Here is a 57,671-nt window from a genome sequence, read left to right as displayed (position 1 = left end):
GGACGGTTGCCGCACGGCGAAGAGCGGATCAGCCGCGCCGGGCGATCGCGTGCAGCCGGCCGGCGACGTCGCGCAGCGCGGGCACGGACGACGCGCTCAGCTCGAACTCGGCCAGTTCGTCCTCGCGGACCTCGCCCGGCACGATGTCCGAGACCACCCGGTCGCCCTGCAGCAGCGTGACCTCCAGGCCGGCCGCCACGAGCGAATCGGTCAGCCCGGCGCTGTCGTACCGGCGCAGCACGGTGTCCCCCGCGACGATGCCGTCCGGACCTTCCATCAGCTGCCGCGCCTCGGAGATCCGTCCGGCGAGTGCTCGATGCAGCACGGCCGCGGTGCGGTTGGCGACCAGCACCGACACGGCACCGCCCGGCGAAACGGCCGTGGCGAGCGCGTCGAGCACCGCTCGCGGTTCGTCCACGACCTCCAGCAGGCCGTGCGCCAGCACCAGGTCCGCCGACCCGGCCTCGATGTGCGCGGCCAGTGCGTCGGAGTCGTCCGCGATCACCGTGATCCGGCCGGAGACGCCCTCCTCCTCCGCGCGCCGGCGCAGCGTCGCGAGCGCGTTCGGGTTCGGTTCCACCACGGTGACCAGGCATCCGGCGGACGCGAACGGCACCGCCCAGCCGCCGCTCCCGCCGCCGACGTCGACGACGACCGGCTGCTCCACGCCGCGGGCGCGGGCGGCCCGCAGTTCGGCCTCGAGCGCCCGGCGAACAGCGCCCGAACCCCGGGCGGCCACGGTGTCGGTCTTCATGGCCGACAGGGTAATGGCCGCCGGTCACTTGCCGTGACCCGCGTGGGCGCCGCAGCGGCGTTCGCCACCTTCCGGGCTACCGCCCCGGCGCGCGGCCCGTAGGCTGTGTCGAGTGCACACGGTCGCCGTTCTCAGCCTCAAGGGTGGTGTCGGCAAAACGACGGTCGCGCTCGGTATCGCGTCGGCCGCTCTGCGTAGGGGAACCCGCACGCTCGTAGCCGACCTCGACCCGCAGGGCAACGCCACCACCTCGCTCGACCCGCCGTTCACCGACGCGACGCTCGCCGACGTGCTCGAGACGCCCGCGCGGGCCGTCCTCGAACGCGCCATCGCGCCCAGCGTCTGGAGCGAGGAGATCGACGTGCTGGTCGGCGCCGAGGAGCTGGAGTCGCTCAACGAACCCGACTCCGACGGCCGCCGCCTGGAAAACCTCTCCCGCGCGCTCGACGAGCTGCACCAGCATCCGCTGCGCGAGGACCCGTACGAGCTGGCGATCATCGACTGCCCGCCGTCGCTCGGCCGGCTCACCAAATCGGCGCTCGTGGCGGCCGACAGCGCGCTCATTGTGACCGAACCCACAATGTATGCGGTGGCAGGGGCCCAGCGCGCGCTCGAAGCGATCGAACGGATCCGCGAGGACGGCAATCCGGCGCTGCGGCCGATCGGCGTGCTGGTCAACAAACTGCGCGTGCGGTCCTACGAGCACCAGTTCCGGGTCGCGGAGCTGCGCGAGAACTTCGGCTCGCTGGTGATGCCGACGGCGATCCCGGACCGGCTCGCGGTGCAGCAGGCCCAGGGCGCGTGCAGCCCGATCCACGAGTGGCATTCCCCTGGCGCACAAGAGATCGCGCTGACCTTCAACATGGTCCTCGCGAAAATCCTGCGCTCCAACCGCGCCGGACGGCACCGCGTGCGCGCCGAGGAAGAAGCGGCGCAGGCGGAAGTGTCGGAAACCGCGGGCTGAACCGTGCCCGAGGGCGACACCGTATTCCTCGCCGGAAAGCTGCTCGACCGCGCGCTCGCCGGGAAAACGTTGGTGCGCGGGGATTTCCGGCATCCCGAACTGGCCACTGTGGACCTCGCGGGCCGGGAGGTGCACGGCGTCGGCACCGTCGGCAAGCACCTCTTCACGCGCTTCTCCGGCGACCTGACGCTGCACAGCCATCTGCGGATGGACGGCGAATGGAAGATCCAGCCCGCGGGCGCGAAATGGGCGATGCCCGCCCATCACGCGCGGGTCGTGCTGATGACCGACGACGTCCAGGCGATCGGTTTCCGGTTGCACGACCTGAAACTGGTGCCCACCGCCGAGGAGCACAGCCTCGTCGCGCACCTGGGCCCGGACCTGCTGGATCCACAGTGGACGGACGAGCACGCCGCACTGGCCGCCGCCAACCTCGCCGCCAAGCCCGACCGCGAGCTCGGCGACGCACTGCTGGACCAGCGGGTCATGGCCGGCGTCGGCAACCTGTACAAGTGCGAGATCTCTTTCCTGCTGCGCGTTTCCCCGTGGACGCCAGTGTCCGAAGTGGACCCCGCACGCGCGGTGGCGCTCGCCCGGAAACTGCTCGTCGCCAACGCGTGGCGGCACGAGCAGGCCACCACCGGCGACCTCCGCCGCGGACGGCGCACCTGGGTCTACGAACGCACCCGCCAAGGCTGTTTCCGCTGCGGCGGACCGCTGCTGGTGCGCCAGCAGGGCGACGGACCGTACCAGCGGCCGACCTGGTGCTGCCCGCGCTGCCAGCCCGGCCCCGTCCCGGACGATGGACCGCCTCGCAAATGATGTTGCCGTACCGAGAGGTTCGCGGTTAGCGTGGCAGTACACGAGAGAGGAGGTGGTCCTAAGTTGTATTCACACAGGACTCGTGAGGTGGCTGTCCGCTAGCGGATGGCACGTGTTGGGACTTTGAGCAGCGATACAACAAGAGCCACCTTCGGCTCATCGCCTGCTTCACGTGCTGCCTGCTGACGAATACCAGGCAGTCACCGGATTCCCGGGGTTCCCGAGCACCGGTCCGGCTCGGGCCTGGACGCGGACGGCGTCCAGGAGGCGCCCCGGGAATTTCCCTGTCCGCTCCGGTATCGCGGGCGCCCTCCCGCACCCGGCGATCGCCGCGGCGGTTCCTGCGGAGCCGCGGAAGTCGCTAGGCTGGACGGATGCTCAGGCCGGACTATCCGATCAGCACCGAACGCCTGCTCCTCCGCCCGTTCCGGGACGACGATCTCGATGCCCTGAACTCGTTCCAATCCCGCGCGGACGTCGTCCGCTACCTGTACTGGGGGCCGCGCAGCCGCGCGGAATCCGCGGCCGCACTGGCGAAGCGCGTCCACAGCGCGACGCTGTCGGAGGAAGGCCAGTTCCTCGCCGTCGCCGTGGAACTCGCCGAAACCGGGCAGCTCATCGGCGACCTCAACCTCGAATACCTCAGCGCCGAACACCGCCAAGGCGAGATCGGCTTCGTCTTCCACCCCGACCACCACGGAAAAGGCCTGGCCCTGGAAGCCACCCGCGAACTCCTGCGGCTCGGCTTCGAAGACCTGGGACTGCACCGGATCATCGGCCGCTGCGACGGCCGCAACACCGCGTCGGCGGCGTTGATGGAGCGCCTGGGCATGCGCCAGGAAGCGCGCCTGCGGGAAAACGAGATCGTCAAGGGCGAATGGACCGACGAACTGGTCTACGCCATGCTGGAAGACGAGTGGAAAGCCGGGGCCGCCCGGAGAAACTGACCCTGGATGCTCCCGGCCGGATCATCGCCAAGCCGCCAGCGGCTAGGCGAGCCGGGAGCTTCAGGCAGAAACCGCGAAGATGTCGCGCTGGCGCTGGCCGGGCAGCTGGTGCGACGTCTGGGCGTGCGAGGTTTGCGCGGCCAGGTTGGTGCCCCATCGATGTCCGTGAAGGGCACCTTGAGGGCCACTGGATCGGCGAAAGGGCCCATTACAGCAGGTGGCGTGGCCTGCGATGGCGGGAAACCGGGCACTCGACGTGAGGCAAGCCCTGGTTCAGCCCTCGATCAAGGCGAGTTCGCCCAAACAAGCATCTCCCCGCAACAGCTTCCTGCCCCGGACGACCTAGCCCGCTCCGCACAACACCCATCCGCGCACCCCACCACTCCACCGCAGCCCACGCACCCAACAACCGAGGCACCCACACCCTCCCCCGCACCCCGATACGAAGCCTCCCTGCGGTTCGGGGGTGCTTGTCAAGGCATCTTTCCCGCCTTGACAAGCACCCCCGAACCGTCAGCACAATTCGGCTTCGGGGTGCCCCACCGCACCACCCATATGCAATGTCGCCGCCAGGCGACGAGCAGACCGCGGCCTCACCCCAACCGACGCCCCCACCGGAACGCGACCCCCACCACAACAACCCCATCCACCCCAGCCAGACCAGCACCAATACGGCAGCATGGACCCGTGCTCTTCGACAGGATCGTCCGCCCAGCGATGTACCGGCTCGCCTACCACGACCCCGAGGTGGTCCACGAGCGCACCGTCACCCTGCTGAGCCGAGCCGGAACCGCCCTCCGCCCCCTCGCCCGGGTGTACCGCACCGACGATCCCACCACCGTCCTCGGCCTCACTTTCCCCAACCGGATCGGCCTCGCCGCGGGCATGGACAAGAACGGCCGAGCCCTCCACGCCTGGCCCGCTCTCGGCTTCGGCTTCGTCGAGGTAGGCACAGTCACCCGCCACCCGCAGCCCGGCAACCCCAAACCCCGCCTCTACAGCCTCCCGGCGACCGACGCGGTCATCAATCGCATGGGCTTCAACAACGACGGGGCCCAAGCCCTCGCCGATCGCCTGGCCGCGCACGGAAAACCGGCGGTGCCGCTGGGGATCAGCATCGGCAAGTCCAAGGTGACGCCGCTGGACGAGGCCGTCGAGGACTACCGCTTCTCCCTCCGTGCCTTGCACCCCTTCGCCGACTACTTCGCGATCAACGTCAGCTCCCCGAACACCCCCGGTCTCCGCGCGCTGCAAGACAAAGCCGCGCTCGCCGAGCTGCTCGCCGAACTCCGCAAGACCGGGACCGAACTGGGCGGCGACACTCCCCTGCTGGTCAAGGTCGCCCCCGACCTCACCGACGACGCGCTCGCCGAACTCCTCGAAGTCTGCCTGGACCACGGCGTCGCCGGGATCATCGCGACCAACACGACCCTCTCCCGCGACGGCATCGCCCCCGCCGAAGCCGCGCTGGCCGCCGAAGCCGGCGGACTGTCCGGCCGCCCGCTGACGCAGCGCTCGGCTGAAGTCGTGCGCTTCGTCCACGAAAAGACCGGCGGCAAGCTGCCCGTCATCGGCGTCGGCGGCATCCTCGGCCCGGACGACGCCCGCCGCATGCTCGACGCCGGTGCCAGCCTCGTGCAGCTCTACACCGGCTTCGCGCTGCACGGGCCCGGGCTGGTCCGCCGCGTCGGCCGGGGCCTCGCTTCCCGGTAGCCTGCCGGGGCGGTCACCGGCCCAGCGGCAAACCGGGATCCGACGGCGGCTGGTCATCACCCCAGCCGCGTCCGCCCCCTCAGCCGGGGAACCGGGGCCCGCCAGTGCTGACGAATCGCAGATACCCGCGCCAAGACGCGTACCGGTCCAGGCCTTCCCCTCCCTCCGCGGCCGCTGGTTCGCACAGCACCGCGAGCGGGGAACTCCCGTCCTCCAGCTCGACCCGGCCGAGCACGAACGGCGCTGACAAGCCAGCGGCGAACCGGCCGAACGCCGCCGGGGACAACCGCCAGCGTTCGCCGTCCACTCCGGCCGATCCGGGGATGACCCCGGGCTGAGGCGGCGTGACCCCCTCGAGCAGCACCATCCGGTAGCGCTCCGCGGTCCGGACCAGACCGCCGAACCGAGCGCCGTGCAGCTCGTCGTGCAACGGCTGCCCGCACAGATGCGCGCCGAAGACCACGACGTCGACGCTCTCGCACGGATACGGATCCGGCGACTGCTCGCCAGTCAGCACCGAAGCCAGGTCGTTCCCGATCTGGTCCTCGAACGCCCGCGTCACCACGGTGATCCCATACGGCCGCCGGTCCCCTGGCACAGTCACCGCAGCGAGATCGAGGGCGTTCAGAGTCGCGTCCAGGATGCCGACGGTCGGCAGGAGCAGGGCGTCCAGATCCGCCAGCAGCGAGCGGGCGGCCAGGACGTCTCCAGCGCCGTAAAACGCTCTGACGTCTACCGGGACCAGCACGGCGCCGGAAGCCTCCAGAGAGGCAGCTGCGACGTCGAACGCTCTCCTCGCGGGCAGCGGGAGGTTCGCTTCGGCGGGGATGCCGAGGCGCGGGTGCTGTCCGGCGGCGAGGCGGACGTCGGCGGGCCATTCGCGGACCGCCGGGTCCACGCCGCCGGGGCCGAGCATCGTGGCGATGGCGCGCTGACCAGTCGCGAGGCGGCGGGCGGACACCGAGACGGTCGGCCCCGGGATCAGTCCGGGCGTCGGTTTGAGCGTGAGCACCCCGGGCGGGGCGGAGATCTCGCGCGCGGACGAATTCAGGGCCAGGTCGACGATCTCGAGTCCGACGGCCGCGTTTTCCGGGTCCGCGACGGCGGTTCCGAGGACCACCGCGCCGGCGTCGGTCAGCCGCGCGAGCGCGGGCACGCCCTCGACGTCTGCCGCGCAGACGGTTCCGGCCAGCGGCAGGTCTTCCCCGGCGTGCACGCGTTCGTCGACGGTCTTCGCTTCGACGAGCACTTCCTCCATGGTGCGCACCGCGGTCCAGAGTCCGGGGCGGTCGGCTTTCGCGAGCCGCTCGAACGCGGTGCGGACCCGCTCGTGCGAGCTGGGCGGAGGGACGGGAACAGGATCAGGTTCCGGCGGGAGCGTAGTCACGAGGGCGTCCTTTCCTCGGCGGGATCGGAGGAGTCCACTGTGTACGTCCGGCGCCGCGAACCTCAGCCCGCGACGCCGGGCGTGGCGGGTGCCAACACCGACCTCATGAGAAAAACGTTAAACCGCAGACGTTTCCGTCACCAGCAGGATCGGATTACGCGATTGTTGCGGTGTGCGGGAGAAACTCACGCACCGTCGCGGCCGGGCAGTCCCGTTGCGCCGACCGGAATCCCAAACTCGCCCATCAGGACGGCGTTTCCGCCCGGCCTTCGCGAATCCCGGAGTCGCGGCGAAACCGCGGGCCGGGCCACATTCACCCCGGCATCGGGCGTTTCGCGGCGGATTACGGGCCGCGCGACCCGAAACAGCGGCTGGATCAGCAGGTCAGCCGAGATCCTTCAGCGCCAGCGCCAGCCCGGCGAGCCGATCCGTCGCGTCCGTCAGCGCTTCCCGCGACGTGACCATGCCGTCACTGCTCGCGGCCACCGCGCGACCGGCGGCGGCGACCAAGCTGCCGTAACGCTCGATGCCGTCGTCGAGCTGTTCGCGGAGCTTCGTGACGGCGGCCTGCAACGCCGACCGTTCGCGCTCCGGCGCGGAATTGCGGCCTCGTTCGATGGCCTGGATCCGGTCGGCCAGGCCGCGCAGCGCACGGGCGGCCTCGTCGGCCGTCGCGCGGGCGTCGGCGACCGAGACCTCCGGAACCGCGGTGGTGCCCAGCGAAGTGGGCACGGACAGCTGACGCAGGAGTTCGCGCAGCGAAGCCTCCGACTCGGCCAGTCGCTCCATCGGCTCGCGCGCGGCCGAACCGGCGGCGGGCAGCGGCGGCGGGCCGCTGGGCGCGGCCGGGAGTTCGACCTTCTTCAGCTCTCGCAACCGCATCCCGGTCCGGACGCTGAACGTGCCGAATACCAGCGTGGCGAAACCGGAGAACACCGCCTGCCCGATCTCCGGGCCGGCCGCCGCTCCGCCGAGCAGGCCGGTGGCGGTGAGCACGGTGAGGACCCCGAGCAGGATCGTGATCAGCACCCAGAGGGTGAGCACGCGCGAGGTGCGGCGGATCCGGCGCTGGTGTTTCGCGCTCGGCTCGTTCCAGCGCTGCCATTTCGCGCGGGCCTCGGCGACCGCGGGAACCTGCCCGGCCACCGTGGAAAAGACCGCGGACGCGGCCGGAGCCGACGGACGGCGCGGCACCGGCGGCGGGGGAACCGGAGCGCGCTGGGTCCGGCCGTTCTGCTGCGGCTTCCCGCCGGCCTCGTCGGCCGGCGGGAAGTACCGCTGCAGTTTTTCCTGGGCGCGCTGGGCGTAGTCGGGCAACCGCTCGATGTGCTTCTCGAGCTTGGCGTTGAACTCGCTGAAGTCCCGCCTCTTGGTCATCGCCCTGCCCCCTGCGCCGCTCGTGCCCGGCCGGTCAGGCCGGGTTCTTGCCCTGTTCGGCCTGCACGCGGGCCTGGATCTCCCGCTGGATGTCGCCCGAGGCGGCCGGCTTGGCGGCGGCCGCCCCCGCGCTCGCGCCGCCGTCGGTGACCTGGGCGACCGAATCGCCGCGCATCGACGCGCGGATCTGCTCCAGCCGCGAGTGGCCCGCCATCTGGGTGGCCGACTCCTGGACCTCCATCATGCGGCCCTGCACCGAGTTCTGCGCCAGCTCGGCCGAGCCGAGCGCGGTGGTGTAGCGCTTCTCGATCTTGTCCCGGACCTCTTCCAGCGACGGCGTGTTGCCCGGCGCGGCCAGCTGGCTCATCTGGTTCAGCGAGGCGGAGACCTGCTCCTGCATCTTCGCCTGCTCCAGCTGCGAGAGCAGCTTGGTGCGCTCGGCGAGCTTCTGCTGCAGCATCGTCGCGTTGCGCTCGACGGCCTGCTTGGCCTGCGTCGCCGCCTGCAGCGACTGGTCGTGCAGCGTCTTGAGGTCTTCGATGCTCTGCTCGGCGGTGACCAGCTGCGCGGCGAAGCTCTCCGCCGCGGTCTCGAACTGGGCGGCCTTCGCCTCGTCGCCCTTGCCGCGGGCCTCGTCGGCCAGCACCAGCGCCTGGCGCGTCGAGGCCTGCAGCTTCTCGACCTCGCCGAGCTGGCGGTTGAGCTTCATCTCCAGCTGCCGCTGGTTGCCGATCACGGAGGCGGCCTGCTGCGTCAGCGCCTGGTGGTTGCGCTGCGCCTCCTCGATGGCCTGCTGGATCTGTACCTTCGGGTCGGCGTGCTCGTCGATCTTCGACGAGAACGCCGCCATCATGTACTTCCAGAACTTCACGAACGGGTTGGCCATCTCCTCCGCCTGCCTTCTTGCGTCCCACGGGCCCTGATTGCTTCGGGGCGGGGCGTCGCTCCCCTAGTCGCATAACGTACCGACCCCGGCGTCGGGTTCCATCGTGTCAGGTCGGCCTCCGCCGTTCCAGGCGACCCCGGGGGAATTCAGGGTCAGCCCTGACCGTGCCCCGGACCCGTCGCGGAACCCGCCCCGCGCACGCCGCACGGCCCCGGGGAGATCCCCGGGGCCGTGCGGCGAAGCAGCGCCGGCGTTACGCCGCGATCGTGGACGCCAGCTTCGGCGCGCCGATCGTGGTCCGCAACGTCGTGTTCATCCGCGGAGCGGGCTGGAGCCGCAGGTCGGAGAGGTCGTCGCCGATCAGCTCCGACACCAGGCGGCCGCCTTCGAACCCGGCCTCGCCCCGGTCGGGCACGGTCTGGCTCGGCGCGGCCTCCACCTCGTCGGCCACCGGCGCGACCTCGACCTTGTCGAGGGCCGACACGTCGGCGGCGACCTTGTGCAGCAGCTCTCCCAGCGGCAGCTCAAGCGCCTCGCAAATGGACGCCAGCAGCTCGCTGGAAGCTTCCTTCTGGCCGCGCTCGACCTCGGACAGGTAGCCGAGGCTCACCCGGGCGGCGCGGGAGATGTCACGCAGCGTCCGACGCTGGTTGGTGCGGGCATGACGGAGCCGATCACCGATCGCCTCGCGCAACAGCACGGTCATCACGCGCCTCCCTTCCCGAACTGGTGCCTCCTACGTTACCCAGAGCGGTGCCCCGAGTGCAGGACTTGGCACATGCGTACGCCAAGGGCGAACGCCGTTTTCAGTCTAGTTGTTCCCGGAGCAGTGCGAACGCGGCGCGCACCGACGAGGTCCGGATGATGTCCCGGTCACCGGTTTCGGCCAGCTCACGCACCGTGTCCGCCCCCGGTCCGGAGAGGCCGACGTAGACGGTGCCCGGGGCCACGCCGTCCTGCGGATCCGGCCCGGCGACGCCGGTCAGGCCGAGCCCCCAGGTCGCTCCGCAGCGCTCCCGCGCGCCCCTGGCCAGCTGCGCGGCGACCTCCGGATGCACCGCGCCGTGCTCGGCCAGCAGCTGTTCGTCGACCCCGGCGAGCGCGGCCTTCAGTTCTGTGGCGTAGACCACCAGGCCGCCGCGCAGCACCGCGCTCGCGCCCGGCACCTGGGCGAGCGTGGCGCAGACGAGACCGGCCGTGAGCGACTCCGCCGCGGCTACGGTTTCCCCCCGCCGGGTGAGGACCGCGACCAGCTCGCGCGCTTCGGTCATCACGTGCCCATCGCGCGCCGGCCCGCGGCGCGCAGCCGGATCGCCCGGACCAGGTAGTCGACGCCGGTGATCACGGTCAGCGCCACCGCGATGCCCATGAGAACCCAGCGCACCGGGTCCGCGCCGTCCGGCAGCGGCAGCAGGTAGGTCACGATCGCGAGGATCTGCGCCATCGTCTTCGCCTTGCCGCCGCGGCTGGCCGGGATGACGCCGTGCCGGATCACCCAGAACCGCAGCAGCGTCACGCCGATCTCGCGCACCGCGATCACGATGGTGACCCACCAGGACAGCTCCCCCAGCGCGCTGAGCCCGACCAGCGCGGCGCCGATGAGCGCCTTGTCCGCGATCGGGTCGGCGATCTTGCCGAAGTCGGTGATGAGGCCGTAGCGGCGGGCGACCCAGCCGTCGACCTGGTCGGTCGCCGAGGCGATGGCGAACAGGCCGGTGGCGATGGCGCGCCAGGTGGTGTCCTCGCCGTGGCCGGTGAACAGCGCGACGACGAACAGCGGGACCAGGACGAGCCGCGAGATGGTGAGCAGGTTCGCCAGGTTCAGCGTCGGGACTTCAGTCGCCTCGGGCAGCTGGGCCCCGCCCTCGGACGCGGCGCGGGGCACGCCCTCGCCCGCCCCGCTGGGCGCGGCACTCACCGGCCGGCGTCCGGCGCCGGGCGGACGACCAGGTCGACGCCGGCGGAGTCGACGACCTCGCAGCGGACGAGGTCTCCCACCGCGAACGGCTTAGTGGCGGAGGAGTCTTCGTCCTCGAGGATGACGCATTCCCCGTCGACCTCGGGGGCCTGGTGCGCGGCGCGGCCGACCGCGTCGTCGCCGTCCGCGCCGTCGTGCTCGACCAGCACGTCCACGAAGGTGCCGATCCGGTCCTCGGCGCGCTGCGCGGTCAGTTCTTCGACGAGCGCCGAAATGCGCGCGACGCGCTCGGCGACCTCGGCCGGGTCGAGCTTGCCGTCGAAGGTCTCGGCCTCGGTGCCGTCCTCGTCGGAGTAGCCGAACACGCCGACCGCGTCGAGCCGGGCTCCGGTGAGGAACCGCTCCAGCTCGGCCAGGTCGTCCTCAGTCTCGCCGGGGAAGCCGACGATCACGTTGGTGCGGATGCCCGCCTCGGGCGAGTACTCGCGAATCTGCTCGGTGAGCGCGAGGAACGAATCGGTGGATCCGAACCGGCGCATCCGGCGCAGCACCTGCTCGCTGGAGTGCTGGAAGGACAGGTCGAAGTAGTCCGCGACGCCCGGCGTGGTCGCGATGGCCCGCACCAGCTGCGGCCGCGTCTCGGCGGGCTGCAGGTAGGACACGCGGACGCGCTCGATGCCGTCGATCTCCGCCAGCCGCGGCAGCAGCAGTTCGAGCGCGCGGGTGCCGTCGCGGCCGAAGTCCTTGCCGTACGACGTGGAGTTCTCGCTGACCAGGAACAGTTCCTTCGCGCCGTTCTCGGCGAGCCAGGCCGCCTCGGCGACGATCTCGTCCGGCTGCCGCGACACGAAGGACCCGCGGAACGACGGGATCGCGCAGAACGAGCAGCGCCGGTCGCAGCCGGAGGCGATCTTCAGCGCGGCGACCGGGGAGTCGTCGAGCCGCGTGCGCAGGACCCGCGGGCCCCAGCCGTGCTGCGCGTGCCCGGGCACCTCGACCTCGGCGCTCGCGGCGGGCCGCTGCACCGGGCTGATCGGCAGCAGCTTGCGCCGGTCGGACGGGGTGTGCGCGGCGATCGCGCGGCCGGCGACCACGTCGTCCAGCCGGGCGGACAGGTCGGCGTAGTGGTCGAAGCCGAGCACCGCGTCGGCTTCGGGCAGGCTGTCGGCGAGTTCGTTGCCGTAGCGCTCGGCCATGCAGCCCACCGCGACGACCTTGCGCCCGGTGTCGGCCGCCGCGAGCAGCGTGTCGACCGAGTCCTTCTTGGCCGATTCGACGAACCCGCACGTGTTGACCACGACGACGTCGGAATCCTCCGGTTCGGCGGCCAGTTCCCAGCCGCCCGCGGCCAGCCGGCCCGCCAGCTCCTCGGAATCGACCTCGTTGCGGGCGCAGCCCAAGGTCACGAGGGAGACACGGCGGGCGCGAGCGGAGTCAGCGGCTGGAGAAGGCACGACGTTCAGGGTAGCCGTCGCTTCCGGACCGCTCCGCGACGGCGTCGCCCAGTGCGGTGAGGCGGCCTCCTCCGGCCGGGTCACTCCGCGGCGGACACGTCCGGAACCGTCAGCAGCGTCAGCTCCGCGTCGTCCAGCGCCTCCAGGTCGACGTCCGGCCCGGCCAGCCGCATCGCCTGCGCCCGGATCGCGCGTTCGAGCAGGCCGCGGGCCGAACGGCCGTTGGCGAAACCCGGTCCGCGGTCGAGGCGGGCCATGAACCCGGGCAGCGCTTCGGCGAGCCCGGCGTCGAGGCGGTAGCCCTGTTTGCCCGCCATGGCGGTGAAAATCTCGGCCAGCTGGGCGTTGTCGTAGTCGGCGAAATGCACTGTCGCGCCGAAGCGGGACCGCAGGCCGGCGTTGGCGTCGAGGAAGCGGTCCATGTCCGCCGGGTAGCCGGCCGCGATCACGATCAGGTCCTCGCGGTGGTTCTCCATCTGCACCAGCAGCTCGGCGATCGCCTCGGCCCCGAAATCGGTGCCCGACGCGGAACCCTGGACCAGCGTGTAGGCCTCGTCGACGAACAGCAGCCCGCCGATCGCCCGTTCGCACACCTCGCGGGTTTTCGGCGCGGTCTGGCCGATGTACTCGCCCACCAGGTCCGGCCGCGCGACCTCGACGAGGTGCCCGGACGGCAGCACGCCCAGCTCGCGGTAGATCTGCCCCATCAGGCGCGCGACGGTCGTCTTCGCGGTGCCCGGGTTGCCGGTGAACACGAGATGCCTGCTGCGCGCCCCGACCGGCAGCCCGGCCTTGCGGCGGCGCGCGTCCAGCCGCGTTTCCGCGACCAGCGCGCGGACCTGCGCCTTCACCTCGTCCAGGCCGATCATCCCGTCGAGTTCGGCGAGCAGGTCGTCCAGGCCGCGGCGCGGTCCGGCGTCGTCGCTGACCGCGACCCCGGCCTCGCCCGGCAGGTCGGCGGCCACGAGCACGGCCAGCTGGTCCGGCGGAGTGTCCGGGGCGGCGGCGAGGCGGCTGGACTGCCCGCTGATCGCGGCTTCCAGCAGGCCGCGCGCGGACCGGCCGTTCGCGAACCCGCGGCCGCGCGGGATGCGGCGGATCGCCTCCGGCAGGGCCGCGAGCAGGTCCGCGGACAGCTCGTAACCCTGGCTCTTCGCCATCACCGTGAAAATCCCGGCGAGTTCTTCGTTCGTGTAGTCCGGGAACTCGATCCGGCCGGAGAACCGCGACCGCAGGCCCGGGTTGGACTCCAGGAACTCGTCCATCTGCTTGGGATAGCCCGCGACGAACACCACCAGGTCGTCGCGGTGGTTCTCCATCTGCACCAGCAGTTCGGTGACGGCTTCCTTGCCGTAGTCGTCGTTCTCGTCGCGCACGAGGTTGTACGCCTCGTCGATGAACAGCACACCGCCCGCGGCCCGTTCGCACACTTCGCGGGTCTTCGGCGCGGTCTGGCCGGTGAACTCGGCGACTAGATCGCCGCGGCCGACCTCGACCAGGTGCCCGGACGGCAGCACGCCCAGCTCGCGGTAGATCTGGCCGACCAGCCGCGACACGGTCGTCTTCGCCGTGCCGGGGTTGCCGGTGAACAGCAGGTGGCGGCTGCGCACGGCGACCTTCATGCCCGCGTCGCGCCGCCGCGCGTCGACAGCCATCTCGTCCACCATGGACCGCACGCGCTGCTTCACCGAGTCGAGCCCGATCATCGCGTCCAGTTCGGCCAGCAGCTCGGGGAGGCTGCGCCGCGGTCCGGAGTCGTCCACCGCGCCGACGCCGGATTCGCCGGGACCGGGCAGGTCGGCGGCGACGAGCGTGACCAGGTCCGCGCCGCCGTCGGTGGTCAACCGGGTGGACTGCTTGCCGATCGCAGCTTCCAGCAGCACGCGCGCGGACCGGCCGTTCGCGAACCCGCGGCCGCGCGGGATCCGCCGGACCGCCTCCGGCAGGGCCGCGAGCAGGTCCGCGGACAGCTCGTAACCCTGGCTCTTCGCCATCGCGCGGAAGATCTGCGCCAGCTCGTCGTTGGAGTAGTCCGGGAATTCGATCGACCCGGCGAACCGCGACCGCAGGCCGGAGTTGGACTCCAGGAAGGCGTCCATTTCCTTGGGATAGCCGGCCGCGAAGACCACCAGGTCCTCGCGATGGTTTTCCATCTGCACCAGCAGTTCCGCGACCGCTTCCCGGCCGAAGTCGTCGTCCTTGTCGTTCACGAGGTTGTACGCCTCGTCGAGGAACAACACGCCGCCGACGGCCCGCTGGACCGCCGCGCGGGTCTTCAGCGAGGTCTGGCCGACGTACTCGCCGACCAGGTCGGTGCGGGTCACCTCCACGACGTGGCCCTTGGGCAGCGCACCGAGCGCCCGGTAGATCTTGCCGAGCAGCCGCGCCACGGTCGTCTTCGCCGTGCCCGGATTGCCGGTCAGCAGCAGGTGGCGGCTGCGCACGGCGACCTTCATGCCCGCTTCCCGGCGCCGCGCGTCGATCGTCATCTCCGACGTCAGCGAGCGGACCCGTTCCTTGACCGCGGCGAGGCCGATCATCCCGTCCAGTTCGGCGAGCAGTTCCTCGATCGAGGCTCCGCCGCGCTGGCCGGCCGCGGCGACGAGCGGCTCGATGTCCGCGTGGCCGATCTCGATCCGGGTGCCCGGCACCGCGCCGCGGCTGATCGCCTGCCGCGAGGCCGCGTCCAGCATCGCCTCCACCGTGCGGGCGCCGGGCTCCTTGGCCAGCGCGGCGAGGCGGTCGCGCACGTCGGCGGGCAGGCCGAACGAGCGTTCCCGGGAGAGAACGTCGAGCAGCGCGGCCGCTTCGGCGGGCCGGTCGAACCGGGGCAGCCGGTACTGCAGCATGTTCTGCACCAGGTCAGGCGCCTCGGTGCTGAGCTGCTCGAGGACCTTCTCGGTGCCGTCCAAGATGATCAGGCGGCAGCTGTCCTGGTCGCGCGCGTAATTGCGCAGCAGCCGGACGGTCCCGGCGACGTCCTTTTCGAAGAGCGCGTCGACCCGCTCGGCGAGCATCAGCGCGGAGCCGCCGTTTTCGATTTCGTTGATCGTCGCGGGCACCGAGCGCTCGACCGGGTCGTCGCCGTACTCCGCGAGCAGGGCGGCGCAGTCGAAGAACTCGGCGTTGTCGAAGCCGACTTCGGCCTCGGTCAGCGACGCCTTCAGGGCCCGGGTGAACCGGCGCTGGCCGGTGTTCGGCTCCCCCACCAGCAGGATGAACGGGTTCGGCTGCTTGGTGCCCGCGGTCATCCGGGCCGCTTCGCGCTTCTCCCATTCGGCGTAGGCCTTCTGCCACTCCTCGTAGGCCTTTTCGTACCGGGACTGCTCCTTGCGCTGCCACATGCGGTTGCCCGCGGCCAGCAGGTCGAGCGTCACCGACCGGCTGTGCCGGGCCATGTCGCCGAGCACGTTGGCGCCGGAGCCGTCCGACCCCGGACGCTCCGGTTCGACCGGCGGCGGTTCGCCGGGGCCGTTCGCGGTGCCGTGCCGGGTGGCGTCCGCCCAGGCGACCACCCGGGTGGCGCGCGTGACGAACTCGGCGATCGATTCGGTCCCCGAGACGAACATCCCGGCCTGGCCGAGGTTCTCCACCCGGATCTGCGGCCGCTGAGCGGTCGCGGGAGCCGGTGCCGGGGCACTCGCGGGAGCCGGTGCCGGTGCGGACGGCGGGGCGGCGGGCAGCGGCCCCGAGGGCACGGCCGCGGCGGGCGGCGGCTGTGCCGGGACTTGCCCGGACCACGGGCCGCCGCCCTGCGGAGCGGGCTGGTAGCCGGGCTGCGGCGGGGGGTAGCCCTGCGGAGCGGAAGGCGGTCCGCCGAAGCCGTTTCCGGCCGGAGCCGTGGGTCCGCCGTAGCCGCCGGGGCTGCCTTGCGGGCCGGGATAGCCCTGCGGCGCGGGCTGCGCCGGGTAACCGCCGGGATTGCCTTGCGGGCCGGCGAACCCGCCCGGGTTGCTCTGCGGACCGGGATACGGCGGCCGGGGTCCTCCGCCGGCACCCGGACCGGGATAGCCCTGCGGGCCGCCCGGGTACTGCTGCGGCGCGCCGTAACCCGGTGCGGGCATGCCGGGCGCGGGAGTGCCGGGCGGCGGCACGAGACGGGCGGCCGCGCGGTAGCCGGGGTCCGCGGGCGGTTGCGTGTACTGCCAGTTCCCGTCCGGCAGCCTCCGCTGCCACGCCTGGCCGGGGACGAGCAGCCATCCGACGCCGTCCGGGCCGGTCAGCGCGGCCGTCCGGCCCGCCGCCGCCTCGGACTGTGCGGCCTGGAATGCGTCCCACCCTGCGCGCGTCAAAAAGACCAGCTCCCCCTCAGGTGCCCGTGCGGCCCACGTGCCGCCGCCCTATTGTGCCCAATCCGGGACGCTCCGCGACGGCTAGCCGCCGAAGTCGTCCGTTCGCCCCTCGTGCGCGGTCACCACTGCAGGGCGTGTTTGAGCTGGTTGACCGCGATCGGCGCGAGGGTCGTGTTGAAGGTCGCGGACGGATGGTTGTCGTCCATGTAGACCAGCACGTTCCCGACGACCGCGCGGCAGCGCTTGCGGTCGCAGTAGTAGTCGGTGAAATCCAGGAACGTCACGTTGTCCGGGACGTTCTCCACCCGCTCCCACGACGGCGCCGGGGCGACCGCGGCCTCGCGCGGCACCGAGCACGACGGGTCGGCCGGGCTCTTCTGCGCGACGCAGCTGGCCATGTTGAACGCGTAGCGCGGGTTGTCGCGCACGGCCACGACCGGGATGCCCGCGTCGTCCAAAGTGGACCAGACGTCGACGAAGCCCTTCGGCGTCGACTCGTTCGGCCCGGGCTTGGAGTTGACCGTGCCGAGCATGACGACCGCGTCCGGGCGCGTGTCGAGCAGTTCGCCGGTGACGGCCTTGTTCCAGTCGACGCAGTTCTTGTCGCCCGGCATCAGCTCCGAGCCGCTCGAATACGGGCACGCGCCCTTCAGCATGGTCTTGACCTGCCAGCCGTCCGAGACGACCGCGGGCCGGAAGGCGGCGAGGTACTGCTGGATGTGCGAGTCCCCGACGAGCACGATCCGCTTGGACGGCGGGCCTTCCGGGCCTTCCGTGCAAATCTGCAGTTCCTTGTTGCGCGGCGAGACCGAGCACTGGTCCGGCGGAATGCGGGCCCAGTCGTCGGCGAGTTTCACCGTGGGCGGCACGATCGACGGCGACGGCGCGCCGCGGTAGACGAACCCCTGCGCGTGCGCGACCGCGCCCGGGTGGTCCGGGTCGCCGATGGCGATCTCGTAGTTCGCCCGCGCGCTGCTCACACCCTGCCAGACGCCGCTCGCGACGAGCACCGGGGCCAGCGCGAGCACGCCGAACCGGTAGGCGCCCCACTGTTTCGCGGTGCCGATCTTCGACAGCCGGATCGGGTTCTCGATCAGGTGATAGGTCAGGATCGAAAGCAGGAAGGACACGCCGACCACGAACGTGCCGCCGAGCAGGCCGACCGCCACCCGGTCCCGGACGACCAGGTAGAACACCAGCACCGGCCAGTGCCACAGGTAGAGCGAGAAGCTGAGGTTGCCGACGTAGCCGAGGAATTTCGAGCTGAGCCAGCGGTCCGCGCCGAGCACGCTGCCGGTCTGCCCGGCCACGAGCACCAGGCCCGCCGAGACGGTCGGCCACAGCGCGATCCAGCCCGGGAACACGCTGTCGACGTCGAGCAGGACGCCGCACAGCACCAGCCCGGCGACGCCGACCCAGCCGAGCACGATGCGCAGCGGCCGCGGCAGCGTCACCTGGTCGAGGAACATCGCCATCAGGCCGCCGAGCGCGAATTCCCACACCCGGGTGAGACCGTGGAAGTAGGCCAGCGGCTGGTCGGCCGCGGTGAGGTACACCGAGTACGCGAGCGAGGCAGCGAACAGGACGATCAGCAGCAGGTTCACCGTGCGCCGCAGCGACCAGCCGCGCCGGCGCACGAGCAGACCGAGCCCGACGAACAGCAGCGGCCACAGCACGTAGAACTGGCCCTGGATGGACAGCGACCAGAAGTGCTGCACGAGGCTCGCGCTGTTGTGCTGGGCAAAGTAGTCCACCGAATCGGCCGCGAGCTGCCAGTTCTCGTAGAACAGCGCCGACGCGACGACCTCGCGGATGGTCTGGAACCAGCGGTCCTGCGGCAGCAGCACCTGCGACAGGACCACGACCGCCAGCAGCACGGTCATCGCGGCCGGGAAGAGCCGCTTGATCATCCGGCCCCAGGTGGCGCGCAAGGCGATCCGGCCGCGCAGCAGCGCCCGGTAAAGCTGGCCGGTGATCAGGAACCCGGAGACGAGGAAGAACACGTCGACGCCGCCGGAGATCCGGTCGAACCACACGTGGTAGACGACCACCAGCACCGAGGCGAGTGCCCGCACGCCCTGCAGCTCGGGCCGGAAACGCGCCTGCGCGCCCGGTCCGGCGGGAGGCTGGCCGGACCGTTCCGGGGCAGCCACGGTGGTGCCGGACATGCAGGTTCCTCCCGAGGGCCGGTAGCCGGCCGGGGGCCGCCGACTACTGGTCATGTGCGGTCACTAGCTATACGTGACAGCTCGCGGCTTCACGCATCCGGGGTCCCCCGATGGAGCCGCTCGGCGGCGCCGGTGCTCGCGGTCGTTATCTTGACCGGGTGCCCGACTCCCGCCCTCCGTCCGTCCGCCGCGCGCGGATCGCCGACGTGCGCAAGATCAAGGCCCTCGTCGATTCCGACGCCGGCCGCGTGCTCCTCGAGAAAGATCTGGTCACGCTTTACGAGGCGGTGCAGGAGTTCTGGGTCGCGACCAACGAGGACGGCACCGGGAACGGCGACGACGACGTGCTGGGCGCCGCCGCGCTGCACGTGCTGTGGGAGGACATCGGCGAACTGCGCACCGTGGTGGTCGACAAAGCGGCTCGCGGCCGCGGGATCGGCCGGGCGCTGGTCGGCAGGCTCGTCGAAGAGGCCCGCGAGCTGGGGTTGAAACGGCTGTTCGTGCTGACGTTCGAGACGTCGTTCTTCGCCGCGCACGGATTCGTCGAGATCGACGGGGCCCCGGTGTCGCACGAGGTGTACGAGGAGATGCGGCGCTCGCTCGACCCGGGCGTGGCGGAGTTCCTCGACCTGCCCTACGTCAAGCCGAACACGCTCGGGAACTCGCGGATGCTGCTCGAGTTCTGAGCGCTCAGGAGAACCGGACGAGGATGCGGTTCCCCGAACCGTCCACGGCGGCGAGCTTCACCGTCGTTCCGGCGAAGGTCGTCGAGTCCGGGCCCTGGCGGCCGGTGTGCAGCTGGACGGACGTGTGCTCGCCGCGGCCCGGCTCGGTGAGGACCAGCGCCACGACCGCCTCCCCCGCGACGAAGCACTGGCGGCCCGGCTTGCACCGCGAATCCGAGACCAGCTGGCGGTAGCGCACGGTCAGGTCGCGGCCGGCGACCTGCACCTCCTGGCCGGGCGCGAGCGCCACGTTCCCGCCCGGCTCGGCGGCCGGCGGGCGCGAGGTCGTCTGCGCGAGGGCGGCCGGACCGCCCGCGCACCCGGCCAGCGCGGCGGCCGTCCCGATACCCAGTGCGAGCTTCTTGAGGTCCATGCGCACTGGACGGGGCCGACGCGCCGCCGGGTTGCACGTCCGGGTCAGAAGTCTTCGTCCTCGCCGCCGGCGGGCGAACCGCCCGCGTCGGAGCCGCCGCGGATCATGAACAGCACCGACTCCAGCTCGTCCGGCTTGATCAGCACGTCGCGGGCCTTCGAGCCCTCCGACGGGCCGACCACGCCGCGGCTTTCCAGCAGGTCCATCAGCCGTCCGGCCTTGGCGAACCCGACGCGGAGCTTGCGCTGCAGCATCGAGGTGGACCCGAACTGCGACGTGACGATCAGCTCGGCGGCCTGCAGCAGGACGTCGAGGTCGTCGCCGATGTCCGGGTCGATCTCCTTCTTCTCGCCCGCCTTGGCGCTGGTGACGCCCTCGTTGTAGTCCGGCTGCGCCTGTTCCTTGGCGAAGTTGACGACCGCGGCGATTTCCTCGTCGCCGACGAACGCGCCCTGGATGCGGACCGGTTTCCCGGCGCCCATCGGCAGGTAGAGCGCGTCGCCCATGCCGATCAGCTTCTCCGCGCCAGGCTGGTCGAGGATGACCCGCGAGTCGGTGAGCGACGACGTGGCGAAGGCGAGCCGCGACGGCACGTTCGTCTTGATCAGGCCGGTGACGACGTCGACGCTCGGCCGCTGGGTGGCCAGCACCAGGTGGATGCCCGCGGCGCGGGCCTTCTGGGTGATCCGGACGATCGCGTCCTCGACGTCGCGCGGGGCGGTCATCATCAGGTCGGCCAGCTCGTCGACGATCGCCATGATGTACGGGTACGGCTGGTACTCGCGTTCGCTGCCCGGCGGCGCGGTGATGTCGCCGGAGCGGACCTTGGCGTTGAAGTCGTCGATGTGCCGGACCCGGTTGGCCTGCATGTCCTGGTAGCGCTGCTCCATCTCCTCGACGAGCCAGGCCAGCGCGGCGGCGGCCTTCTTCGGCTGCGTGATGATGGGCGTGATCAGGTGCGGGATGCCCTCGTACGGCGTCAGCTCGACCATCTTCGGGTCGATCAGGATCATCCGGCATTCGTCGGGCGTCGCACGGGCCAGCAGCGACACCAGCATCGAGTTCACGAAGCTCGACTTGCCGGAACCGGTCGAACCGGCGACCAGCAGGTGGGGCATCTTCGTGAGGTTCGCGGTGACGAACTCGCCCTCGATGTCCTTGCCGAGCCCGATCAGCATCGGGTGGTTGTCCTTGACCGTGGACGGCGCGCGCAGCACGTCGCCGAGGCGCACCATCTCGCGGTCGGAGTTGGGCACCTCGATGCCGACCGCGGACTTGCCCGGGATCGGCGCGAGCAGACGGACGTTGTCGGTGGCCACCGCGTACGCGATGTTCTTGGTCAGCGCGGTGATCTTCTCGACCTTCACGCCCGGTCCGAGCTCGACCTCGTACCGGGTGACCGTCGGGCCGCGGGTGAAGCCGGTGACCTGCGCGTCGACGTTGAACTGGTCGAGGACGCCGGTGATCGCCTCGATCATCTGGTCGTTGGCCTTGCTGCGGGACTTCGGCGCGTCGCCGAGCTTCAACAGGTCGGGCGGCGGGAGCGCGTAGTCGCCCTCCACGGTGCGGGTGACCGACAGCGCGGGTTCCGGAGCCTTCTTCGGCTTCTTCTCCGGCACCTCGGCGGGCGGCGCGACCGGCTTCGGCGGCCGGATCGGCGTGGCCGGTTCGGCGAGCGCGGCGTCGAGGTCGAGCTGCTCGCCGTCCTTGTCGGCGCTGGCCTGGCGGCGGCGCGACGGCTTCCGCAGCCGGACGGCCTTCGGGTCGGCCTCGGGTTCTTCGGTTTCGTGGTCGTCGGGCTGGCTTCCCTCGTACTCGGCCAGCTCGTGCTCGTCGAGCCCCCAGGTGCGCAGGCGGTGCGGGATGTCGCGCACCGGCGTCCCGGTGAACACAAGCACGCCGAACAGGAGCGCGAGGATCAGCAGCGGCACCGCGACCCAGGTGGTGACGCCCTTGGCCAGCAGACCGCCGGAGAACGCGCCGAGGATGCCGCCCGCGTACATCCGGCCGTCGTTGGTGTCCGGGAGCGCGGTGAAGATGTGCAGCATCCCGAGCACGGACAGCACGACCAGCAGCGTGCCGATGACCATCCGCGGACGGGTCTCCGGCTGCGGCTCGGACCGCATCAGCGCGACGGCGACCACGAGCAGCACCAGCGGAAGCGTCACGGCTCCCGCGCCGAGCACGGTCCGCGTCGCGATCTCGACCGCGGCCCCGATCGGACCGGCCGCCCGCCACCAGACCCCGACCGCGGCGACGATGGCCAGCGCGATCAGCCCGAGTGCGAGCCCGTCCCTGCGGTGTTCCGCCTCGAGTTCCCGGGTGCGCCCCACCGTGCGGGCCAGCGAACCGATCCCCTTGGCGGCGAGGTTCCAGGTGCCGCGCACGCCGCGCCCGATCGCCCCGGAGCTCTTGCGCCCAGCCGGGCGCCGCGCGGGGGACGTCCGGGGCCGGGAGCTGCTCCGGGCCCTGGACGAGCCTTTGGACGACCTGCTCGAAGCGGCCGCCCGGGACTTAGCCGGCGTACGCGAACCGCGCGCCGGTGCCTTCCCGCCGCTTCCCGCCGTGCTCCGCTTCCTCGTCGCCGACCCAGCCATGCCTCCACGGTAACGGGCGAGGACCAATAGTCACATGTGCCACTCGCAGCGCATGCGAAACAATCGGTGCAAGTCACAGTCGGCCGCGGCGATCGACCTGGTCCGGGCATGAACTGTCTCGCCGCACCCCGACGGGAGAGAGAGGGTTCCGTCTCCGCGGCGACGGTGTTTGCCGATGCCGCGGCGGGGAACCACCCGATCCGGTGCGATCCGGCCGCCGTGAAATGCTCTGCGCATGTTCGCGCTCCAACAGGACGACGCCGCGCGCCGTGCCCCCGCGATCTGGCGGACGATGCTCAACCTCGACCGGGGGCTGGTGAATCTCGTCGGGCGGCTCACGGTCACCGGGTCGGTGCCTCGGGAGCTGCGGGGCAAGCCGCTGCTCATGACGGCCAATCACATCGGCGTGTTCGACGCCTTCGTGCTCATGGCGGCGTGCAAGCGGATCGGCATCAACCCCCGGTTCATGCTCGCCGGCGGGATTCTCGACGCTCCGGTGATCGGGCCCGCGCTGCGCGTGAGCGGGCATCTGCGGGTGGACCGGGCCAAGGCGGCGACCGCGGTCGGCCAGTTCGCCGAGGCGGCCGAGGCGCTGCGGACCACGCGCGAGCCGATCATCGTGTACCCGGAGGGGCGGATCAGCCACGACCCGGGCCTGTGGCCGGAGCGCGGCAAGACCGGTGCGGCCCGGCTCGCGCTGGCCGCGGGGGTGCCGGTGATCCCGATCAGCCAGTGGGGCGCGCACGAGGCCGTCTACTGGGGCACGGAGACCGTGAACGGGCCCGCGGATCTGCTGCCGCTGGCCAAATCCGGGTTGAGCGCGCCGTTGCGACGACCCCGGTTCAAGGTGCATTTCGGGACGCCGGTGGACCTCTCCGACGTCGAGCCGGAACGACCGGGCGCGGGCGTTCGCGCGCACGCCAAGATCATGCAGGCGATCACCGACGGCCTCATCCCGTTGCGCCGTCACGAACCCGTCCGCCCGCGCTTCCACGACCCGACCCGGCCCACCGACACGGTCAGCCCCTGGAAGCCCCAGCACTGAGCAGTCCGGATCGTGGGACACACCAGCGAGCCCGGCTAGGGTCGCGAGTTGTGAGCACCCGCATTCTGGTCGTCTATTACAGCGCTACCGGCAACACCGCCGCCCTCGCCGGCGCGCTCGCCGAAGGGGCGGGAGAAAGCGGTGCGGAGGTCCGCGTCCGCACCGTGCCCGAGACCGCGCCGCCGGAGGCGGTGGCGAGCAATCGGCGCTGGCAGGCCTGGGTCGACTCCGGACCGCACCACGAGCTCGCCACGCTGGCCGATCTCGCATGGGCGGACGGGCTCGCGCTCGGCAGCCCGACCCGGTTCGGCGGACCCGCCGCGCAGCTCAAGTCCTTTGTGGACACTACAGGCGGCCTGTGGGCGCAAGGAAAACTGGCCGACAAGGTGGCGACGTCGTTCACGTCGGCTTCCACCGCGCACGGCGGCCTGGAGGCAACCGTGCTGGCAATCAACAACATCTTCTACCACTGGGGCGCGATCGTCCTGCCCCTCGGCTACGCGGACCCGCACCTCCTGGAGTCCGGCAACCCCTACGGCGGCTCGTTCGTCTCGCGCAAATCCGCGGCGCCGGACGACACCGCGCTGCGGGCGCTGCGGCTTCAGGGACGACGGCTGGCGACGATCGCGACGCACGTCGCGACGGGCCTGAAAGCCTTGGAATAACTCGGTTTCGTTCGGTCGTCCCGCTCCGTAATGTCGCGCGGGTGACCACCGAACTCCCCGTCCTGGAACCACCCCGGGTGATCCGCCGGGGCCGCGGCCTGTCGCTCGTGCTGCTCGCCGCGGTCTTCTTCAGCACGTCCGGCACGCTGGCGAAACCCGTGATGGGCGCCGGCATGACGCCGGAGCAGGTGGCGGTGCTGCGGATCGGGACGGCGGGAGTCCTGCTGCTGGTCGGCACCGCGCTCTTCGCCCCGCGCACGCTGCGCGTCCGGCGCGGGGAATGGCCGATGCTGCTGGCGTACGGAGCGCTCGGCGTCGCCGGCACGCAGCTGCTGTATTTCATTGCCGCCGAACGGATCCCGGTCGGCATCGCGATCCTGCTGGAGTTCACGTCGCCGGTGCTGATCGCGTTGTGGGTGCGCGTGGTGCGGCGGCAGCGGCTGCCGCGCATGCTGTGGTTCGGGATGGCGGTCGCACTGGTCGGGCTGGCGCTGGTGGCGCAGGTCTGGCAGGGGCTGGGGCTCGACGCGATCGGACTGCTGGCCGGGATCGGCGCGGCGGTCTGTTCGGCCGGGTACTTCCTGCTCGGCGAACGCGCGGTCGCCGAGCGCGAACCGCTCGGGCTGGTCACCTGGGGCATGGTGATCGGCGGGGTGCTCGTGAGCGTCACCGCGCCGCCGTGGACGCTGCCGCTGGACCGGGCGGGCCAGACCGTCGCCTTCGGCCCCTGGACCCCGCCCTTGTGGCTGCTGCTGATCGGCCTGGTGGTGCTGTCGACGGCCATCCCCTACGTCGCGGGAATCTCCGCGCTGCGCCATCTGCCCGCCTCGGTGGCGAGCGTCGTCGGACTGCTCGAACCCGTGACGGCGGCGGCGTTCGCGTGGGCGTTGCTCGGCGAAGCCCTCGCGTGGCCGCAAGCGGTCGGTGCGGCGCTGCTGCTCGGCGGTGCCTACCTGGTCCAACGACAGACGGCCGAGGTCGCCTGACTCCCTCCCGGGAGGGAGACGGGAACCAGCCTCGAGCGGGATGTGTCCTATCGGCGGCCCCGCCACACTGAACGGGCCGCACGAGAACGCCAGGGGGATCTCATGGACAACCGACCGAGCCGGGCCGACCAGCGCAGAGCCCGCAACGCGCTCGCCCGCCAGGCAGCGACCGTGCTGGTCGCGTTGCTGCTGGCGGGCGCGCGGCGCTGACTCAGACCGGGATGACCGTCGGCACGATCATCGGCCGCCTGCGGTAGGTGTCGGCGACCCACCGGCCGACGACCCGGCGCACCGCCTGCGCGATGCGGTGGGTGTCGGTGATGCCCTCGGCTTCCGTCCGCGCCAGCTCCATCTCGACGAGCGGCACGACGGCGTGCAGGGCCTTCGGGTCGTCGGAGAACCCGCGGCCGGAGATCGTCGGGCTGCTGACCGCGCGGCCGGTGTTCGAGTCGACCACCACGGTGATCGCGATGAACCCGCCCTCGCCGAGCACCAGCCGGTCGGACAGGGTCGACTCGCCGACGTCGCCGACGGAGAGCCCGTCCACGTACACGTGCCCGACCTCGACGCGGCCGGTGCGCGAAGCCTTGCCGTCGACCAGGTCCACGACCACGCCGTCCTCGGCGATCACCACGTTGTCCGGCGCGACGCCGGTGCGGATGGCGAGCTCCCCGTTGGCGCGCAAGTGTTTCCACTCGCCGTGCACCGGCATCACGTTGCTCGGCCGGACCGCGTTGTACAGGTACAGCAGCTCGCCCGCGGACGCGTGGCCGGACACGTGCACCTTCGCGTTGCCCTGGTGCACCACGTTCGCGCCGAGCCGGGTCAGGCCGTTGACGACGCCGAACACCGCGGTCTCGTTGCCCGGGATCATCGAGCTGGCCAGCACGACGGTGTCGCCCGCGCGGATGGAGATCTGCCGGTGCTCGCCGCGTGCCATCCGCGACAGCGCGGACAGCGGCTCGCCCTGCGAACCCGTCGACACGAACAGCACCTTGCTCTCCGGCAGGGTGCTGGCCTGGTCCAGGTCCACGAGCAGGCCGTCCGGCACCTCCAGCAGGCCCAGCTCGGCCGCGATGCCCATGTTCCGGACCATCGACCGGCCCACGAACGCCACCCGGCGGCCGTGCCGCACCGCGGCGTCCAGCACCTGCTGCACGCGGTGCACGTGGCTGGCGAAGCACGCGACGATGACCCGCTGGTCCACGCGCCGGATGACGTCGTCGAGCACCGGGCCGATGTCGCGCTCGGGCATGACGAACCCGGGTACCTCGGCGTTGGTCGAGTCCACGCAGAACAGGTCCACGCCCTCGTCGCCGAGGCGCGAGAAGCCCGCGAGGTCGGTGAGCCGCCCGTCGAGCGGCAGCTGGTCGAGCTTGATGTCGCCGGTGTGCAGCACGACGCCGGCCGGCGTGCGGATGGCGACCGCGAGCGCGTCCGGGATCGAGTGGTTCACCGCGAAGAACTCGAGGTCGAACGCGCCGACCTGGCGCTTCTCCCCTTCGCGCACCTCGATCAGCTTCGGCCGCTGGCGGTGCTCCTTGGCCTTGGCCGCGAGCAGCGCGTTGGTGAACCGCGAACCGTAGATCGGGACGTCCGGGCGCAGCCGGAGCAGGAACGGGACGGCTCCGATGTGGTCCTCGTGCCCGTGGGTGAGCACGAGGCCGTCGATGTCGTCGAGCCGGTCCTCGATCGCGCGGAAGTCCGGCAGGATCAGGTCGACGCCCGGCTGGTCGTCCTCGGGGAAGAGGACGCCGCAGTCGACGATCAGGAGCCTGCCGTCGTATTCGAAGACGGTCATGTTGCGCCCGACCTCGCCGATGCCGCCGAGCGCGACGACGCGCAGGGCTCCCTCGGGAAGGGCGGGCGGGAGGTGCGTCGGGCCGGGTCCGGCGGGAAGTGAAGTCACCGGGGCATTGTCCCAACGCTGGTGTGCGAGGTGGGGGCGGTGTAGGCCGCCTGCGAATCTGCTTGTGCCACCCGTGCACCATGCCAGTCCGAGGCCGCGCTGTCCTCCAGCGGCACGCCGCCCTGGGCGAGATCGGCCGCGATCTGCTCCAGCTGGTCGTCGAACGGGGCCACGATAGGCAGCCGCGGGTCGCCGATGTCGAACCCGCGCAGGCGCAGCGAAGCCTTGCTGAACGCGACGCCGCCGACGCGCGACATCGCCCGCAGGACCGGCAGCATCCCGCGGTGGTTCGTGCGCGCGGTGGACGTGTCGCCCGCCTCGTAGGCCTCGATCATCGCGCGGATCCGGCCCGCCACGACGTGCCCGATCACGCTGACCACGCCGACCGCGCCGACCGACAGCCACGGCAGGTTCAGCCCGTCGTCGCCGGAGTAGTAGGCGAGGTGGGTGTTCGCGATGACCTCGGACCCGGCGATCAGGTCGCCCTTGGCGTCCTTCACCGCGAGGATCCGCGGGTGCTCGGCCAGCCGCTGCAGCGTGTCGACCTCGATCGGCACGATCGAGCGCGGCGGGATGTCGTAGAGCATCACCGGCAGCTCGGTCGAGTCCGCGACCGTCGTGAAGTGCGCGTACAGCCCGGCCTGGCTCGGCCGCGAGTAGTAGGGCGTGACGACGAGCAGGCCGTGCGCGCCCGCCTCGGCGGCGGCGTGCGCCTGCTCGATGCTGTGCGCGGTGTTGTTGGTGCCCGCCCCCGCGATGACCGTCGCGCGGTCGCCGACCGCCTCGACGACGGCGCGGACCAGGGCGGCCTTCTCGTCGTCGGTGGTGGTCGGGCTCTCGCCGGTGGTGCCGTTGACGACGAGGCCGTCGTTGCCGAGGTCCACGAGGTACTCGGCCAGTTCCTGGGCCCGCTTCACGTCCAGCGCCCCGGCTCGGTCGAAGGGGGTCGCCATCGCGGTGAGCACGCGGCCGAACGGACGTCCGGGCGCGGCGGCAGGTGAGGTGGACATGGCCACGACGGTACCTCCTCAGGCCGCCTAACCCGGCCCCGACCTGGTGTGCCACCGGCAACTTCGGAGAATTTCCGCCGCCGCGGGCATCGCGGAGGAACTTCTAGCGCGGCTACTTGACCTTGGCGGTGATCTGCGCCGGGATCTGGTCGTTGTTCGCCCGCGCGAGGACGCAGTAGATCTTGCGGTTCGGGCCGCTGCTGCTGTCGTTGTCCGGCTGCACCTGCCACGCCTGCTGGGTCGGCACGATCGCCCGGTAGACCAGTCCCGTGCGCTGCTGCTGCGGCACCACCGCGGAATGGAATGCCGCCGCGCAGCGCGCCTCGGCCGCCCGGGTGATGTCTTCCAGCCCCGGATACGGGGCGACGACCGCGTCGTTGTCGCTCCAGCTCTCTAGCGGCAACGGGTCGGCGGTGTCGTAGACCTCGAGCGTGTGGTTCTTCTTGCAGTCGACGTTGTTGTCCGAGCTGATCACGACGCCTGGCTGGACCACCGCGTTGTAGCAGATCTCGTACGAGGAGAACTTGGTTTTGAGGTAGCCGTCCGGGCCGTAGGTGACGGTGTCGGCCTGCTGTTCGTCCTTCTTCGGCGACCACACCGGCTTGCCGAGGAAGAACCCGCCGGCCAGCGCGGCGATCACCAGCACCGCGATCGCACCCGCCCACCAGCCGCGCCTGCTCTTGCCTTCCGGCTGCGCGGCCGTCCGGGTCGGCTGGCCGCCCACGCGGGTCTCCTGCGGCAGCACCGCGGTGGCCGGACGCTGCGTCGGACCGGTGGCGTGGGCGAGCTGTGCCCGCGCCTGAGCCGCGGTGAGGCGCGCTTCCGGGTTCGCCACCAGCAGGCCGAGGATGACCGCGCCGAGCGGACCGTGCACGCGGGTCAGGTACGGCACCTCGGTCATGATCGCGTGCAGCGTGGCGGCCGTGGTGGGCCGTTCGAACGCGACGATGCCCTCGACCGCGAAGTACAGCGTCGCGCCGAGCGACCAGAGGTCCGATTCCGGCATCGCCTCGCGGCCCTCGACCCGCTCCGGGGCCATGAAGGCGGGCGAGCCGACGATCATCCCGCTCGTGGTGAGCCGCGGGTCGTCGATGGCGTGCGCGATGCCGAAGTCGGTGAGCTTCACCCGGCCGTCCGGCGCGACCATGATGTTGGCCGGTTTGACGTCGCGGTGCACGATCCCGGCGGCGTGCGCGGCCTGCAGCGCCGACAGCACCCGCTCCCCGATCACCGCCGCCTGCTGCTCGGGCATCGGGCCGTGCGCGCGCACCAGGTCGGCGAGCGTGGGCGCCTCGACCAGTTCCATCACGATCCAGGTGGTGCCCTGGTCGGTGACCACGTCGTAGACCGTCACGACGGCCGGGTCGTTGAGCCGGCCGCCCGCGCGCACCTCGCGCAGGATCCGTTCGGAGAACACCGCGGCGCCCTCGGTTTCGGGCAGCCGCAGTTCCTTGATCGCGACCTGCCGCCCGATCACCTGGTCCTGCGCGCGCCACACGATGCCCATGCCGCCGCGGCCCAGTTCGCCGAGGAGCAGGTAGCGACCGGCCACCACGCGGCCGGCGGGGGCCGTGCGGTTCGGGTCGTGCGGGCGGGTCTGTTCGTCGGTCACGGGGTCGGGCTCCTCGGTCGGCTTCGCGCAGATGCTAGTCCGACCGCGGCGCGGCCTTGCCGGTTCCGTCCGGTGAGGACTCGCTCAGCCGGTGAAGGTGAGCGCGATGAGCACGACGTTGAGCAGGATGATCACGCCCGCGACGGCGGCGGCGAACACCGTGGTGGTGCGGCGGTTCACGTCCGCGCCCATGAGGCCGCGGTCCGCGGTCAGCCGGATCAGCGGCACGAGCGCGAACGGGATGCCGAACGACAGCACCACCTGCGACACCACCAGCGCCGCGCTCGGATCGGCTCCCAGCGCCAGCACGACAATCGCCGGGGCGAGCGTGATGAGCCGGCGCGCCACGATCGGAATCCTCTTGCGCAGCAAGCCTTGCATGATCATCGCACCCGCGTACGCGCCCACGGAGGTCGATGCCAGCCCGGACGCGAGCAGCCCGATCGCGAACAGCAGCGCGACCCCCGGCCCGAGCGCGGCGGCGACCGCTCCGTGCGCGCCTTCGATGGAGTCGACGCCTTGCTGTCCTTGAAGATTCGTCGCCGCCACCAGCAACATGCCGAGGTTCACCGCGCCCGCGAGCAGCATCGCGAACCCGACGTCGTAGCGGGTGGCCCGCAGCAGCCGCCGGCGGCCTTCGGGTTCCGGCGTGCCGTGCCGGTCGCGGACGAGTCCGGAGTGGAGGTACACCGCGTGCGGCATGACCGTCGCGCCGAGCATCGCGGCCGCGATCAGCACGCTGTCGCCGCCGCTGAAGCGAGGGATCAGGCCGTTCGCGATCCCGGCGGCCGACGGGGATTCGACGAACAGGCTCGCCAGGAACCCGACCGCGATCACCACCAGCAGGCCGGTCACGACGCGTTCGAACGGGCGCTGGCCGCCGCGGTCCTGCACCGCGAGCAGCACCAGCGACACGAGTCCGGTGATCAGCCCGCCGACGACGAGCGGGAGTCCGAAAAGGAGGTTGAGCGCGATCGCGCCGCCGACGACCTCGGCCAGGTCGGTGGCGATCGCGACGATCTCGGCCTGCGCCCAGTAGCCGAGCCGAGCGCCGCGGGAGAGCCGGTCGCGCAGCGCCTCCGGCAGCGACTGGCCGGTGACGAGCCCGAGCTTCGCCGACAGGTACTGCACCAGCAGGGCCATCAGGTTCGCCGCGACGATTACCCAGACCAGCAGATAGCCGAAGCGCGCGCCGGCGCTGACGTTGGCCGCCACGTTGCCCGGGTCGACGTACGCGACGGAGGCGACGAACGCCGGTCCGAGCAGCGCCCAGCCGGCCCGCAGCCGGGCCACGCCGCGCGGACGTGCCGCTTCCGCCACCGCCATGTGCGCCCACTTCCTGGTATCGGTCACCCCAACTCAAAGTTTAGGCGCGCCGAACTTTGTTGAGCAAGGGTGTGCTGAGCCACGCCTCCCGCCGCTGAAGGTCCGTGAAGGGCTCCTTGTAGGAATCTGATTCCCGCAGAGAGTCCTTCACGGACTTTGGTCAGGCCGGCAGGAGCACTTCGTGGCCGGCCTCGCGGAACGCCGCCACGGCCCGGTCGAGGTCGTCGGAGGGCACCAGGATGTGGTCGGTGTCGAAGGTGGACAGCGAGAACAGCGCGACGCCCGCGGCCGCCAGCTCCGACGCGAGCGCGGAAATGATGCCGGTGAGGGTGAATTCCAGCGGCCCGCGCACGGTGAACAGCCGCCAGCCCTCCTCGACCGTGCCGCCCTCGGGTTCGCGGCCGGCGGGGCAGATCAGCGACAGCTCGTCGGGCGTGCGGGTGACCGACACGAGCGCGGGTTCGCCCGGTTCGAGCAGTTCAGCGGGGACGGCGGCGTCGGCGGGCAGCCGCACCACCGAGTACGGACCGGGGCGGAGGTCGATCGTCAGGTGTTTCATCAGGGTGGTGTCAGCCTTCCAGCACCTTCGGGCTCGAGGCGATCTCGGTGCCGTCGGGCAGGGTTGAAATCGTGAAGTCGGCGAACACGTTGGCCGCCGCTTTGTGCAGCTGCCGCAGGCATTCGACGGCCAGGGAACGGATCTCGACGTCCGCGTGCTCGGTGGCGCGCATCGCGACGAAATGCCGCCAGGCGCGGTAGTTGCCGGTGACGACGATGCGGGTTTCGGTCGCGTTCGGCAACACGGCGCGGGCCGCCTGGCGCGCCTGCTTGCGGCGCAGGGTGGCGCTCGGCGCGTCCCCGAACTTCTCCTCCAGCCCCGCGAGCAACTCGTCGTAAGCGGCCGCGCTGGCCTGCGTGGCCTTGACGAATTTCTCGTGCAGCACCGGGTCTTCGGCGATGACGTCCGGCTCGACGAACTCGGCGTCGCGCTCGGGAACGTAGCGCCGCGACAGCTGGGAGTAGGAGAAATGCCGGTGCCGGATCAGCTCGTGGGTGAGCGAGCGGGAGATCCCGGAGAAGTAGAAGGTGACCGTCCCGTGCTCGAGAACGGCCAGGTGGCCGACGTCGATGATGTGCTCGAGATACCCGGCGTTGGTCGCGGTCGCGGGATTGGACTTCTCCCAGGACTGGTAGCAGGCGCGCCCGGCGAACTCGGCGAGCGCTTCGCCTCCCTCCGCGTCGGTGGACCAGGGCACGTCCTCGGGCGGGAAGAACTCGGTTTTCGCGATCAGCTGCACCTTGGGCGGCACCGGTCTCGCTCCCCTCATGTCGGCTCCGCCAGCCTAACCCGGCGGCACGGGTGACATCACCGTGCCTTGACGTGACGTCATTCGTGACGCCATAGTGGTGTCATGGACTTGACGCCGTATATCGCGAACCTTCGCGAAGACCTCGCGAGCACGGCCTCCGCCGGGGACGAGCAGACCCGGCGGGCGGCCGCACTGCTGTCGTCTGCTCTGGAACCGGCGGTCCGGCTGACGCTGATGAACGCGCTGGCCGACCTGGCGGCCGAGGTGACCGCCGCGCTGCCCGGCCAGGTCGTGGACGTCCGGCTGGACGGCCGGGACGTGCGCGTGGTCGTCACCGGCGGCGAGGACCGTTCTTCTTCCGCGCCTCCCCCGCCACCGCCGCCTCCCGCCCCGCCGATCGACGGCGGCGACATCTCGCGGATCACGCTGCGGCTGGTCGAGCAGATCAAGGGCCAGGCCGAACAGGCCGCGGCCGCGCAGGGGGTTTCGCTGAACACCTTCGTGGCGCAGGCCGTGCAGGGGGCGCTCGGCCAGGCGCAGCAGCACCAGCAACGGCACCAGCGCTGGCACGACAGCGGCAGCGGCGGGGGCCGCACCGAGACCAAGCTGCACGGCTGGGTCGAAGGCTAGAAGGGGGCATCACCATGGGCGAGAACCGGGAAGACCAGGGGAAGAACACCGAAGACCGGGTTGGGGAGCCGGGTTTCGGGAGCGCGGGCGAAACGCCCTCGGAAGCCGCGTCCGGCACTGCTGCCGACGGCGCGGCGAGCGAGCCCTCCGCGGGCGAAGGGGCATCGGGCGAGGCGGGCGGGACCGGGGCCTCGAGCGCTGAGTCCACTTCGGACAGTTCAACGGCCGCTGCGGCTTCGGACGCCTCGGCGGGAACCGGCTCGGATTCCGCGGAACCGGGTCCGTACGTGCGGTTGCAGGACTTCGAGGCGGACGGTCCGGTCGAGCTGGACCTCGGCGTCACGATCGGGCGGGTCGAGGTCGTGCTCGGGCGGGAGTCCGGGGTGACCGTGCGGCTGCAGCACGACGCGGGCGAGCAGCCGTCGTGGGTCAACGGCGTCAGCAGCCTGCTGTCGTGGGTCGGCGAGAAGTTCGGGGACCAGTTCGGCGGCATGCCGGAGTTTTCGGTCGCCGACGCGGTGCGGCAGGCGCGGATCGAGAAGACCGGCAACCGGGTCGTCGTGCGGGCGGCGAAGGCGTGGCAGCTGCGGAACGTTCCGGTGGCGGTCACGGTTCACGCGCCGGCCGGGTCGCACCTCGAAGTGCGTGCGGGCTCGGCGGACGTCACGGTGACCGGCACCGCGGGCCGCGCGGACATCCTCACCGGGTCCGGCGAGGTGACGCTGGAACGCGCGGACGGCGCGGCCACCATCCGGACCGGAACCGGAGCCGTGAAACTCGGCCCGACCCTGGCCGGACTGCAGCTGCGGAGCGGAAGCGGTTCGGTCGAGGCGGCGTCGATCTCCGGCCCGGCGACGCTCGGCACCGGAACCGGAAACGTCTGGCTGGGCGCGGTCGAAGGCGACGTCATGGCCCGCACCGGCAGCGGCGACCTGTCGGTGGCCGACGCGGCGTCCGGGTCGCTCGAACTGATCACCGGCTCGGGCGAGGTGCGGGTCGGCATCCGGAGCGGCGTGCGGGCGGAAGTGGAACTAGCGTCGGCGGCGGGGCGGGTTTCGAGCGAGCTGGACGTGTCGGACACGCCGCCGGAGGGCGCGGTCGCGCTGAAAGTTCGCGCCCGCACCGGAACCGGCAACGCGGTGGTGACCCGCGCGGCGGGCTGACCATCCCGTCCGCTCAGGCCGACACACCCGTCACTCCACGACCCCGGGTGCGCCGAGCGGACGGCTGCAAGGGGGAGGCGGCGGGCCGCACCGGAGCATTCCGGGTGGCCCGCCGCTTCGCGCTGTCCGGGAATCCCTTGTGTGCCAAGGAAAGCCGACGGGGCGCGTTTCCCCGTGCGCCAGCCAGAGCCGTCGCGGCTCGGATTCCTCGCGTGCCCAGCCCAGCCGCCACAACGACTTTTCTGCCGCGCCAACGAATCTGGCCGCTATAACGACTTCCGCGCGCCCATACCTCCGCCCCTGCGGCGGAAACCCCTCAGGAGTCGTGAGTGTCTATGCCGGTTCTAACCGGCATAGACACTCACAGGCCCGCAGGTTGCGCCGCCGACACCGCCATCTAGCTCCCGAGCGCGCGGGGCACCATGAGCGACAACGCCGGTTCTCCCCGGCACCACTCAAGCCCCCAAGCCCCCACGCCGCCAACACCGGCACCCAGGCCGCGCAGGGCACCATGAGCTGCAACGCTGGTTCTCCCCGGCACCCACGCTCACAAGCCCCGCAGATCGCCGCGCCGCCGACACCGCCATCTAGGCACCGAGCACGCGGGGCGTCGTGAGCGGCAACGCCCGTTCTCACCGGCACCAACACTCAAAAGCCCCCAGGTCACCGCGCCCCCGACACCGCCATCTAGCTCCCGAGCGCGCGGGATGCCGTGAGCAGCAATGCCGATTCTCCCCGGCACCAACGCTCACCAACCCCCGCTCACTTCACCGCGCGCCGCAATGCCCGGGCCAGATCACCCCGCTCCCCCACCGCGACGCCGTCCAGTCCCTGCCATTCCGCCATCGTCCGCAGTTCCCCCGCCAGCTCCGCCGCCACCCTCGCCTGGTCGGCTCCGGGCTCGGCGAACGCGCCCTGCACCCGCAGGACCCCGGCCGCCCGGTCGGACTTCAGGTCCACTCGCGCCGACAGCTCCCCGTCCAGCAGGAACGGGAACACGTAGTACCCGTGCACCCGCTTGGGTTCCGGGACGTAGATCTCGATGCGGTACCGGAAGCCGAACAACCGCTCGGTCCGCGCGCGTTCCCAGATCAGCGGGTCGAACGGGCACAGCAAAGCCCGTCCGGGCACTGCCCGCGGCGTGCGCGCTTCGGCGTGCCGGTACGCGACCGCGCGCCAGTCGGCGACCTGGACCGGCTCCAGGACGCCTTCCTCGACCAGTTCCTGCACGGCTTGCCGGGTGACGTCCGGGCCCAGGCGGTAGTAGTCGCGCAGGTCGGTTTCCGTTGCCACGCCCAGTGCCCGCGCCGAGCGGTCGATCAGGCCGCGGGCACCTTCGTCCGCGGAAACCTTGCGGGACAAGATCTCCGGCGGCACCACTCGCTCAGTCAGGTCGTACAGCCGCTCGAAAGACCGCCGCGTGCCAGTGCTCAGCTGGCCGACGCCGAACAGGTACTCGCACGCCTTCTTCACCACCGAGCGTTCCCACCACGCGCCCGGCCCGCGCCGGACCGCCTCGGTTTCCAGCTCCTTTTCGATCGCCCCGGCCCCGATCGGACCGTGTTCCTTCACGACCGCCAGCACGTCGTCGAGCAGGCCGGGCATCGTGTCGACCACCCGGGTGTAATTGCGCCACCAGCCGTCCCGTTTCGCGCCGGACCGCAGCAGCGGCCAGTCTTCGATCGGCAGCAGGCTCGCCTCGTGCGCCCACGACTCGACCAGCAGCCGCGGCCGGCGCGCGCGGTGGCTCCAGGCGGCGTCGTCGACCAGCGCCGGGTCGTACGGGCCCAGGCGCGAGAACAGCGGCATGTAGTGCGCGCGCACGGCGACGTTCACCGAGTCCAGCTGCAGCAACTGGACCCGCGACAGCACCTTGGCGAGGTGCCGCCGGGTCGGGGCCGAGGCGGGCCGGGGGTCGGCGAATCCCTGCGCGGCCAGAGCGGTGCGGCGGGCGACGGAAAGGCTGATCGTCTGCATGATTCCGCCATGGTGCCAGCCACCCCCGACAGTTTCGGTACATTGCCCGCGTGAGTGCCGCCGAAGTCCGTCCCGCGAACCCGTCCGACGCCGCGGAGATCGCCCGCATCCAGCGGCTGACCTGGCGGGCCGCCTACGCCGGGCTCCTGGGCGAGCAAGCCATCGACGAGCTCGACAAGGCCGATCTCGAGGGCACCTGGGCGGAGACGATCGAGTACCCCGATTCCCGCGTCTACCTGGCCACCGAGGGCTCGTTCACGGTCGGCTACTGCGTCGCGGGCCCGGCCCCGGAGGACGAGGCCGCCGCGGCCGACGGATCGGCGCCCGAGGACGCTCCCGGGTTGATCGCGTCGCTGGTGGTCGAGCCGCGCTGGGGCCGCCGCGGGCACGCCGGACGGCTGCTCGCGACCGCCGCCGCCGACCTGCGCGCGAACGGGCTCAGCCGCGGCATCACCTGGGTCGCCCAGTCCGATCACGCGACGCTGGGCTTCTACCGCCGCGCCGGCTGGTCCCCCGACGGCACCGTCCGCACCCTCGACACCGGCCGCGGCACCCTGCGCGAAGTCCGGCTCACCGGCACGCTGGACCTGGAACTCACACAGTGACCGGCTCTTCGCGCTTCGCGAAGACCACCCAGCGCATCACCGAGTACATGAACACGCCCTCGCACGCCCCCGCGATCAGCCGCGACAGGTGGTATTCGACACCCAACGCGGCCAATCCAGCACCCAGCCCGAGCAGGAACGCCACGTAGTTCACCGCGATCGCCACCGCGTACAGCACCGCCTGGCGGCCCACCGGCGCGTGCGAACGGAAGTTCAGCGCGCGGTTCAACACGAAACTCAACCCGAACGCGACCACGTACGCGACGCTGATCGACAGCCACACCGGCCACTTCAGCCCGCCGTGGAACAACGTCAGCAGCACCAGGTCGACGCCGAACGTGAAGCCGTTGATCACCGCGAAACCGAGGAAACTCGGCGCGACGATCCGCGACAGTCCGAACGGCAGAACGCGCACGACCGCGGCGCACAGTCCGGCGAAACGGTCGGCGAGGGGCACCTCAGGCACCTGTCCGAGAGTGGCAGCAGAAGGTGACCGAGAGCGGTCGGCCAGGTGATCTTCTGGGGTTGGCGCCCAGGAAAAGAGTGGGGTTAACCCCCGTGATCTTTTCGTGATGGCTGATAGCTTTGGGGTGAGCAGGGACACGGAGGGGGTGACGCGATGGGATGGGTGCTCCTGACCCTCGGCGTCGCCTTCGGCTCGGCGATCGTGCCGCTGGTCAACGCGGAGCTCTTCGTCATCGGCCTCTGCGCGAGCCAGCACAGCGTGCACTGGCTGTGGCTGGGCGGCGCGGTCGCGGTCGGCCAGATCGCCGGGAAACTGCTGTACTACCTGGCCGCGCGCGGCTCGATCCGGCTCCCGAAGGTCCTGCACGACCGGCTGCACCGCGAACGCCCGCTCACGCCGCGGCGGGTCCGCTGGCAGCTGCGCACCAAGGTGATCCGGAGCAAGATCGAGGCTCTGCGCGAACGCTGCCAGCGCCATCCGCACTGGATGACCGGCACATACGGGGTCAGCTCGCTCGTCGGGCTGCCCCCGTTCATGGCGACGAGCGTCCTCGCCGGGATGGTCCGGATGCGGCTGTCGACGTTCGTCGCCGCGGGCCTGGCCGGACGGTGGGTGCGGTTCAGCTTGCTGGCGGCTTCGCCCGCGCTGTTCGCCGGTTGGCTGCACTAGCCCGCTGCGGGAGCCGGGAGAGCCGCGAGAGCCAGCGTTTACTTGCGCTCCGCGGCTTCCAGCTCGATCGCCTTGCGCATCGTCGCCCGCGCCCGCCGCCGGTCTCCCGCGATGTCGTACGCGTACGCCAGCCGGTACCAGGCTCGCCAATCTTCTTGGCTCGCCTCGACTTCCGCGCGGCGCTCGTCGAACCACGCGTCCGCGGCGTCGCGGTCCACGCGGCCCGACGGGCGGCGCGGGAGGTCCGACACGTCCGGCAGGCCGCCCTCGGCGTCGAGCCGCCGCGACAGCCGCTGGATCTGCATGCCGGACCGCCACGTCATCACGACGATCCACACGCCCAGCAGCGGCAGCAGGAACACCCCGATGCCCAGCGCGATCCCGGCCGGCGTCCCGGTGCCGAGCAGCGCCACGGCCCGGTCCGCCAGCAGGACGAGGTACACGACCAGCGCCGCCGTCATCAGCAACGCGAAATTACGGGCTTTCACAGGTCGAGCACGTTCTCCAGGCCGACCGTCAGGCCGGGACGCGACACCACCGAACGCACGCCGAGCAGCACGCCCGGCATGAACGACGTCCGGTCCAGCGAATCGTGCCGGATGGTCAGGGTTTCGCCCTCGCCGCCGAACAGGATTTCCTCGTGCGCCACCAGGCCCGGCAGGCGGACCGAGTGCACGTGGACGTCCTCGACGGAAGCGCCGCGGGCACCGTCCATTTCGGACGTCGTGGCGTCCGGACCGGGAGCGAGGCCGGCCTCGGCGCGGGCGGCGGCGATCATCCGCGCGGTGTGCGCGGCGGTGCCGGACGGGGCGTCGGCCTTGCGGTTGTGGTGCAGTTCGATGATCTCGGCCGAGGCGTAGAACTTCGCCGCCTGCGCCGCGAACCGCATCGCCAGCACCGCGCCCAGCGCGAAGTTCGGCGCGATCAGCACGCCCACCGACGGCTTGTCCGCCAGCAGCCCGCGCAGTTCGGCCAGCCGTTCCTCGCTGAACCCGGTGGTGCCGACGACCGCGTGCAGGTCGTGCGCGATCAGCCAGCGCAGGTTGTCCATCACCGCGTCCGGATGCGTGAAGTCCACGACCACCTGGGCTTTTTCCAGGGCGGCGAAATCGTCGCCCGCGTCCAGCGCGGCCACCAGTTCCTGGTCCGCGGCGCCTTCCACGGCTTTCACCACGGTGGCGCCCATGCGGCCGCGCGCGCCCAGCACGCCGACGCGGATCGGGGACTCGGTCATGACGCGATCACCTCGTGCAGATCGTCCGGCAGGTCGTCGGCGTGAGCGTACGGCCCCACCACCGCCGCGGACGACACCCCGCCGGGGCGGCGCAGCAGAGTGCGAGCGAGCGCACACACGTCTTCGGTCGTGACCGCGTCGATCCGCGCGATCGTGTCGTCGACGCCCAGGTACCGGGCGTAGTTCAGCTCGTTCTTGCCGATCCGGGACATCCGCGACGACGTGTCCTCCAGGCCCAGCACCAGCCCGCCGCGCAGCTGCCCCTTGGCGCGCGCGACCTCGGCGTCGGACAGCCCGTCCGCGGCGACCGAGTCGAGCACCTCGCGGATCACGCCCGCGACCTGGCCCAGCCGCTCCGGCTGGCAGCCCGCGTACACCGACATGTGCCCGAGATCGGCGTAGCTCGCCACCGACGAATACACCTGGTACGCCAGGCCCCGCCGCTCGCGGATCTCCTGGAACAGCCGCGAACTCATGCCGCCGCCGAGCGCCGCGTTGAGCACCGAAAGCGTGAACCGGCGCTCGTCGTGGCGCGGCAGCGCGCGGAAACCGAGCATCATGTGCGCCTGCTCGGTGTCGTCCGGGTGCAGCGCCAGCTTCGGCACCGTCTTCAGCCGCGCACGGCCGGACCGCGGCGCGACCGGCGTCGCAGTGCCGCCGAGACGGTCCCTCAGCGCTCGCTTCACCAGCCGCAGCACCTGCGCGTGCTCGACGTTCCCGGCGACCGCGAGCACCATCCGCGGCAGGGTGTAGCGACGGCGGTAGAAACCCCGCAGCGCTACCGGAGACATCTCGGTGATGGACTTTTCCGTGCCCAGCACCGGACGTCCCAGCGGATGGTCGCCGAGGATCGCGCTGACGAACTCCTCGTGCAGCAGGTCTTCCGGGTCGTCGTCGCGCATCGCGATCTCTTCGAGGACGACGCTGCGCTCCATGTCCATGTCGCGGTCCGCGCACTGCGCTTCGAAGACCACGTCGGTGACGAGGTCGAGCGCCAGTGGCAGGTCCGCGTCGAGGACCTGGGCGTAGTAGCAGGTGTGCTCTTTCGCCGTGAAGGCGTTGAATTCGCCGCCCACCGCGTCGATTTCTTCGGCGATCTGGGTGGCGTCGCGGTTGGCGGTTCCCTTGAACAGCAGGTGTTCCAGGTAATGCGCGGCCCCCGCGACCGCGGCCGGCTCGTCGCGCGAACCGACGCCGACCCACAGGCCGACCGTCGCCGAACGGGACGCGGGGACGTGCTCGGTGATCAGCCGCAGGCCGCCGGGCAGGACGCTCCGCTTGACGACCGCACCGTCCGAAGTGGACTCGAGCGTACGGGTGGTGCCGACGGGCTGCTCGTGCCCGGAAACCTGCCGTGCCAATGAAACCTCTGTGTTGGATTGCGCCGGCTCCGCCGTCGCGGGCGGGATCGCCTTCAAGTCCCGCGGTTCGCTTGAGTGAGGCGAAGTCTGACAGCGTGGGGGCGGATCGCAGCGAGGGCCTCCTGCCCGGGTGGGGCAGGAGGCCCTCGATGGGACTGCGGGTGTTACTTGGCTTCGGCCTTCTCCGCCTCGGCGTCGCCTTCGGCCGGCTTCGCCGCGTCGTCGTCCTTGACGACGATCAGGCTGATCTTGCCGCGGTTGTCGATGTCGGCGATCTCGACGCGGATCTTGTCGCCGACGTTCACGACGTCCTCGACCTTCGCGATCCGCTTGCCGTTGCCCAGCTTCGAGATGTGCACGAGGCCGTCCTTGCCCGGCAGCAGCGAGACGAACGCGCCGAACGCGGCCGTCTTCACCACGGTGCCCAGGAAGCGCTCGCCGACCTTCGGCAGCTGCGGGTTGGCGATGGCGTTGATCTTGCCGATCGCCGCCTCCGCCGACGGGCCGTCGGCCGCGCCCACGTAGATCGTGCCGTCGTCCTCGATCGAGATGTCGGCGCCGGTCTCCTCGGTGATCGAGTTGATCATCTTGCCCTTCGGGCCGATGACCTCGCCGATCTTGTCGACCGGGATCTTCACCGAGGTGACGCGCGGGGCGTACGGGCTCATCTCGTCCGGGCCGTCGATCGCCTCGGCGATGACGTCCAGGATGGTGAGGCGAGCGTCCTTCGCCTGCTTCAGCGCGGCCGCGAGCACCTCGGACGGGATGCCGTCCAGCTTGGTGTCCAGCTGCAGCGCGGTGATGATGTCCTTCGTGCCGGCGACCTTGAAGTCCATGTCGCCCAGCGCGTCCTCGGCGCCCAGGATGTCGGTCAGCGCGACATACCGCGTCTCGCCGTCGACCTCGTCGGACACGAGGCCCATGGCGATGCCCGCGACCGGAGCCTTGAGCGGCACGCCGGCGTTGAGCAGGCCCATGGTGGACGCGCAGACCGAGCCCATCGACGTGGAGCCGTTGGAGCCCAGCGCCTCGGAGACCTGGCGGATCGCGTACGGGAACTCGTCCCGCTTCGGCAGCACCGGGACCAGGGCGCGCTCGGCGAGCATGCCGTGGCCGATCTCGCGCCGCTTCGGCGAACCGACGCGGCCGGTCTCGCCGGTGGAGAACGGCGGGAAGTTGTAGTGGTGCAGGTAGCGCTTCGTCGTCTCCGGCGACAGCGAGTCGATCTGCTGCTCCATGCGGAGCATGTTCAGCGTGGTGATGCCCAGGATCTGGGTCTCGCCACGCTCGAACAGCGCCGAACCGTGCGCCCGCGGGACCACGGCGACCTCGGCCGAGAGCTGGCGGATGTCGGTCAGGCCGCGGCCGTCCATCCGGATCTTCTCGGTGAGGACGCGGGTGCGCATGATCTTCTTGGTCAGCGCCTTGAACGCACCGCCGACCTCCTTGTCGCGGCCCTCGAAGGCTTCGCCCTCGCCGAGGCCGAGCTTCTCCAGGACGGCGGCCTTGACCTCGTCGGTCGCGGCGTCGCGCTCCTGCTTGCCGGGGATCTGCAGGGCCTTGGCCAGCTCGTCGGACGCGATCGCGGCCACGGCCTCGTAGATGTCCGGCTGGTAGGCCGGGTACAGCGGGAACTCGCCGGTCGGCTTCGCGGCGTCGGCGGCCAGGCGCTGCTGCGCCTCGCACAGCACGCGGATGAACGGCTTCGCGGCCTCGAGGCCCTCGGCCACCGTGGCCTCGTCCGGGGCCTTGCCGCCCTCGGCGATCAGGTCCAGCGTGTGCTCGGTGCCCTCGGCCTCGACCATCATGATGGCGACGTCGTCACCGACGATGCGGCCGGCGACCACCATGTTGAAGGTGGCCTTCTCGAGCTGCGGCCAGGTCGGGAACGCGACCCACTGGCCCTCGATCAGCGCGACGCGCACGCCGCCGACCGGACCGGAGAACGGCAGGCCGGCGATCTGGGTCGAGGCCGACGCGGCGTTGATCGCCAGCACGTCGTACGGGTCGTCCGGGTTGAGGCTCTGGACGGTGATGACGACCTGGATCTCGTTGCGGAGGCCGTCGGCGAAGGACGGGCGCAGCGGGCGGTCGATCAGGCGGGCGGTGAGGATCGCGTCGGTCGACGGGCGGCCCTCGCGGCGGAAGAACGCGCCCGGGATGCGGCCGGCGGCGTACATCCGCTCCTCGACGTCCACGGTCAGCGGGAAGAAGTCGAAGTGCTCCTTCGGGTGCTTCGACGCCGTGGTCGCCGACAGCAGCATGGTCTCTTCGTCCAGGTACGCGACGACGGCGCCGGCGGCCTGCTTGGCGAGCCGGCCGGTCTCGAACCGGACGGTGCGGGTGCCGAACCGGCCGTTGTCCAGAACGGCTTCGGTTTCGAACACGGTGACTCCGGTGGAGTCGGTCATATGGTCAATCTCCTCTTTGGTTCCTTCGTACGGCGTGAGTCTCCCACTGTGGGACCCGGTTCGCCCGAGGACGCTCGAGGAGGTGTGAGGCCGGTCTTCGATCGAAGCCCCCGGGTCCGTTGCCCGGGAACCACTACCGAGGACCGGCGAGATCGTTCCTCCAGCGCGCTCGCGCCGTGTGGGGGGTGTGCTTGCGGCGAGGGGGAGCGGCCGGAGCCGCTCCCCCTCGTCAGCACGCTATCGACGCAGGCCGAGACGCTTGATCAGGTCGCGGTACCGCGCCACGTCCACCTTTTCCGTGTAGTTCAGCAGCCGGCGGCGACGGCCGACCAGCAGCAGGAGACCGCGACGGGAGTGGTGGTCGTGCTTGTGGGTCTTCAGGTGTTCGGTGAGGCCGATGATCCGCTTGGTCAGCAGCGCGACCTGGGCCTCGGGGGATCCGGTGTCCGAGTCGTGCAGCCCGTACTCGGCGAGGATCGTCTTCTTCTCTTCGGTGGACAGCGCCACTGGTGGTGCTCCTTGTGCATCTCGTGCCGTGAGGCCCGCACCGCGCTGCGCGGCCGGGTGAGACGGTCGCGGCCGCCACGGACTGCAGCCGGACCCGGTTTCTGAGGTTACCAGCCGGTTGAACTGCGGCTTCCGGCGCGTGCGGCTAGCTGGGCAGGACGGCCTCACGCGCGCCGCAGGGGCCAGGCCCGCAGCGTGCGGTACGGGCTGCCGCCGCCCATCAGCTCGACCCGGTCCGCGGTCCACACCCGGCTGCGGAAATCCGCGAGGTGTTCCGTCCACGCCGTCGGCGGCCGCGTGCGGGAGCAGCGCGCCAGCGTCAGGTGCGGCCGGTAGGGCCGGTCCTCGTCGGAGCCCACGGCCGCGGCGAGATCGGCGAGGTCCTCCCCTGCCACTCCCAACCACAGCACTCCCGGAAATGTTCCCGAACCGCGGAGCTGGACGTCAACGGATTTCCGGCCGTCCAGCACCCGGTCGAGGACCCCGCCGCGTTCGGCGGGGTCCGCCTCGCCGTAAAAAGCCAGCGTGACGTGCCAGCCGGCCGGATCGCTCCAGCGCAGCAGCCGGTCCCGGGAGCCGAGCGCGGCGGCGATCTCCGCCGCGACGTCGGCGGGCGGGCGCAGCGCGGTGAACAGCCGCATCGGCTACTGGCCCGACGCTCCCGCGCGGCGGAGCAGGTCGGCGAGCGCCGGGAAGTCCTCGTCGAGCAGCTTCGCCGCCTCGGCGAGGTTCTCGTCCTCGGCGACGTCCCGGATGCCCGCGAGCAGGATCTTCTCGTCCGAGCTGACCGGGATGTTGTCGCGGCCGACGGTGGGCCGCGAATCGCGCACGTCCTCCAGCGCGGCCTGCATCGCGTCGCGGTCGCCCGCGGCGACCTCGGGCACGAGGATCTTGCGTTCGAGCATGATCATCCGCGCCAGCACGACCGGATTGCCGATCTTCGCCCGCCGCCCGCTCATCACCTGGCTCAGCATCGGCGCGCTGATCCCCAGCACCTCGGCCAGGAACGCCTGCGACACGTCGAAGGCCACGACCAGCCGGCGCACCCGATCGCCCAGCGGCTCCCCGTACCACTCCCGCTGCAGCGCGATGTTCCGCTGGACGATCTTGTGGTCCTCCACCTAGCTCCGCTCCCCTAGCGCTGTCGTCCCGCGGCCCGGTGCGGCCGGCCCACCTTGGTCCACCGGCCCGGCGCCGCCGGCCCATCTTGCCACCCCGGACGCCCCCGGCGGGCCGGAACGCCCGATTCGCCCCCGGTCCGGCCCGCTCCGGGGCCGGGTCCGCTCAGCTGTCCGAGCCGAGCGCTTCCCTGGTCCGGGCCACGTCCTCGTCGATCTTCTTCACGAGATCGGCCGACGCGCCGAACCGCGCCTGGTCCCGCAACCGGGTGACGAAGTCCAGGGCGACGTGCTGGCCGTAGAAGTCCTCGTCGACGTCCAGCACGAACGCCTCGACGGTGCGCTCGCGGCCGGAGAACGTCGGGTTCGTGCCCACCGAGACCGCCGCGCGCAGCCGGCGGCCCGGGTCGGACAGCCGGGTGAACCAGGCCGTGTAGACGCCGTCGGCGGGCACGGCGGCGAACCGCGCGGTGGAAAGGTTGGCCGTCGGGTAGCCGAGGTCGTGGCCCCGGCCGTCGCCGCGGACGACGATGCCCTCCAGCCGGTGCGGACGGCCGAGCGCGTCGGCCGCGGCCTCCACGTCGCCGGCGTCGATGCACGAGCGCACGTAGGTCGACGAGAAGGTGATGTCGTTGGCGCCGCGGTCGTCGTCGAGCGAACGGCCCTGCAGTTCCGCGCCGTAGGCGACGAACCCGAACCGGCGGCCGAGTTCGCGCAGCAGCGCGACGTTGCCCGCGGCCTTGGCCCCGAAGGTGAAGTTGTCGCCGACCAGCACCGCGGCCGCGTGCAGCCGGTCGACCAGCACCTCGTGCACGAACTCGTGCGGGCTGAGCCGGGACAGCTCCAGGGTGAAGGGCAGCACGCAGAACACGTCCACGCCGAGCCCCTCGACCAGCTCGGCCTTGCGCCGCAGGGTGGTCAGCTGCGCGGGATGGCTGCCCGGGCGCAGCACCTCGGACGGATGCGGGTCGAAGGTCAGCACCACGCTGGGCACGCCGCGTTCGGCGGCCGTCGCCACGGTGCGCTTGATCAGTTCCTGGTGCCCGCGGTGCACGCCGTCGAACACGCCGATGGTGACCACGCATCGTCCCCAGCCGCCCGGGAGGTCCCCGAGCCCACGCCACCGCTGCACTGTTGTCAACTCTCCCCGAGCAAGGTGCCTTTGCCCCCACCCTATGCGGGCAGGAGGACCACCACCGACCGGGTCACTCCCTCGGTGTCGGAGGCCAGGGCGAGCACGTGGCCGTCCGGCGCGAACAGGCCGTACGTGCCGTCGATGCCCGCTGCCGGGATGCGCCTTCCGTACTGGACGGCCTTGGCGGTGGCGGCGTCGAGATCCCGGCGCGGGAACGCGGCGGCGACGGCGGCGTCGAGGTCCAGCGACAGTTCCGGTTTTTCTTCGAGCTGGTCGAGCGTGCGCGCGCGGGCGAGCGTGAACGGCCCGACTGTGGTGCGGCGCAAGGCTTTCAGATGCCCGCCGACGCCGAGCCCGGCGCCGAGGTCCCGGGCGAGCGCGCGGACGTAGGTGCCGGACGAGCATTCGACGATCGCGTCGAGTTCGATGCGGTCCTCCTCGCGGCGGACGCCGAGAACGTCGAACCGGTGCACGGTCACCGGCCGCGGCGGGAGGACGACGTCTTCTCCCGCGCGCACCCGGGCGTACGCGCGCTTGCCGTCGATCTTGACCGCGGAGACGGCGCTGGGCACCTGCTGGATGTCGCCGGTCAACGCGGCGATGCCGTCCGCGATCTGCTCGTCGGTGACGGCGGCCAGGGTTTCCGGCGCGGCATCGTTTTCGGCCAGCGGTTCGCCTTCGGCGTCGTCGGTGGTGGTGGACCGGCCGAGCGACAGCGTGGCGAAGTAGGTCTTGCGGTCGAGGGCGAGGTGGCCGAGGAGTTTGGTGGCGCGCTCGATGCCGAGCACCAGCACGCCGGTCGCCATCGGGTCGAGCGTGCCGGCGTGGCCGACCTTGCGGGTGCCCATGATCCGCCGCGCCCGCGCGACCACGTCGTGCGACGTCATGCCCGCCGGTTTGTCGACGATGAGCAATCCGGGCGGCGGGGCGGGACGACGCGGTTCTTTCGGGCGAGACACGGCGGAAACCCTACCTAGGCTTCGTTTCGCGGCTGGCACCCGGTTCGAGCGGGTGCGCTGGAAGGGGTTGCGGGGTGGTGAGGTGGTGGGGGCCGGTCCGGATGGCGGGAGCGGCTTGGGCGATTTGGCTTGTCGACTGGTCCGGCGGGGTCGACTGGCTCGGGCGGCTGGCTCGGGCAAGCGCCCTGAGCAGTCGGCCCGGACACGCGCTCCCCACCGCCAACCGACCCGGCAACCCCGCCAGGGGCAACCGACTCGGGCGACGGCCCTGGCGGGCGACTGCCTAGGACAGCTGGCTCCCTGACACTCGACCGGCTCGGGCGGCTGGCTCGGGCAACCGACCCGGCGAACGTCCCGGGCCGTCGAACCGGTCAGGGCAGCTGGCTCAGGCGGCGGCCGCGGCCTCTTCCGGGGCGCGGTCCCAGCGGTGCCGCCGGATCTGGACCGGGACTTCTTCTCCTCGGGCCGCCGCGGCGAACACGTGGGCGCGGGCCCTCCGCCACCACACCAGCATTCGCGACGCGCCAACCGCCAGTACGCCCACGATGACCAGCAGCGCGATCCGGAAGTTGCCGCCGGTCGCCTGGAGCAGGATGCCGATCAGCAGTGCGGTCACGGTGGTCGCGAGGAAGCCGCCGACGTTCACCACTCCGGTCGCGGTGCCGACGCGCGACAGCGGGTTGTAGTCGCGGGCGACGGCGAAGCCGATCATCGATGCCGGGCCGCCCAGCGTCAGGAAGGCGAAGGCCGGGACGAGGACGCCTACCGGGACGTGGCCGTTCCAGCCGAGCAGCACCGCCCACACGATCGTCGCGCCGACGAGGTAGCCGACGACCAGCGGCACTCGCAGCGCCGGGGCGCGGCCGATCACCGCGCCCAGCAGCGGGCCGCCCGCCATGGAGCCGAAAACGAACACCGTCAGGAGCGCGCTGGCCGTCGCTGCGGGCAAGCCCTCGCCCTGCACCAGGAAAGGCATGCCCCACAACAGGGTCAGCACGTTCGGCGCGAACATCGTCGAGAAGTGCACCCAGAAACCCAGCCGGGTGCCGGGGGTTCGCCAGGCCAGCTTGACCTGCCGGCCGAGTTCCGCCGGGCGCACGGGTTCGCGCTTGCGTTCCGGCACGCCGTCCGGGGTGTCGCGGACCCGCAACGCGACCGGCACCGCGTAGAGCACCGTCACCGCGCCGACGGCGAGGAAGGTGACTGTCCATCCTGGACCGTCGAGGAGCAGGGTGAGCGGGACGGTCGCGATGAGGTTGCCGATGTAGCCGACGCAGGAGGTGAAGGACGCGAGCAGCGCGTATCGGTGCGCTGGGAAGTGCGCCGCGACGAGGCGCAGGACGCTGACGAAGGTGAGCGCGTCGCCGAAGCCGAGGACACCGCGGGCCAGCAGGCCGAGCGCGTAGGTGTCGGCGAGTCCGAGCAGCAGCTGCCCGGAGCCGAGGATCAGGACGGCGGCGGTGAGCACGCGGCGCGGGCCGTAGCGGTCGACCAGCACTCCGGTCGGGATCTGCATGGCCGCGTAGACGCCGACCTGAAGCACGGTGAAGATGCCGAGCGCGGCGGATCCGACGCCGAAGCGTTCGGCCGCCTTCAGCCCGGCCACGCCGAACGAGGTGCGGTGGAAGACGGCGAGCAGGTACACCGTGACCGCGGTGAGCCAGATGAGCCAGGACCGGACAGGGGCGCGGCCGGCGGGCGTCAAGAGTTCCTCCAGAGAGCAGGCGAGCGTCGGACAGAGGAGGACGACGACGCTGCCGCCTCGATAGTTGTATCGCCTCAGCAACCTCGATACATAGCCGTAACGCCGGTGGGATTCACCACAGATCCACTTCGCCCCGGATCCCGACGACGGTTTCGCCGCCGACCCACACGTCGTCGCCGTCTCGTTCGACGTGCACCCGTCCTCGCCTGCCGAGCCGCGTGCCCTGCGCCGCGACGTACGACTCCGGCGCGATGCCGTCGCCGATCAGCCACTGGCCCAGCGCCGCGTTGAGGCTGCCGGTGACCGGGTCCTCGACGACGTCGCTGAACGCTCGGACCTCGAACGCCGTGTCGGATCCGGCCGGCTGCGCACCGGCGACGCCCACCTTGAACGAGCCGAGTGCACCGAAGTCCGGCTCGATCGCGAGGACGGTCGCCGCGTCGCGCAGCAACAGCGCGACCCAGCCGGGGCCGTTGTCCGCCCACCGCGCGTCGAGGACGTCGGCGTCGCCGAGGTGCAGGCCGCGCTTCACGGCGGCGAGGTCGGCGTCGTCCACCGGACCGCTGCGGCGCAGCGGAGGCGCGGCGAACGCCAGCCGGTCGCCGTCGCGGCGCACCCGGACCAGCCCGGCCCCGCATTCCTGCACGAGGTGCCCGGCTTTCGGCTCTCCCCCGGCGGCCAGCCACGCCCGCGCGGACCCGAGCGTCGGATGCCCGGCGAACGGCAGCTCCCGGCCCGGGGTGAAGATCCGGACGCGGTAGTCGGCGGCCGGGTCGGAGGGCTGCAGCAGGAACGTGGTCTCGCTGAGGTTCGTCCAGCGGGCGAACGCGGCCATCCGCTCGTCGGACAGCCCGTCCGCGCCGTGCACGACAGCGAGCGCGTTGCCTCGGGTGAGCTCGTCGGTGAAGACGTCGACCTGGGTGAACTTCGGCATGCGCCCACCCTCGCATCCGCCGGGCGACGGCGGCGAGCGGGTTTTGCCGTTACGCCATCACGCCTCCCGCACCGCGCCGACCACGGCCCACCGCCCGGACCGCCATCGCGCCACCACGGCCGCCAGCCGGAACACCATGAACAGCGACAATCCGCTCCAGATCCCGCTCAACCCCCAGCCCAGCGCCAGCGACAGCCAGATCAGCGGCAGGAACCCGAGACCGGCGCTGACGAGCGTCGCGGTGCGGAGGAAGGCGGCGTCGCCCGCACCGAGGAGGACGCCGTCCAGCGCGAACACCACACCCGCGATCGGTTGCAGCGCCACGAAAAACCACCAGGCGTGCGGGATTTCGCCGAGCACTCCCGGATCGGACGTGAACGCGTGCGGCAGGACGCTCCACAACGCCGCGAACAGCACGCCCAGGAAGCAGCCGAGGACCAGGCCGTAGCCGGTGATCTGCGTGGCCACCCCACGCGCCTGCCGAGCCGCTCCCGCGCCGAGCGCCGCGCCGACGAGCGATTGCGCGGCGATCGCGACCGAATCGAGCACCAGGGACAGGAACGTCCAGAGCTGCAGGACCACCTGGTGCGCCCCGACTGCCTCGGTCGACGTGCGCGCGGCCACCGCGGCGGCCGAAACGAAGCAGGCCTGGAACGCGAAACTGCGCAGGACGAGGTCCCGGCCGAGGCCCAGTTGCGCCCGCATGACCGGGAAATCCGGCCGCAACGGCACCTTTTCCCGCACCAGCGCGGCGAGGAACATCGACGCGGACACGACCTGCGCGACGACGTTCGCGATCGCCGACCCCTCCAGCCCGAGGCCGGCGCCATACACCAGAACGGGGCACAGGATGGCGGAGATTCCGTTGCCCGCCAGCACATAGCGCAGCGGGCGGGTGGCGTCCTGCACTCCGCGCATCCAGCCGTTGCCCGCCATCGTGACGAGGATCAGCGGCGCGCCGAACAACGCGATCCGCAGCCACGACACGGCCGCCGCGGCGATCTCGTCGCTGCCCGAAAGCGCGCGGGCGATCGGCTCGGCCAGCAGTTGCCCGGCGACGAGCAGCACCAGCCCGACCAGCACGCCGAGCCAGGTGGCCTGCACGCCCTCGCGGACCGCGTCGGAACGCCTGCCCGCGCCGTGCAGCCGCGCGGTGCGGGAGGTGGTGCCGTAGGACAGGAAGGTGAGCTGGGTGGAGATCTGCGACAGCACGACCCCGCCCAGCGCGAGGCCGGCGAGCGGCAACGCCCCGAGGTGGCCGACGACGGCGGTGTCGACCAGCACGTAGAGCGGCTCGGCGGCGAGCACGCCGAGCGCGGGCACGGCGAGGCCGAACACTCGGCGGGGCGGGATGCGGTCACCGCTGACGGCGGTGGTCGTGGCGTTTTCGGACACGGGGACGAGAGTAGCCACCGGGACCGACAATTCCGGCGGGCCGTAGGGCGGGCCTGGTTTCCCGCTCCCGGAGGGCGGGGCGGCGGGTGGCATCGCAGGACGGCGGACCGACGTCCTGCTCGGCCGGTCTGGAGAGCACGCATCGCTCCCACGCTCCAACGAGCCGGAGGGCAAACCTCGTTTCCCGCTCCGGCGGACCAGAGGGCAGGCATGGTTTCCCGCTCCGGCAGGCCGGGCAGCGGGCGCGGCATCCCCGGACAGCCAACCGACGCCCTGCTCCGCCAGCCGAGACAGCAAGCACCGCTCCACGCTCCAACGAGCCGGAGGGCAGCCTCGTTTCCCGCGCCGGCGGACCGGGCGGCGAACCTCTGTCCTGCGGCGAAAGGTCGGCCAACGTGCCCGGCTTCCTCCTCCGGCAGGCCGGACGGCGAGCCTGGTGTCTCGTTCCGGCGCTTCCCAGGCATACCATCGCGCGTCCGTGAAAGCGGCCATCACGAATCGTTTCGGCGGATGGTCCGTGAAGGGGCCTTTCACAGACCTGGCCGCAATGCCAGGGCTTAAGGGGGTGGCCGCACCGGCCGCCAGGCGTCCACAAAGGACCCAACCTCCGCGAAATGCCCGGTTCGTCCTCACCTGGCTTTTCTGATTGCCCAGTCCGGTCGCCGCTTTACGCCCCTGGCATTGGACCGGGCGGCGACGAGAGGGGTCCTTAAATGGAAAAAGAGCGAAGAAGCGGTGCGGGATCAGGAAGCCCGCAGCAACGGCGCCCTCTCGAGCGCCTCCCGCAGCCGCTCCAGGACGTCCTCCGCCGGGCCCTCCGCGGTGCACCCCGCGGCCATCCGATGGCCTCCCCCGCCGAATTCCGCGGCTGCGGCGGACACGTCGATGTCGCCCGCGGAGCGCAGCGAGACCGTCCACACTGGACCAGGCCCGGCCTCCTTCAGCACCGCCGCGACTCCGGCCTCCCGGGTAGCGCGCACCACGTCGATCACTGACTCCACCTCTTCGAGTCGCACCGTCGCCGCCGCGGCCGCGCGCACTACCGTGTGGACGAAGCCGAACCCTTGGGCCCCTTCGGGTTCCAGGCGCGCTTCCGACAGGACCGTCGCCAGCATCGGCAGCCACGCGAACGGGTGGTCGTCGACGATGCGGCGGGCCACTTCGCCCGGGTCCGCCCCGGCTTCCAGGAGGCGCGCCGCGATCCGGTGGGTTTCGGGGCTTGCCCGGCGGAAGCCGCTCGTGTCGGTGACTACCCCGGCGTACAGGCAGCGCGCCGCGGGCGCGTCCAGTTCGACGCCCATCGCCTCGATGATCCGCGTGACCAGGATCGCCGTCGCCTCGGCGGTGTCGTCGACGACGTGATGGGTGCCGTAGCGGCCGTTCGTCGCGTGGTGGTCGACGACCAGGACCGAACCGCCCGCGTCGCGGACCGCGGCGACCCTCGGGGCGAGCCTGCCCAGGCGGGCCAGGGTCGGAGTGTCGAGCGCGACGAGCACGCCGTCCGTCGGAGGGAGGGCGTCGACCGGGGTGATCAGGCCGTCGACGTCCAGCCAGGCCAGTGTTTCGGGGGCCTCGTCCGGCTCGCCGAAGGCGACTCGCACGCGCGCGCCACCACGATGCAGCACGTGGCCGAGGGCGAGCGCGCTGCCCAGGGCGTCGGCGTCGGGGCGCACGTGTCCGAGCAGCGTCACGTCGGTGGCCCCGGCCAGCAGTGCGGCGGCGGCCTCGATGTCCTGTACCAGGGAAGCTGTCACGATGTGTCACGCTACGCTCTGCGGGATGCCTGAGTACGTGATCCTCGTTCTGCCTTCCGCCAACCGCGTGTACGCCGCGTCGTCGCCGGCGCTGCTGCGCGCCGAGCTGGCGGCCTTCGGCGCCGGTCTTTCCGCCGAGGTGTCGGCGATCGAAGAGATCGAACTCGGCGGTGTCGGGTACGTGAAATTCGCCTGCGCGGCCCCGCTCGGCGAGCGCGACCTGGCGCTGCTGTCGAACCTGTCCTCGCTGTACGCCCTGTTCGAACTGGGCGACGGCGTGCTGCGGCCGGTCGCCGTGCACCCGCTGGCGAAGGCGGACTCCGACCTGCTGACTATCCAGAAGTACCCGGGCAAGACGAACGAGCAGTTCACGAAACTGCTGCTCAACCTCACCCTGCTGGCGACCTCGCGGCCCGCGGACTGGACGGACCGCGAACTGCATGTCCTCGACCCGCTGTGCGGCCGCGGGACGACGCTGAACCAGGCCGTGATGTACGGCTTCGACGCGACCGGCCTCGACGTCGACGAGCGCGATTTCGAAGCGTACGAACAGTTCGTGAAGACGTGGCTGCGCACGAAGCGCGTGAAGCACACCGCGGAATCCGGCCAGCTGCGCCGCAACAAGGTCCGCCTCGGCCGCCGACTGGACATCGAGTACGCGTTCGACAAGGACGACTACAAGGCGGGCCGCACCCGGCGGCTCAGCTACCTCAACGCGGACACCCTGACCACCGACGAGGTCCTCCGCCCGGCGTCGGTGGACCTGATCGTGACCGACGCGCCGTACGGCGTGCAGCACGGCAGCCACCGCGACACCGGACTGGCTCGCAGCCCGCGCGACCTGCTCGCGGCGGCGATCCCGGTGTGGAACCGGGTGCTCCGGCCGGGCGGTGCGCTGGGAATCTCGTGGAACACGCACGTGCTGCCGCGGGAGGACCTGGTGGCGATCCTGGAACGAGCGGGGCTTGCGGTGCGCTCGGGCGGGCCGTACGAGGAACTGGCGCACCGGGTGGACCAGGCGATCGTGCGCGATCTCGTGGTGGCGGGAAAGCCCGTCTGAAGCCGCGGCGGAGACCGGTGATCCGGCTACGCCACGCGCGGCCCGAGGAAGCGCAGCACCTCCGGCAGAACGCCCTTCCAGTACTCCGAGGTGTGCTTTCCCGGCGTGATCCGCGCGACCTCCGGATGGGCGGTGCTGATCAGCTTCCGGTTGGCGGCCACGAAAGAATCCCCGTCCCCGCACCACACGCCGAGACCGCGGGACGGGAGTTCGTCCACGTGCTGCAGCGGTTCCGCGGCCGTCCAGTCGTCCGGGGACGCGAAGACGTGCCGGGTCCGGGCTTCCGGCCAGGTGCGGAACAGGGCCGCGCTGCAGGTGGCCACCGCGGTCACGTCACGACGGCGGCGGGCCAGGTTCAGTGCTCCGAAGCCGCCCATCGAGATGCCGAAGAGCCCGGCCATCGGGCGGAGTCCGGATTCGGACAGCCAGCCGGGGAGTTCGTCGGTGAGCATCCGGTGCGGGTCGTCGCTGCCGTCGGGCATCCAGTAGTGGCTGCCGTCGACCGCGACGACCGCGAACGGCGGGGTCCCGGACCGGACCGCTGCGGTGAGGGCCGCGGGCAGGTCCAGGTCCAGGAACGTGCGGGCGTTCGCCCCTCGGCCGTGCAGCGCGACGCAGACCGGCAGGCCGGTGCTGGGAACGCCGTCGGGCGTCATGAGCACCACGTCGACGTCCCGGCCGCGGGCCGCGGAGTGCCTGCGGTGGATCGTGATCGACGCCTTCAGGGGCGACGGGCTGGAGGCCGGGGCAGCCGAGGGCGGCGCAGCCACCGGGGCGGAGCGCCCGGCGCAGGCGGCGACGAGCGCCGCGGGACCGCCGAGCAGCAGGCCGCGTCGCGTGACACCGGGCTTTGACCGCATCGCTTCAGCCGCGCGTCTCCTCTTCTGCTTGCTCCTCGTCCTCTTCGGCACGAGGGGCCTTGTACGGGTCCGCTTCGCCCGCGGGCTGCGCTCCGGTCGCCCGGCGCGCCACCTCGGCGTCCGATTCGCGGGCCTTCGCGAGCAGTTCTTCGATGCGGCGGGCGTCGTCCGGGACGCTGTCGGCGACGAAGGTGAGCGTCGGGGTGTAGCGGACGCCGGTGCCCTGTCCCACCTTCGTGCGCAGGACGCCGCGCGCGGCCTCCAGCGCGGCCGCGGCGCTCGCGAAGTCCGGTTCCGCGTCGACGGTTTCGCCGAGCACCGTGTAGTACACCGTGGCGTCGTGCAGGTCCGCAGTGACGCGGGCGTCGGTGATGGTCACCGCGCCCAGTCGCGGGTCCTTGACGTCGTGTTCGATCGCCGAGGCCACGATCTGCGAGATCCGCTTGGCGAGCTTGCGTGCCCGAGCGGGATCGGCCATGGCTGAGGTCTCCTTCTCCGGATTTCCCGGTGTTCTAGTCGTCCGGGCCGAGCAGCCGGCGGCGCGCGGAGAGCAGCTCGAATTCCGGGCGTCCGGCCGCGAAGCGCTCGCACGCGTCGAGCACGTCCCGGATGTGCTCGCCGTCGGGGGCGACCGCGGCGACGCCGATGAGCGCGCGCCGGTGCAGGTCCAGATATCCCGCCTCGGCGACCGAGACGGCGAATCGCTTCCGCAGTTCGGCCACCACCGGCCGCACCACGGATCGTTTCTGCTTCAACGAATGCACGTCGTCGAGCAGCACGTCGAGCTCCAAGGCTCCGACAAACAAAGCCAGCCACCAACCTACAAAACTCGACGGAAAAGCCCGGCTGGACCCCGGCGGGGGTCCAGGGGGCTTGCCCCCTGGCGGGGGCGCGGGGGTTCGACCCCCGCACAACACGCTGGCGGCGGGGAGGGGCGAGCGCAGCCTGCGAGCACGCCCCTCCCCCACGGGAGCCGTCAGCTACGGGGCTTCTCCCGCTGTTCGTAGGTCTCGATCACGTCGTCGACCTTGATGTCGCTGTACGAGCCCAGCGTGAGACCGCACTCGTACCCTTCCCGGACCTCGACCACGTCGTCCTTGAACCGGCGCAGCGAGTTGATCGGCAGGTTCTGCGCGATGACGTTGCCGTCGCGCAGGAGGCGGGCCTTGGCGTTGCGCCGGATCTCGCCGGACATGACCAGGCAACCGGCGATCGTGCCGATCTTGGAGGACTTGAAGACGTCCCGGACCTCGGCGCGGCCCAGTTCGACCTCTTCGTACTCCGGCTTGAGCATGCCCTTCAGGGCCTGCTCGATCTCCTCGATCGCCTGGTAGATGACCGTGTAGTAGCGCACGTCGACGCCCTCGCGGGTGGCCCGCTCGGTCGCCTTGCCCTGCGCCCGGACGTTGAACCCGAGGACGATCGCGTCGGACGCGGTCGCCAGGTCGATGTCCGATTCGGTCACGCCGCCGACGCCGCGGTGGACCACGTGCAGTTCGACGTCTTCGCCGACGTCCAGCTGCAGCAGCGCCGCTTCGAGGGCTTCGACGGTACCCGAGTTGTCGCCCTTGATGATCAGGTTGAGGCTGCTCGTCTCCTTCAAGGCGGAGTCGAGGTCCTCGAGGCTGACCCGCTTGCGCCGCGACGCGTTGAGCGCGTTGCGGGTGCGAGCGGAGCGGCGCTCGGCGATCTGCCGGGCGACGCGGTCCTCGTCGACCACCAGGAAGGTGTCGCCCGCTCCCGGCACCGAGGTGAACCCGATGACCTGGACCGGACGCGAGGGCAGCGCCTCGGTGACGTCCTCGTTGTGCTCGTCGACCATCCGGCGGACGCGGCCGTAGGCGTCGCCCGCCACGACCGAGTCGCCGACGCGCAGCGTGCCGCGCTGGACCAGGACGGTGGCCACCGGGCCGCGGCCGCGGTCGAGGTGCGCCTCGATCGCGACGCCCTGCGCCTCCATGTCCGGGTTGGCCCGGAGGTCCAGAGCCGCGTCCGCGGTCAGCAGGATCGCCTCGAGAAGCCCGTCGATGTTGATGTTCTCCCGCGCGGAGATCTCGACGAACATCGTGTCGCCGCCGTATTCCTCGGCGATGAGGTTGTACTCGGTGAGCTGCTGCCGGATCTTGTCCGGGTTCGCGCCCTCCTTGTCGATCTTGTTGATCGCGACCACGATCGGGGCCTTCGCGGCCTGGGCGTGGTTGATCGCCTCCACCGTCTGCGGCATGACGCCGTCGTCGGCCGCCACCACGATCACCGCGATGTCGGTCGAGTTCGCGCCTCGGGCACGCATGGCGGTGAACGCCTCGTGACCCGGGGTGTCGATGAAGGTGATCAGCCGCGGCACGCCTTCGAGCTCGGTCTCGATCTGGTAGGCGCCGATGTGCTGGGTGATCCCGCCGGCCTCGCTCTCGCGGACCTTCGTCTTGCGGATGGTGTCCAGCAATCGGGTCTTACCGTGGTCGACGTGACCCATGATGGTCACGACCGGCGGACGGACCTGCAGGTCCTCCTCGCCGCCCTCGTCCTCACCGTAGGTGATGTCGAAGGTCTCCAGGAGCTCGCGGTCCTCCTCCTCGGGGCTGACGACCTGAACGTTGTAGTTCATTTCGCCGCCGAGCAGCTCGAGGATGTCGTCCGACACGGACTGCGTCGCGGTGACCATCTCGCCGAGGTGGAAGAGCACCTGCACCAGCGAAGCCGGGTTGGCGTCGATCTTCTCGGCGAAGTCGGTCAGCGAAGCGCCGCGCGGCAGCCGGATCGTCTCGCCCTGGCCCTTGGGCAGGCGGACGCCGCCGACGCTGGGCGCCTGCATGTTGTCCATGTACTCCTGGCGCTTCTGCCGCTTCGACTTGCGGCCCTTGCGCGAGGGCCCGCCTGGACGGCCGAAAGCACCGGCCGTGCCGCCGCGGCCGCCGGGGCCGCCACGACCGCCGCCGCCGCGGAAACCGCCGCCGCCTGCCGGGGCGCCGCCACCGCCGCCACCGGGACGGAAACCGCCGCCACCGCCGCCGCCGGGACGGAAACCGCCGCCACCGCCGCCGCCACCGGGGCCGCCGCGGAAGCCGCCGCCACCGCCGCCGCTGCCGGGACGACCGCCGCCGCCACCGGGACGGCCAGCGCCGCCGCCGGGACCGCCGCGGCCGCCTGCCGGTCCGGCCGGACGGGCGCGGCCCGGCATCATGCCGGGGTTCGGGCGCGGGGGCATGTTGCCCGGGCTCGGCCGGTTGCCGCCGCCCTGCCCGCCGGGACGCGGCGGACGCTCGCCGCCGCCCTGGCCGCCGCCGGGACGCGGCGGACGGCTGTCGCCGCCCTGGCCGGGGCCGGGACGGGCGGGCGGACGCGGAGCCGGGGACCCGGAGCCGACGCCGAACGGGTTGTTGCCGACCCGCGGGGTGCGCGGACCGGGCTTCGGACCGCCGGGCTTGGGGCCCTGCGGCTTGGGCGGCACGACCGAACCGGCGGACGACGAGTCCTGCTGCTTCGGGGCC

At 71.5% G+C, this 57,671-nt stretch carries 50 protein-coding genes; 13 read left to right on the top strand and 37 right to left on the bottom strand.

All coding sequences use genetic code 11. The annotated features are described in order from the left end of the window. Nucleotides 1–28: 28 nt before the first annotated feature. Nucleotides 29–754 (bottom strand): methyltransferase domain-containing protein, encoded by a 726-nt coding sequence (locus H5411_RS29790; RefSeq protein WP_183125742.1) that lies wholly within the window; start codon nt 752–754, stop codon nt 29–31. A gap of 112 nt (nt 755–866) precedes the next feature. On the opposite strand from H5411_RS29790, the gene H5411_RS29785 reads away from it, so the two are divergent. From H5411_RS29785 to H5411_RS29770, 4 genes are all read left to right on the top strand, one after another. Continuing rightward, nucleotides 867–1,718 (top strand): ParA family protein, encoded by an 852-nt coding sequence (locus H5411_RS29785; RefSeq protein ID WP_101439083.1) that lies wholly within the window; start codon nt 867–869, stop codon nt 1,716–1,718. A 3-nt stretch (nt 1,719–1,721) separates the two neighbouring features. Next, nucleotides 1,722–2,540 carry an Fpg/Nei family DNA glycosylase gene (locus tag H5411_RS29780; protein WP_183125741.1) on the top strand — a complete coding sequence of 273 codons (819 nt, stop codon included), beginning with the start codon at nt 1,722–1,724 and terminating at the stop codon, nt 2,538–2,540. A 374-nt stretch (nt 2,541–2,914) separates the two neighbouring features. Further along, the gene (locus H5411_RS29775) at nt 2,915–3,487 is read left to right on the top strand and encodes a GNAT family N-acetyltransferase (RefSeq protein ID WP_101439081.1); all 573 of its coding nucleotides are present in this window, start codon (nt 2,915–2,917) and stop codon (nt 3,485–3,487) included. Between the two features lie 687 nt (nt 3,488–4,174). After that, entirely contained in the window at nt 4,175–5,200 is a 1,026-nt protein-coding gene (locus H5411_RS29770; RefSeq protein ID WP_183125740.1) for a quinone-dependent dihydroorotate dehydrogenase, read from the top strand. A gap of 79 nt (nt 5,201–5,279) precedes the next feature. Here the strand turns inward: H5411_RS29770 and H5411_RS29765 are convergent, their stop codons facing one another. The 9 genes from H5411_RS29765 to H5411_RS29725 form a co-directional block, all read right to left on the bottom strand. Then, entirely contained in the window at nt 5,280–6,587 is a 1,308-nt protein-coding gene (locus tag H5411_RS29765) for an allophanate hydrolase-related protein (RefSeq protein ID WP_183125739.1), read from the bottom strand. A gap of 384 nt (nt 6,588–6,971) precedes the next feature. Further along, nucleotides 6,972–7,964: a phage shock envelope stress response protein PspM gene (pspM, locus tag H5411_RS29760; RefSeq protein ID WP_183125738.1), complete on the bottom strand. Its 993-nt coding sequence runs from the start codon at nt 7,962–7,964 to the stop codon at nt 6,972–6,974. Between the two features lie 34 nt (nt 7,965–7,998). Continuing rightward, the gene (locus tag H5411_RS29755) at nt 7,999–8,850 is read right to left on the bottom strand and encodes a PspA/IM30 family protein (RefSeq protein WP_183125737.1); all 852 of its coding nucleotides are present in this window, start codon (nt 8,848–8,850) and stop codon (nt 7,999–8,001) included. 253 nt (nt 8,851–9,103) lie between these two features. Continuing rightward, a complete protein-coding gene (locus H5411_RS29750) occupies nt 9,104–9,556 on the bottom strand; it encodes a helix-turn-helix domain-containing protein (RefSeq protein ID WP_167442106.1) in 453 nt (150 codons plus the stop codon). 100 nt (nt 9,557–9,656) lie between these two features. Then, nucleotides 9,657–10,121 carry a CinA family protein gene (locus tag H5411_RS29745; RefSeq protein WP_183125736.1) on the bottom strand — a complete coding sequence of 155 codons (465 nt, stop codon included), beginning with the start codon at nt 10,119–10,121 and terminating at the stop codon, nt 9,657–9,659. After that, nucleotides 10,121–10,768, bottom strand: coding sequence for a CDP-diacylglycerol--glycerol-3-phosphate 3-phosphatidyltransferase (pgsA, locus tag H5411_RS29740; RefSeq protein ID WP_183125735.1), 648 nt, complete (start codon nt 10,766–10,768; stop codon nt 10,121–10,123). Before pgsA ends, H5411_RS29745 begins: the two co-directional genes overlap by 1 nt. Beyond that, complete coding sequence (gene rimO / locus H5411_RS29735) at nt 10,765–12,222, bottom strand: 30S ribosomal protein S12 methylthiotransferase RimO (RefSeq protein ID WP_183125734.1); 1,458 nt, start codon at nt 12,220–12,222, stop codon at nt 10,765–10,767. Before rimO ends, pgsA begins: the two co-directional genes overlap by 4 nt. Nucleotides 12,223–12,302: 80 nt before the next feature. After that, nucleotides 12,303–14,678, bottom strand: coding sequence for an AAA family ATPase (locus H5411_RS49395; RefSeq protein ID WP_376772250.1), 2,376 nt, complete (start codon nt 14,676–14,678; stop codon nt 12,303–12,305). Between the two features lie 1,955 nt (nt 14,679–16,633). After that, nucleotides 16,634–18,682: an acyltransferase family protein gene (locus H5411_RS29725; protein WP_220817660.1), complete on the bottom strand. Its 2,049-nt coding sequence runs from the start codon at nt 18,680–18,682 to the stop codon at nt 16,634–16,636. A gap of 158 nt (nt 18,683–18,840) precedes the next feature. Here H5411_RS29725 and H5411_RS29720 point away from each other — a divergent pair, with 158 nt between their 5' ends. Further along, nucleotides 18,841–19,368 carry an amino-acid N-acetyltransferase gene (locus H5411_RS29720; protein ID WP_101441390.1) on the top strand — a complete coding sequence of 176 codons (528 nt, stop codon included), beginning with the start codon at nt 18,841–18,843 and terminating at the stop codon, nt 19,366–19,368. Nucleotides 19,369–19,372: 4 nt separating this feature from the next. Here the strand turns inward: H5411_RS29720 and H5411_RS29715 are convergent, their stop codons facing one another. Both H5411_RS29715 and H5411_RS29710 read right to left on the bottom strand, forming a co-directional pair. Further along, nucleotides 19,373–19,780, bottom strand: coding sequence for a hypothetical protein (locus H5411_RS29715; RefSeq protein ID WP_246369416.1), 408 nt, complete (start codon nt 19,778–19,780; stop codon nt 19,373–19,375). A gap of 44 nt (nt 19,781–19,824) precedes the next feature. Beyond that, the gene (locus H5411_RS29710; protein WP_376772249.1) at nt 19,825–22,167 is read right to left on the bottom strand and encodes an FtsK/SpoIIIE family DNA translocase; all 2,343 of its coding nucleotides are present in this window, start codon (nt 22,165–22,167) and stop codon (nt 19,825–19,827) included. Nucleotides 22,168–22,612: 445 nt separating this feature from the next. Here H5411_RS29710 and H5411_RS29705 point away from each other — a divergent pair, with 445 nt between their 5' ends. From H5411_RS29705 to H5411_RS29695, 3 genes are read left to right on the top strand one after another with little or no spacing between them, the layout of a single operon-like run. Next, a complete protein-coding gene (locus tag H5411_RS29705) occupies nt 22,613–23,422 on the top strand; it encodes a lysophospholipid acyltransferase family protein (protein WP_183125728.1) in 810 nt (269 codons plus the stop codon). Between the two features lie 50 nt (nt 23,423–23,472). After that, nucleotides 23,473–24,087 (top strand): NAD(P)H:quinone oxidoreductase, encoded by a 615-nt coding sequence (gene wrbA / locus H5411_RS29700; RefSeq protein ID WP_183125727.1) that lies wholly within the window; start codon nt 23,473–23,475, stop codon nt 24,085–24,087. Between the two features lie 41 nt (nt 24,088–24,128). Continuing rightward, nucleotides 24,129–25,073, top strand: coding sequence for an EamA family transporter (locus H5411_RS29695; RefSeq protein ID WP_183125726.1), 945 nt, complete (start codon nt 24,129–24,131; stop codon nt 25,071–25,073). Between the two features lie 211 nt (nt 25,074–25,284). Here the strand turns inward: H5411_RS29695 and H5411_RS29690 are convergent, their stop codons facing one another. From H5411_RS29690 to thyX, 6 genes are all read right to left on the bottom strand, one after another. Then, nucleotides 25,285–26,982 carry a ribonuclease J gene (locus tag H5411_RS29690; RefSeq protein WP_183125725.1) on the bottom strand — a complete coding sequence of 566 codons (1,698 nt, stop codon included), beginning with the start codon at nt 26,980–26,982 and terminating at the stop codon, nt 25,285–25,287. Further along, nucleotides 26,979–27,992 (bottom strand): 4-hydroxy-tetrahydrodipicolinate synthase, encoded by a 1,014-nt coding sequence (gene dapA, locus H5411_RS29685; RefSeq protein WP_183125724.1) that lies wholly within the window; start codon nt 27,990–27,992, stop codon nt 26,979–26,981. The genes H5411_RS29690 and dapA overlap by 4 nt, the downstream gene beginning before the upstream one ends. Nucleotides 27,993–28,104: 112 nt before the next feature. Then, nucleotides 28,105–29,604, bottom strand: coding sequence for a serine/threonine-protein kinase (locus tag H5411_RS29680; RefSeq protein WP_183125723.1), 1,500 nt, complete (start codon nt 29,602–29,604; stop codon nt 28,105–28,107). 84 nt (nt 29,605–29,688) lie between these two features. Beyond that, on the bottom strand, nt 29,689–30,930 hold the full coding sequence (locus H5411_RS29675) for an Nramp family divalent metal transporter (RefSeq protein WP_183125749.1): 1,242 nt from the start codon (nt 30,928–30,930) through the stop codon (nt 29,689–29,691). A 160-nt stretch (nt 30,931–31,090) separates the two neighbouring features. Continuing rightward, complete coding sequence (locus tag H5411_RS29670) at nt 31,091–31,489, bottom strand: ACT domain-containing protein (RefSeq protein WP_101440532.1); 399 nt, start codon at nt 31,487–31,489, stop codon at nt 31,091–31,093. Between the two features lie 10 nt (nt 31,490–31,499). Next, nucleotides 31,500–32,258, bottom strand: a complete 759-nt coding sequence (gene thyX / locus H5411_RS29665) for an FAD-dependent thymidylate synthase (RefSeq protein ID WP_183125722.1) — start codon at nt 32,256–32,258, stop codon at nt 31,500–31,502. An 84-nt stretch (nt 32,259–32,342) separates the two neighbouring features. On the opposite strand from thyX, the gene H5411_RS29660 reads away from it, so the two are divergent. Further along, nucleotides 32,343–32,870: a toxin-antitoxin system HicB family antitoxin gene (locus H5411_RS29660; RefSeq protein WP_101440534.1), complete on the top strand. Its 528-nt coding sequence runs from the start codon at nt 32,343–32,345 to the stop codon at nt 32,868–32,870. A 287-nt stretch (nt 32,871–33,157) separates the two neighbouring features. Further along, on the top strand, nt 33,158–34,033 hold the full coding sequence (locus H5411_RS29655) for a DUF4097 family beta strand repeat-containing protein (protein ID WP_101441393.1): 876 nt from the start codon (nt 33,158–33,160) through the stop codon (nt 34,031–34,033). A gap of 762 nt (nt 34,034–34,795) precedes the next feature. Here the strand turns inward: H5411_RS29655 and H5411_RS29650 are convergent. Next, a complete protein-coding gene (locus H5411_RS29650; RefSeq protein ID WP_183125721.1) occupies nt 34,796–36,010 on the bottom strand; it encodes a winged helix-turn-helix domain-containing protein in 1,215 nt (404 codons plus the stop codon). A gap of 50 nt (nt 36,011–36,060) precedes the next feature. Here H5411_RS29650 and H5411_RS29645 point away from each other — a divergent pair, with 50 nt between their 5' ends. Beyond that, the gene (locus H5411_RS29645; protein WP_183125720.1) at nt 36,061–36,615 is read left to right on the top strand and encodes a GNAT family N-acetyltransferase; all 555 of its coding nucleotides are present in this window, start codon (nt 36,061–36,063) and stop codon (nt 36,613–36,615) included. Here the strand turns inward: H5411_RS29645 and H5411_RS29640 are convergent. Next, a complete protein-coding gene (locus H5411_RS29640; RefSeq protein WP_167442109.1) occupies nt 36,605–37,081 on the bottom strand; it encodes a GtrA family protein in 477 nt (158 codons plus the stop codon). The two genes, H5411_RS29645 and H5411_RS29640, sit on opposite strands and share 11 nt — an antisense overlap. Nucleotides 37,082–37,234: 153 nt before the next feature. Here H5411_RS29640 and H5411_RS29635 point away from each other — a divergent pair, with 153 nt between their 5' ends. After that, nucleotides 37,235–37,750 (top strand): YqaA family protein, encoded by a 516-nt coding sequence (locus H5411_RS29635; protein ID WP_183125719.1) that lies wholly within the window; start codon nt 37,235–37,237, stop codon nt 37,748–37,750. A 38-nt stretch (nt 37,751–37,788) separates the two neighbouring features. Here the strand turns inward: H5411_RS29635 and H5411_RS29630 are convergent, their stop codons facing one another. The 13 genes from H5411_RS29630 to H5411_RS29570 all read right to left on the bottom strand — a co-directional run bounded on the left by H5411_RS29630 (nt 37,789) and on the right by H5411_RS29570 (nt 52,263). Beyond that, nucleotides 37,789–38,238 carry a tetratricopeptide repeat protein gene (locus tag H5411_RS29630; RefSeq protein ID WP_167442110.1) on the bottom strand — a complete coding sequence of 150 codons (450 nt, stop codon included), beginning with the start codon at nt 38,236–38,238 and terminating at the stop codon, nt 37,789–37,791. Then, nucleotides 38,235–38,984, bottom strand: a complete 750-nt coding sequence (gene dapB, locus H5411_RS29625; protein WP_101440539.1) for a 4-hydroxy-tetrahydrodipicolinate reductase — start codon at nt 38,982–38,984, stop codon at nt 38,235–38,237. Before dapB ends, H5411_RS29630 begins: the two co-directional genes overlap by 4 nt. Then, nucleotides 38,981–40,345: a M16 family metallopeptidase gene (locus H5411_RS29620; protein ID WP_183125718.1), complete on the bottom strand. Its 1,365-nt coding sequence runs from the start codon at nt 40,343–40,345 to the stop codon at nt 38,981–38,983. Before H5411_RS29620 ends, dapB begins: the two co-directional genes overlap by 4 nt. A 164-nt stretch (nt 40,346–40,509) precedes the next feature. Beyond that, nucleotides 40,510–42,756 (bottom strand): polyribonucleotide nucleotidyltransferase, encoded by a 2,247-nt coding sequence (locus H5411_RS29615; protein ID WP_183125717.1) that lies wholly within the window; start codon nt 42,754–42,756, stop codon nt 40,510–40,512. 237 nt (nt 42,757–42,993) lie between these two features. Beyond that, a complete protein-coding gene (gene rpsO / locus H5411_RS29610; RefSeq protein WP_009080476.1) occupies nt 42,994–43,263 on the bottom strand; it encodes a 30S ribosomal protein S15 in 270 nt (89 codons plus the stop codon). A gap of 164 nt (nt 43,264–43,427) precedes the next feature. Further along, a complete protein-coding gene (thpR, locus tag H5411_RS29605) occupies nt 43,428–43,904 on the bottom strand; it encodes an RNA 2',3'-cyclic phosphodiesterase (protein ID WP_183125716.1) in 477 nt (158 codons plus the stop codon). Nucleotides 43,905–43,907: 3 nt separating this feature from the next. Beyond that, entirely contained in the window at nt 43,908–44,384 is a 477-nt protein-coding gene (locus tag H5411_RS29600) for a helix-turn-helix domain-containing protein (RefSeq protein WP_101440542.1), read from the bottom strand. A 163-nt stretch (nt 44,385–44,547) separates the two neighbouring features. Further along, nucleotides 44,548–45,513, bottom strand: coding sequence for a bifunctional riboflavin kinase/FAD synthetase (locus tag H5411_RS29595; RefSeq protein WP_101440543.1), 966 nt, complete (start codon nt 45,511–45,513; stop codon nt 44,548–44,550). Between the two features lie 41 nt (nt 45,514–45,554). Further along, nucleotides 45,555–46,475, bottom strand: coding sequence for a tRNA pseudouridine(55) synthase TruB (gene truB, locus H5411_RS29590; protein WP_183125715.1), 921 nt, complete (start codon nt 46,473–46,475; stop codon nt 45,555–45,557). Between the two features lie 385 nt (nt 46,476–46,860). Further along, entirely contained in the window at nt 46,861–48,180 is a 1,320-nt protein-coding gene (locus H5411_RS29585) for an MFS transporter (RefSeq protein ID WP_101440545.1), read from the bottom strand. 112 nt (nt 48,181–48,292) lie between these two features. Next, nucleotides 48,293–49,114: a PhzF family phenazine biosynthesis protein gene (locus H5411_RS29580; RefSeq protein ID WP_183125714.1), complete on the bottom strand. Its 822-nt coding sequence runs from the start codon at nt 49,112–49,114 to the stop codon at nt 48,293–48,295. A 57-nt stretch (nt 49,115–49,171) separates the two neighbouring features. Then, nucleotides 49,172–50,509 carry an MATE family efflux transporter gene (locus H5411_RS29575; protein WP_183125713.1) on the bottom strand — a complete coding sequence of 446 codons (1,338 nt, stop codon included), beginning with the start codon at nt 50,507–50,509 and terminating at the stop codon, nt 49,172–49,174. 743 nt (nt 50,510–51,252) lie between these two features. Further along, entirely contained in the window at nt 51,253–52,263 is a 1,011-nt protein-coding gene (locus H5411_RS29570; RefSeq protein WP_183125712.1) for a DHH family phosphoesterase, read from the bottom strand. A 25-nt stretch (nt 52,264–52,288) separates the two neighbouring features. Here H5411_RS29570 and H5411_RS29565 point away from each other — a divergent pair, with 25 nt between their 5' ends. Next, nucleotides 52,289–53,323, top strand: coding sequence for a TRM11 family SAM-dependent methyltransferase (locus H5411_RS29565; RefSeq protein WP_183125711.1), 1,035 nt, complete (start codon nt 52,289–52,291; stop codon nt 53,321–53,323). 26 nt (nt 53,324–53,349) lie between these two features. Here H5411_RS29565 and H5411_RS29560 read toward each other — a convergent pair whose 3' ends face one another. The 4 genes from H5411_RS29560 to infB all read right to left on the bottom strand — a co-directional run. Beyond that, entirely contained in the window at nt 53,350–54,183 is an 834-nt protein-coding gene (locus tag H5411_RS29560; RefSeq protein ID WP_183125710.1) for an alpha/beta hydrolase, read from the bottom strand. 4 nt (nt 54,184–54,187) lie between these two features. Further along, nucleotides 54,188–54,661: a 30S ribosome-binding factor RbfA gene (rbfA, locus tag H5411_RS29555; RefSeq protein WP_037369137.1), complete on the bottom strand. Its 474-nt coding sequence runs from the start codon at nt 54,659–54,661 to the stop codon at nt 54,188–54,190. Between the two features lie 34 nt (nt 54,662–54,695). After that, nucleotides 54,696–54,989: a DUF503 domain-containing protein gene (locus H5411_RS29550; RefSeq protein ID WP_183125709.1), complete on the bottom strand. Its 294-nt coding sequence runs from the start codon at nt 54,987–54,989 to the stop codon at nt 54,696–54,698. Between the two features lie 170 nt (nt 54,990–55,159). Then, a partial coding sequence (gene infB, locus H5411_RS29545) for a translation initiation factor IF-2 (protein ID WP_183125708.1) occupies nt 55,160–57,671 on the bottom strand: 2,512 nt, incomplete at its 5' end.

Origin of the sequence: Amycolatopsis echigonensis, from assembly GCF_014174495.1 — a bacterium.
In the GTDB taxonomy this organism is placed as follows: Bacteria; Actinomycetota; Actinomycetes; order Mycobacteriales; family Pseudonocardiaceae; genus Amycolatopsis; species Amycolatopsis echigonensis.
Note: the sequence above shows the minus strand (reverse complement) of the source record. Positions and strands in the feature narration are given on the sequence as shown.

Bases quoted from the DNA above. Each gene is read 5' to 3' on its own strand.
- H5411_RS29790 (WP_183125742.1), bottom strand. From the start codon at position 754: ATGAAGACCGACACCGTGGCCGCCCGGGGTTCGGGCGCTGTTCGCCGG.
- H5411_RS29775 (WP_101439081.1), top strand. From the start codon at position 2,915: ATGCTCAGGCCGGACTATCCGATCAGCACCGAACGCCTGCTCCTCCGC.
- pspM (WP_183125738.1), bottom strand. From the start codon at position 7,964: ATGACCAAGAGGCGGGACTTCAGCGAGTTCAACGCCAAGCTCGAGAAG.
- H5411_RS29755 (WP_183125737.1), bottom strand. From the start codon at position 8,850: ATGGCCAACCCGTTCGTGAAGTTCTGGAAGTACATGATGGCGGCGTTC.
- H5411_RS29750 (WP_167442106.1), bottom strand. From the start codon at position 9,556: ATGACCGTGCTGTTGCGCGAGGCGATCGGTGATCGGCTCCGTCATGCC.
- H5411_RS29745 (WP_183125736.1), bottom strand. From the start codon at position 10,121: ATGACCGAAGCGCGCGAGCTGGTCGCGGTCCTCACCCGGCGGGGGGAA.
- H5411_RS49395 (WP_376772250.1), bottom strand. From the start codon at position 14,678: ATGAAGGTCGCCGTGCGCAGCCGCCACCTGCTGCTGACCGGCAATCCG.
- H5411_RS29725 (WP_220817660.1), bottom strand. From the start codon at position 18,682: ATGTCCGGCACCACCGTGGCTGCCCCGGAACGGTCCGGCCAGCCTCCC.
- H5411_RS29715 (WP_246369416.1), bottom strand. From the start codon at position 19,780: ATGGACCTCAAGAAGCTCGCACTGGGTATCGGGACGGCCGCCGCGCTG.
- H5411_RS29705 (WP_183125728.1), top strand. From the start codon at position 22,613: ATGTTCGCGCTCCAACAGGACGACGCCGCGCGCCGTGCCCCCGCGATC.
- dapA (WP_183125724.1), bottom strand. From the start codon at position 27,992: ATGTCCACCTCACCTGCCGCCGCGCCCGGACGTCCGTTCGGCCGCGTG.
- H5411_RS29675 (WP_183125749.1), bottom strand. From the start codon at position 30,930: ATGGCGGTGGCGGAAGCGGCACGTCCGCGCGGCGTGGCCCGGCTGCGG.
- H5411_RS29670 (WP_101440532.1), bottom strand. From the start codon at position 31,489: ATGAAACACCTGACGATCGACCTCCGCCCCGGTCCGTACTCGGTGGTG.
- thyX (WP_183125722.1), bottom strand. From the start codon at position 32,258: ATGAGGGGAGCGAGACCGGTGCCGCCCAAGGTGCAGCTGATCGCGAAA.
- H5411_RS29660 (WP_101440534.1), top strand. From the start codon at position 32,343: ATGGACTTGACGCCGTATATCGCGAACCTTCGCGAAGACCTCGCGAGC.
- H5411_RS29650 (WP_183125721.1), bottom strand. From the start codon at position 36,010: ATGCAGACGATCAGCCTTTCCGTCGCCCGCCGCACCGCTCTGGCCGCG.
- H5411_RS29635 (WP_183125719.1), top strand. From the start codon at position 37,235: ATGGGATGGGTGCTCCTGACCCTCGGCGTCGCCTTCGGCTCGGCGATC.
- dapB (WP_101440539.1), bottom strand. From the start codon at position 38,984: ATGACCGAGTCCCCGATCCGCGTCGGCGTGCTGGGCGCGCGCGGCCGC.
- H5411_RS29615 (WP_183125717.1), bottom strand. From the start codon at position 42,756: ATGACCGACTCCACCGGAGTCACCGTGTTCGAAACCGAAGCCGTTCTG.
- thpR (WP_183125716.1), bottom strand. From the start codon at position 43,904: ATGCGGCTGTTCACCGCGCTGCGCCCGCCCGCCGACGTCGCGGCGGAG.
- H5411_RS29580 (WP_183125714.1), bottom strand. From the start codon at position 49,114: ATGCCGAAGTTCACCCAGGTCGACGTCTTCACCGACGAGCTCACCCGA.
- H5411_RS29565 (WP_183125711.1), top strand. From the start codon at position 52,289: ATGCCTGAGTACGTGATCCTCGTTCTGCCTTCCGCCAACCGCGTGTAC.
- H5411_RS29560 (WP_183125710.1), bottom strand. From the start codon at position 54,183: ATGCGGTCAAAGCCCGGTGTCACGCGACGCGGCCTGCTGCTCGGCGGT.
- rbfA (WP_037369137.1), bottom strand. From the start codon at position 54,661: ATGGCCGATCCCGCTCGGGCACGCAAGCTCGCCAAGCGGATCTCGCAG.